The sequence below is a fragment of the Streptomyces sp. NPDC094032 genome (assembly GCF_040303965.1).
GTDB lineage: Bacteria > Actinomycetota > Actinomycetes > Streptomycetales > Streptomycetaceae > Streptomyces.
Genome location: NZ_JBEOUE010000015.1, coordinates 115343 through 170307 on the forward strand (window position 1 = coordinate 115343; position 54965 = coordinate 170307).

At 73.7% G+C, this 54965-nt stretch carries 53 protein-coding genes, 1 pseudogene and 1 riboswitch (2 of these 55 running past the window's edge); of the genes and pseudogenes, 34 read left to right on the forward strand and 20 right to left on the reverse strand.

Annotated elements, in window-relative coordinates:
* On the forward strand, positions 1 to 679 hold the 3' portion of the coding sequence (locus ABTZ54_RS21775) for an acyl-CoA thioesterase (RefSeq protein WP_351665666.1). It extends 185 nt beyond the left edge of the window; only the last 679 of its 864 coding nucleotides appear in the window; the start codon falls outside the window, past its left edge; it ends in the stop codon at positions 677 to 679.
* Between the two features lie 34 nt (positions 680 to 713).
* Here the strand turns inward: ABTZ54_RS21775 and ABTZ54_RS21780 are convergent, their stop codons facing one another.
* On the reverse strand, positions 714 to 929 hold the full coding sequence (locus tag ABTZ54_RS21780; protein ID WP_351665668.1) for a DUF6011 domain-containing protein: 216 nt from the start codon (positions 927 to 929) through the stop codon (positions 714 to 716).
* 36 nt (positions 930 to 965) lie between these two features.
* On the opposite strand from ABTZ54_RS21780, the gene ABTZ54_RS21785 reads away from it, so the two are divergent.
* On the forward strand, positions 966 to 1448 hold the full coding sequence (locus ABTZ54_RS21785) for a glutathione peroxidase (protein ID WP_351665670.1): 483 nt from the start codon (positions 966 to 968) through the stop codon (positions 1446 to 1448).
* Complete coding sequence (locus ABTZ54_RS21790) at positions 1441 to 2208, forward strand: putative protein N(5)-glutamine methyltransferase (RefSeq protein WP_351665672.1); 768 nt, start codon at positions 1441 to 1443, stop codon at positions 2206 to 2208. Before ABTZ54_RS21785 ends, ABTZ54_RS21790 begins: the two co-directional genes overlap by 8 nt.
* Positions 2209 to 2369: 161 nt before the next feature.
* Here the strand turns inward: ABTZ54_RS21790 and ABTZ54_RS21795 are convergent, their stop codons facing one another.
* On the reverse strand, positions 2370 to 3743 hold the full coding sequence (locus ABTZ54_RS21795; RefSeq protein WP_351665674.1) for a cytochrome P450: 1374 nt from the start codon (positions 3741 to 3743) through the stop codon (positions 2370 to 2372).
* Between the two features lie 156 nt (positions 3744 to 3899).
* Positions 3900 to 5129, reverse strand: a complete 1230-nt coding sequence (locus ABTZ54_RS21800; RefSeq protein ID WP_351665676.1) for an acyl-CoA dehydrogenase family protein — start codon at positions 5127 to 5129, stop codon at positions 3900 to 3902.
* Between the two features lie 163 nt (positions 5130 to 5292).
* Between ABTZ54_RS21800 and ABTZ54_RS21805 the strand changes: the two genes are divergently transcribed.
* On the forward strand, positions 5293 to 5943 hold the full coding sequence (locus tag ABTZ54_RS21805; protein WP_351665678.1) for a TetR/AcrR family transcriptional regulator: 651 nt from the start codon (positions 5293 to 5295) through the stop codon (positions 5941 to 5943).
* 56 nt (positions 5944 to 5999) lie between these two features.
* On the opposite strand, the gene def is transcribed toward ABTZ54_RS21805, so the two are convergent.
* Complete coding sequence (gene def / locus ABTZ54_RS21810) at positions 6000 to 6554, reverse strand: peptide deformylase (RefSeq protein ID WP_351665680.1); 555 nt, start codon at positions 6552 to 6554, stop codon at positions 6000 to 6002.
* Between the two features lie 114 nt (positions 6555 to 6668).
* On the opposite strand from def, the gene ABTZ54_RS21815 reads away from it, so the two are divergent.
* From ABTZ54_RS21815 to ABTZ54_RS21845, 7 genes are all read left to right on the forward strand, one after another.
* Positions 6669 to 7910, forward strand: a complete 1242-nt coding sequence (locus ABTZ54_RS21815) for a Mur ligase family protein (protein WP_351665682.1) — start codon at positions 6669 to 6671, stop codon at positions 7908 to 7910.
* Positions 7911 to 7941: 31 nt separating this feature from the next.
* A complete protein-coding gene (locus ABTZ54_RS21820) occupies positions 7942 to 8670 on the forward strand; it encodes a type 1 glutamine amidotransferase (protein ID WP_351665684.1) in 729 nt (242 codons plus the stop codon).
* 161 nt (positions 8671 to 8831) lie between these two features.
* Positions 8832 to 9857: a 6-phosphofructokinase gene (locus ABTZ54_RS21825; protein ID WP_351665686.1), complete on the forward strand. Its 1026-nt coding sequence runs from the start codon at positions 8832 to 8834 to the stop codon at positions 9855 to 9857.
* A 104-nt stretch (positions 9858 to 9961) separates the two neighbouring features.
* Entirely contained in the window at positions 9962 to 10912 is a 951-nt protein-coding gene (locus ABTZ54_RS21830) for a cytochrome c oxidase assembly protein (RefSeq protein ID WP_351665688.1), read from the forward strand.
* Between the two features lie 79 nt (positions 10913 to 10991).
* Positions 10992 to 11195 carry a hypothetical protein gene (locus tag ABTZ54_RS21835; RefSeq protein ID WP_351665822.1) on the forward strand — a complete coding sequence of 68 codons (204 nt, stop codon included), beginning with the start codon at positions 10992 to 10994 and terminating at the stop codon, positions 11193 to 11195.
* A gap of 25 nt (positions 11196 to 11220) precedes the next feature.
* On the forward strand, positions 11221 to 11931 hold the full coding sequence (locus ABTZ54_RS21840; RefSeq protein WP_351665691.1) for a lysophospholipid acyltransferase family protein: 711 nt from the start codon (positions 11221 to 11223) through the stop codon (positions 11929 to 11931).
* A gap of 70 nt (positions 11932 to 12001) precedes the next feature.
* Entirely contained in the window at positions 12002 to 13036 is a 1035-nt protein-coding gene (locus ABTZ54_RS21845) for an NAD-dependent epimerase/dehydratase family protein (protein ID WP_351665693.1), read from the forward strand.
* Positions 13037 to 13087: 51 nt separating this feature from the next.
* On the opposite strand, the gene ABTZ54_RS21850 is transcribed toward ABTZ54_RS21845, so the two are convergent.
* The 8 genes from ABTZ54_RS21850 to ABTZ54_RS21885 form a co-directional block, all read right to left on the reverse strand.
* Entirely contained in the window at positions 13088 to 14665 is a 1578-nt protein-coding gene (locus ABTZ54_RS21850) for an alpha/beta hydrolase (RefSeq protein WP_351665695.1), read from the reverse strand.
* A gap of 154 nt (positions 14666 to 14819) precedes the next feature.
* Entirely contained in the window at positions 14820 to 15581 is a 762-nt protein-coding gene (locus ABTZ54_RS21855; RefSeq protein WP_351665814.1) for an urease accessory protein UreD, read from the reverse strand.
* Positions 15578 to 16255: an urease accessory protein UreG gene (gene ureG, locus ABTZ54_RS21860; protein ID WP_351665697.1), complete on the reverse strand. Its 678-nt coding sequence runs from the start codon at positions 16253 to 16255 to the stop codon at positions 15578 to 15580. The genes ABTZ54_RS21855 and ureG overlap by 4 nt, the downstream gene beginning before the upstream one ends.
* A 59-nt stretch (positions 16256 to 16314) precedes the next feature.
* Complete coding sequence (locus ABTZ54_RS21865; RefSeq protein WP_351665699.1) at positions 16315 to 16977, reverse strand: urease accessory protein UreF; 663 nt, start codon at positions 16975 to 16977, stop codon at positions 16315 to 16317.
* 16 nt (positions 16978 to 16993) lie between these two features.
* A complete protein-coding gene (locus ABTZ54_RS21870) occupies positions 16994 to 18715 on the reverse strand; it encodes an urease subunit alpha (protein ID WP_351665701.1) in 1722 nt (573 codons plus the stop codon).
* Positions 18708 to 19103 (reverse strand): urease subunit beta, encoded by a 396-nt coding sequence (locus ABTZ54_RS21875; RefSeq protein WP_351665703.1) that lies wholly within the window; start codon positions 19101 to 19103, stop codon positions 18708 to 18710. The genes ABTZ54_RS21870 and ABTZ54_RS21875 overlap by 8 nt, the downstream gene beginning before the upstream one ends.
* Before the next feature lie 14 nt (positions 19104 to 19117).
* Positions 19118 to 19420: an urease subunit gamma gene (locus ABTZ54_RS21880; RefSeq protein WP_351665705.1), complete on the reverse strand. Its 303-nt coding sequence runs from the start codon at positions 19418 to 19420 to the stop codon at positions 19118 to 19120.
* A 163-nt stretch (positions 19421 to 19583) separates the two neighbouring features.
* Positions 19584 to 19868: a type II toxin-antitoxin system Phd/YefM family antitoxin gene (locus ABTZ54_RS21885; protein WP_351665707.1), complete on the reverse strand. Its 285-nt coding sequence runs from the start codon at positions 19866 to 19868 to the stop codon at positions 19584 to 19586.
* A 71-nt stretch (positions 19869 to 19939) separates the two neighbouring features.
* Here ABTZ54_RS21885 and ABTZ54_RS21890 point away from each other — a divergent pair, with 71 nt between their 5' ends.
* From ABTZ54_RS21890 to ABTZ54_RS21900, 3 genes are all read left to right on the forward strand, one after another.
* Positions 19940 to 20566 carry an ATP-dependent Clp protease proteolytic subunit gene (locus ABTZ54_RS21890; protein ID WP_351665709.1) on the forward strand — a complete coding sequence of 209 codons (627 nt, stop codon included), beginning with the start codon at positions 19940 to 19942 and terminating at the stop codon, positions 20564 to 20566.
* On the forward strand, positions 20520 to 20879 hold the full coding sequence (locus ABTZ54_RS21895; RefSeq protein WP_351665711.1) for a hypothetical protein: 360 nt from the start codon (positions 20520 to 20522) through the stop codon (positions 20877 to 20879). Before ABTZ54_RS21890 ends, ABTZ54_RS21895 begins: the two co-directional genes overlap by 47 nt.
* A 340-nt stretch (positions 20880 to 21219) precedes the next feature.
* A riboswitch (cyclic di-AMP (ydaO/yuaA leader) is annotated at positions 21220 to 21394 on the forward strand.
* A gap of 3 nt (positions 21395 to 21397) precedes the next feature.
* Positions 21398 to 21874, forward strand: coding sequence for a C40 family peptidase (locus ABTZ54_RS21900; RefSeq protein ID WP_351665713.1), 477 nt, complete (start codon positions 21398 to 21400; stop codon positions 21872 to 21874).
* A gap of 105 nt (positions 21875 to 21979) precedes the next feature.
* On the opposite strand, the gene ABTZ54_RS21905 is transcribed toward ABTZ54_RS21900, so the two are convergent.
* Both ABTZ54_RS21905 and ABTZ54_RS21910 read right to left on the reverse strand, forming a co-directional pair.
* On the reverse strand, positions 21980 to 22420 hold the full coding sequence (locus tag ABTZ54_RS21905) for an ATP-binding protein (RefSeq protein WP_351665715.1): 441 nt from the start codon (positions 22418 to 22420) through the stop codon (positions 21980 to 21982).
* A 167-nt stretch (positions 22421 to 22587) separates the two neighbouring features.
* The gene (locus ABTZ54_RS21910) at positions 22588 to 23808 is read right to left on the reverse strand and encodes an 8-amino-7-oxononanoate synthase (protein ID WP_351665717.1); all 1221 of its coding nucleotides are present in this window, start codon (positions 23806 to 23808) and stop codon (positions 22588 to 22590) included.
* 142 nt (positions 23809 to 23950) lie between these two features.
* Here ABTZ54_RS21910 and bioB point away from each other — a divergent pair, with 142 nt between their 5' ends.
* The 4 genes from bioB to ABTZ54_RS21930 all read left to right on the forward strand — a co-directional run bounded on the left by bioB (position 23951) and on the right by ABTZ54_RS21930 (position 28147).
* Positions 23951 to 25147 (forward strand): biotin synthase BioB, encoded by a 1197-nt coding sequence (gene bioB / locus ABTZ54_RS21915; RefSeq protein ID WP_351665719.1) that lies wholly within the window; start codon positions 23951 to 23953, stop codon positions 25145 to 25147.
* Positions 25140 to 26420 (forward strand): adenosylmethionine--8-amino-7-oxononanoate transaminase, encoded by a 1281-nt coding sequence (locus ABTZ54_RS21920; RefSeq protein ID WP_351665721.1) that lies wholly within the window; start codon positions 25140 to 25142, stop codon positions 26418 to 26420. The genes bioB and ABTZ54_RS21920 overlap by 8 nt, the downstream gene beginning before the upstream one ends.
* 637 nt (positions 26421 to 27057) lie before the next feature.
* Positions 27058 to 27780 carry a dethiobiotin synthase gene (bioD, locus tag ABTZ54_RS21925; RefSeq protein ID WP_351665723.1) on the forward strand — a complete coding sequence of 241 codons (723 nt, stop codon included), beginning with the start codon at positions 27058 to 27060 and terminating at the stop codon, positions 27778 to 27780.
* Positions 27781 to 27799: 19 nt separating this feature from the next.
* Positions 27800 to 28147, forward strand: coding sequence for a VOC family protein (locus ABTZ54_RS21930; RefSeq protein ID WP_351665725.1), 348 nt, complete (start codon positions 27800 to 27802; stop codon positions 28145 to 28147).
* 12 nt (positions 28148 to 28159) lie between these two features.
* On the opposite strand, the gene ABTZ54_RS21935 is transcribed toward ABTZ54_RS21930, so the two are convergent.
* Positions 28160 to 29128, reverse strand: a complete 969-nt coding sequence (locus ABTZ54_RS21935) for a GlxA family transcriptional regulator (RefSeq protein WP_351665727.1) — start codon at positions 29126 to 29128, stop codon at positions 28160 to 28162.
* Positions 29129 to 29199: 71 nt separating this feature from the next.
* Here ABTZ54_RS21935 and ABTZ54_RS21940 point away from each other — a divergent pair, with 71 nt between their 5' ends.
* From ABTZ54_RS21940 to ABTZ54_RS21960, 5 genes are all read left to right on the forward strand, one after another.
* Positions 29200 to 30486 carry an MFS transporter gene (locus tag ABTZ54_RS21940; RefSeq protein WP_351665729.1) on the forward strand — a complete coding sequence of 429 codons (1287 nt, stop codon included), beginning with the start codon at positions 29200 to 29202 and terminating at the stop codon, positions 30484 to 30486.
* A 60-nt stretch (positions 30487 to 30546) separates the two neighbouring features.
* A complete protein-coding gene (locus tag ABTZ54_RS21945) occupies positions 30547 to 31422 on the forward strand; it encodes a TIGR03621 family F420-dependent LLM class oxidoreductase (RefSeq protein WP_351665731.1) in 876 nt (291 codons plus the stop codon).
* A 106-nt stretch (positions 31423 to 31528) separates the two neighbouring features.
* On the forward strand, positions 31529 to 31978 hold the full coding sequence (locus ABTZ54_RS21950; protein ID WP_351665733.1) for a GNAT family N-acetyltransferase: 450 nt from the start codon (positions 31529 to 31531) through the stop codon (positions 31976 to 31978).
* Positions 31979 to 32214: 236 nt separating this feature from the next.
* Positions 32215 to 33558 (forward strand): hemolysin family protein, encoded by a 1344-nt coding sequence (locus tag ABTZ54_RS21955; RefSeq protein WP_351665735.1) that lies wholly within the window; start codon positions 32215 to 32217, stop codon positions 33556 to 33558.
* On the forward strand, positions 33555 to 34574 hold the full coding sequence (locus ABTZ54_RS21960) for a hemolysin family protein (RefSeq protein WP_351665737.1): 1020 nt from the start codon (positions 33555 to 33557) through the stop codon (positions 34572 to 34574). The genes ABTZ54_RS21955 and ABTZ54_RS21960 overlap by 4 nt, the downstream gene beginning before the upstream one ends.
* Positions 34575 to 34653: 79 nt before the next feature.
* On the opposite strand, the gene ABTZ54_RS21965 is transcribed toward ABTZ54_RS21960, so the two are convergent.
* Positions 34654 to 35655: a maleylpyruvate isomerase family mycothiol-dependent enzyme gene (locus tag ABTZ54_RS21965; RefSeq protein ID WP_351665739.1), complete on the reverse strand. Its 1002-nt coding sequence runs from the start codon at positions 35653 to 35655 to the stop codon at positions 34654 to 34656.
* 64 nt (positions 35656 to 35719) lie between these two features.
* Between ABTZ54_RS21965 and ABTZ54_RS21970 the strand changes: the two genes are divergently transcribed.
* From ABTZ54_RS21970 to mug, 3 genes are all read left to right on the forward strand, one after another.
* Positions 35720 to 36502 carry an SGNH/GDSL hydrolase family protein gene (locus tag ABTZ54_RS21970; protein WP_351665741.1) on the forward strand — a complete coding sequence of 261 codons (783 nt, stop codon included), beginning with the start codon at positions 35720 to 35722 and terminating at the stop codon, positions 36500 to 36502.
* A 120-nt stretch (positions 36503 to 36622) separates the two neighbouring features.
* Complete coding sequence (gene purB / locus ABTZ54_RS21975) at positions 36623 to 38065, forward strand: adenylosuccinate lyase (protein ID WP_351665743.1); 1443 nt, start codon at positions 36623 to 36625, stop codon at positions 38063 to 38065.
* Positions 38062 to 38634, forward strand: a complete 573-nt coding sequence (gene mug / locus ABTZ54_RS21980) for a G/U mismatch-specific DNA glycosylase (RefSeq protein ID WP_351665816.1) — start codon at positions 38062 to 38064, stop codon at positions 38632 to 38634. Before purB ends, mug begins: the two co-directional genes overlap by 4 nt.
* Positions 38635 to 38661: 27 nt before the next feature.
* Here mug and ABTZ54_RS21985 read toward each other — a convergent pair whose 3' ends face one another.
* Complete coding sequence (locus tag ABTZ54_RS21985; protein ID WP_351665745.1) at positions 38662 to 39045, reverse strand: hypothetical protein; 384 nt, start codon at positions 39043 to 39045, stop codon at positions 38662 to 38664.
* A 165-nt stretch (positions 39046 to 39210) separates the two neighbouring features.
* On the opposite strand from ABTZ54_RS21985, the gene ABTZ54_RS21990 reads away from it, so the two are divergent.
* Positions 39211 to 40368, forward strand: a complete 1158-nt coding sequence (locus ABTZ54_RS21990; RefSeq protein ID WP_351665747.1) for an ROK family transcriptional regulator — start codon at positions 39211 to 39213, stop codon at positions 40366 to 40368.
* Positions 40369 to 40463: 95 nt separating this feature from the next.
* Here ABTZ54_RS21990 and ABTZ54_RS21995 read toward each other — a convergent pair whose 3' ends face one another.
* Together ABTZ54_RS21995 and ABTZ54_RS22000 are read right to left on the reverse strand one after the other, a co-directional pair.
* Complete coding sequence (locus ABTZ54_RS21995) at positions 40464 to 41204, reverse strand: GntR family transcriptional regulator (RefSeq protein ID WP_351665749.1); 741 nt, start codon at positions 41202 to 41204, stop codon at positions 40464 to 40466.
* Between the two features lie 259 nt (positions 41205 to 41463).
* Positions 41464 to 42357: an RNA polymerase sigma-70 factor gene (locus ABTZ54_RS22000; protein WP_351665751.1), complete on the reverse strand. Its 894-nt coding sequence runs from the start codon at positions 42355 to 42357 to the stop codon at positions 41464 to 41466.
* Positions 42358 to 42502: 145 nt separating this feature from the next.
* On the opposite strand from ABTZ54_RS22000, the gene ABTZ54_RS22005 reads away from it, so the two are divergent.
* Entirely contained in the window at positions 42503 to 43342 is an 840-nt protein-coding gene (locus ABTZ54_RS22005) for an alpha/beta fold hydrolase (RefSeq protein WP_351665753.1), read from the forward strand.
* A gap of 39 nt (positions 43343 to 43381) precedes the next feature.
* Here the strand turns inward: ABTZ54_RS22005 and ABTZ54_RS22010 are convergent.
* Positions 43382 to 44284 (reverse strand): annotated as a pseudogene (locus tag ABTZ54_RS22010) (EamA family transporter); the annotation flags it as partial.
* Between ABTZ54_RS22010 and pdxR the strand changes: the two are divergent.
* From pdxR to ABTZ54_RS22040, 6 genes are all read left to right on the forward strand, one after another.
* Positions 44275 to 45762, forward strand: coding sequence for a MocR-like pyridoxine biosynthesis transcription factor PdxR (gene pdxR / locus ABTZ54_RS22015; protein ID WP_351665755.1), 1488 nt, complete (start codon positions 44275 to 44277; stop codon positions 45760 to 45762). The pseudogene ABTZ54_RS22010 and the gene pdxR overlap by 10 nt on opposite strands.
* Positions 45763 to 46107: 345 nt before the next feature.
* Positions 46108 to 47691, forward strand: coding sequence for an alkaline phosphatase D family protein (locus ABTZ54_RS22020; protein WP_351665757.1), 1584 nt, complete (start codon positions 46108 to 46110; stop codon positions 47689 to 47691).
* Between the two features lie 72 nt (positions 47692 to 47763).
* Positions 47764 to 49158: an SWIM zinc finger family protein gene (locus ABTZ54_RS22025; RefSeq protein ID WP_351665759.1), complete on the forward strand. Its 1395-nt coding sequence runs from the start codon at positions 47764 to 47766 to the stop codon at positions 49156 to 49158.
* Positions 49155 to 51860, forward strand: a complete 2706-nt coding sequence (locus tag ABTZ54_RS22030; RefSeq protein WP_351665761.1) for a DUF6493 family protein — start codon at positions 49155 to 49157, stop codon at positions 51858 to 51860. The genes ABTZ54_RS22025 and ABTZ54_RS22030 overlap by 4 nt, the downstream gene beginning before the upstream one ends.
* A 97-nt stretch (positions 51861 to 51957) precedes the next feature.
* On the forward strand, positions 51958 to 53379 hold the full coding sequence (locus tag ABTZ54_RS22035; protein WP_351665763.1) for a GNAT family N-acetyltransferase: 1422 nt from the start codon (positions 51958 to 51960) through the stop codon (positions 53377 to 53379).
* 444 nt (positions 53380 to 53823) lie between these two features.
* Positions 53824 to 54965, forward strand: partial view of a DUF885 domain-containing protein gene (locus ABTZ54_RS22040; RefSeq protein WP_351665765.1) — the 5' portion only. Its footprint extends 562 nt past the window's final position; 1142 of the gene's 1704 nt are visible here — the first part of the coding sequence; it begins with the start codon at positions 53824 to 53826; its stop codon lies beyond the right edge, outside the window.

The following is a 54965-nucleotide window of genomic DNA, read 5'->3' on the forward strand; positions in this document are numbered from 1 at the left end:
GTACTTCCTGCGCCCGGGGCGGCCGGGCGTGCCGATCGTCTACCAGGTGGAGCGGGTGCGCGACGGGCGGTCCTTCACCACCCGGCGGGTCACCGCGATCCAGGAGGGCCGGACGATCTTCAATCTGACGGCCTCCTTCCACCGGCCGGAGGACTCGGCCTTCGAGCACCAGCTGCCGCCCCGGCACCTGGGCGACCCGGAGAGCCTGCCGAACCTGGCGGACGAGATCCGCGACCATCTGGGGGCGCTGCCGGAGGCGCTGGAGCGGATGGCCCGGCGCCAGCCGTTCGACATCCGCTATGTGGACCGGCTGCGCTGGTCGAAGGACGAGGTCCAGGGCGCGGATCCGCGCAGCGCTGTGTGGATGCGGGCGGTGGGGCCGCTGGGCGACGACCCGCTGGTGCACACCTGCGCGCTGACCTACGCCTCGGACATGACGCTCCTGGACGCGGTGCGGATCCCGGTCGAGCCGCTGTGGGGGCCGCGCGGCTTCGACATGGCGTCGCTGGACCACGCGATGTGGTTCCACCGTCCGTTCCGGGCCGACGAGTGGTTCCTGTACGACCAGGAGTCGCCGATCGCGCACGGCGGGCGGGGGCTGGCCCGGGGCAGGATCTACGACCGCGAGGGGCGGCTCCTGGTGTCGGTGGTGCAGGAGGGGTTGTTCCGCAAGCTGTAGTTCCGCGCTCCCCCGACGCGCTCCCCCGACGGGCTCAGACGCCGGGCAGGGTGTCCTGCTCGACCTCGTGGCGCCGGGTCCGGATGTCCGGGCCCGGCGGGTGCAGCTTGGCGTCGCAGGACGGGCCGAGTCCGGTACGGCGGGACTCGGCGCCGGTCAGCGGGCGCCCGCACAGGCGGCACCACACGCGGTCCGGCGCCTGGCTCCGTCCGGCGGAATCGATCTCGATTGCCAGTGGTTCGTCTCCCATGCTGAGATCAAACCTCATCCGACGGAGGAGCTGTCCATGAGCTTGTACGAGATTCCCCTGAAGACCCTGGCCGGGGACCCGATCTCCCTGTCCGACTTCCGCGACCGTGCCGTCCTGGTCGTCAACGTGGCCTCCCAGTGCGGCCTCACCCCGCAGTACGCGGGTCTTGAGCGGTTGCAGAAGGAGTACGGGGACCGCGGCTTCACCGTGGTCGGCGTGCCCTGCAACCAGTTCGCGGGCCAGGAACCGGGCAGCCCGGAGGAGATCGGGACGTTCTGCTCGGCGACGTACGGGGTGACCTTCCCGCTCCTGGAGAAGAGCGACGTCAACGGCGCCGGGCGGCACCCGCTGTACGCGGAGCTGACCAAGGTCGCGGACGCCGACGGCGAGGCCGGGGACGTGCAGTGGAACTTCGAGAAGTTCCTGATCGGCCGCGACGGCGGCGTGACCCGTTTCCGCCCGCGCACCGAGCCGGAGGCCCCGGAGGTCGTGGCGGCGATCGAGGCCCAGCTTGTCTGAGACCGGGGTGGTGGAACGGCTGCGGGCCGCGGGCTGTGTCTTCGCCGAGGAGGAGGCGGAGCTGCTGACCGAGGCGGCGGCCGGTCCGGCCGAGCTCGACGCGATGGTCGAACGGCGGGCCGCGGGCCTGCCGCTGGAGCACGTGGTGGGCTGGGCCGAGTTCGGGGGGCTGCGGATAGAGGTCGATCCGGGCGTGTTCGTGCCGCGCCGGCGGACCGAGTTCCTCGTCGGACGGGCCGTGTCGTTCGCCCGGCCGGGCGCCGTCTGCGTCGACCTGTGCTGCGGCTCGGGCGCGGCGGGCGCGGTGCTGCTGGCGTCCGTGCCGGGCGCCGAGGTGTACGCCTCCGACATCGAGCCCGCGGCGGTGCGCTGCGCCCGGCGGAACGTGGAGCCGCGCGGCGGCCTGGTGTACGAGGGCGACCTCTTCGAGCCGCTGCCCGGGACGCTGCGGGGCCGGATCGAGGTGCTGGTCGCCAACGTGCCGTACGTGCCGACCGAGGACGTGGCCCTGCTGCCGCCCGAGGCGCGCGACCACGAGCCGCTGGTGGCCCTGGACGGCGGCGCGGACGGCCTGGACGTACTGCGCCGGGTCGCGGCCGGGGCGGGCGAGTGGCTGGCCCCGGGCGGCCACCTGCTGGTGGAGACGAGCGAGCGCCAGGCCGACCGGGCCGTGGCGGCGGTCACCGCGCACGGCCTGTCGGCCCGGATCCTGGAGGACGAGGAGCTGTACGCCACGGTGCTGGTGGCGACGCGGGTCTAGGGCCTGTCCGGCGGATCAGGGTCGGAGAGGCCGGGGTGTCTGGTGCGGTGCGTCGCAAGGCGCCGGAGCGGCTCGACAGCGGAGCTATCGGGACGTTTCGGCAACGCGGCGAGGTGCCGTGCCAGGCGCCCCGGCCCCGGCCATGATCCGCCGGACAGGCCCTAGGGCCTACGCGCCCTCAGTCGGCAGCGGGCCGGGCCGAGGGCCTGGAGGGTGATCGCGGAGGCGAGCGGCACGTGGGTGTCGATCGCCTCCAGTTCGTAGGCCTGGAGGATCATCGCGAGGGCGATCACGGACTCCAGCATCGAGAAGTGCTGGCCGACGCAGGCGCGCGGGCCGCCGCCGAAGGGGAACCAGGCGTAGCGGGGCCGCTCGGCCTCGCGTTCCGGGGTGAAGCGCTCGGGGTCGAAGCGCTCCGGGTCGTCCCAGTAGCGCGGGTGGCGGTGGGTGACCCAGGGGGCGACGATCACGTCGGCCCCGGCGGGGATCGCGTAGCCGTCGATCTCGGTGGCCTCGACGGCCCGCCGGCCGATGGCGGGGGCGGCCGGGAAGAGCCGCATGGCCTCTTTGAGGACCCGGGTGAGGTACGGCAGCGCGTCGAGGTCGGCGGCGGCCGGGGTGCGCCCGGCGAGGACCCGGTCGAGCTCCTCGTGGGCCCGCCGCTGTTCCTCGGGGTGGCGGGCGAGGAGGTGGAGGGCGAAGCCGAGCGAGGTGGCGGTGGTCTCGTGCCCGGCGAGCAGGAACACCAGGACCTGTTCGCGCAGTTCGCCCGCGTCGAAGCCGCCGTCCTCGGCGGTGCTGGCCGCGACGAGCCGGCTCAGCAGGTCCTCTCCCTCGGCGTCGCCGCCGGCCGCGCGCCGCTCGGCGATGATCCGGTCGCAGACGGCGTAAAGCTCCTCGTGGGCGGTGGCGGCGCGCCGGTTGCCGGGCGTGGGCCAGGAGCGGGGCAGCTTGCGGGGCGCGTAGCCGCGCTGCGAGACGTACGCCCCGAGCACGGGGAAGCAGCGCTCGACGATGCCGACGGCGGCCTCGACGTCGGTGCCGAAGAGGATCCGGGCGACGGCCCGCAGGGCGAGCCCGGTCATCTCGTGGACGACGTCCACGGTGTCCCGGCCCCCGGCGCGCCAGGCGTCGGTGAGCCGGTCGACCTCGATGGCGACGGCGGTCGCGTAGCCGTCGACGCTGCGGCGGGTGAAGAGCGGCTGGACGAGCCGGCGCTGGCGCAGGTAGTCGCCGTCCTGGCTGGTGAGCAGGCCGTTGCCGAAGGACTCGCGGATCTCCTGGTAGAAGGCGTTATCCTTGCGGTAGTTGGCGGCGTCGGTGGCGAGCACCCGCTGGGCGCCCTCGGCAGAGAACACGCAGTGGACGGTGGCCCGGGCACCGGGCGGCCCGGCGGTGATCCGCACGACGTCGCCGTGGTCGCGGCGGGCCTTGAGGAAGGTCCCGAGCGAGTCGTTCTTGAGGTCGAGCAGTGAGCCGATCAGCGGGACACCCGTGAGTTCGGGTATTTCCCGTGCCGTGGTCGTCCTCGCCATCCTGTCCCCCCGCATGACGTCCGTCGACGTCCGTTGACGTCCATCTGACGTTCCGTCCGACGCCCCCTGCCGTTCGCCGGTCCGTTCGATTCTGCCGCACGGGAGGGCACCCCGACAGCGGCACTCCGGCCGTTGTCGGGGCCCGTCGATCCGGGGTCAGCGGATCGGCATCCCCGACAGAGTGCGGGCGATGACCAGGCGCTGGATCTCGCTGGTGCCTTCGAAGATCGTGTAGATCGCGGCGTCGCGGTGCATCCGCTCGACCGGGTACTCGCGGGTGTAGCCGTTGCCGCCGAGGATCTGGATGGCCTGGGCGGTGACCTTCTTGGCGACCTCGCTCGCGTAGAGCTTGGACATCGAGCCCTCGGCGGAGGTGAAGGGCTTGCCGGCGGTCGCCATCCAGGAGGCGCGCCAGACGAGCAGGCGGGCGGCGTCGATCTGGGTGCGCATGTCGGCGAGCTGGAAGGCGACGCCCTGGTTGTCGATGATGGGGCGGCCGAACTGCTCGCGGGTCTTGGCGTAGTCGAGGGCGACCTCGTACGCGGCGCGGGCGGTGCCGACGGCCATGGCGCCGACGGCGGGGCGGGAGGCCTCGAAGGTGGCCATGGCGGCGTTCTTCACCCTCTCGCCACCGCCCGCCTTCGCCTTCTCACGGGCCCGGGCGAGGCGCTCGTCCAGCTTCTCCTTGCCGCCGAGCAGGCAGCTACCAGGGACGCGGACGTCCTCCAGGACGACCTCGGCGGTGTGGGAGGCGCGGATGCCGTGCTTCTGGAACTTCTGGCCCTGGGAGAGACCGGGGGTGTTCGGCGGCACGATGAAGGAGGCGTGCCCCTTGGAGCCGAGCTCGGGGTCGACGGCGGCGACGACGACGTGGACGTTGGCGATGCCGCCGTTGGTGGCCCAGGTCTTCGTGCCGTTGATCACCCACTCGTCCTTGGCCTCGTCGTAGACGGCGCGGGTGCGCAGGGAGGCCACGTCGGAGCCGGCGTCGGGCTCGGAGGAGCAGAAGGCGGCGACCTTCACGTCGGAGGCGTCGCCGTACATCTGCGGGATCCAGGTGCCTATCTGCTCCTCGGTGCCGTTGGCCAGCACGCCGACGGCGGCGAGGCCGGTGCCGACGATGGAGAGGGCGATGCCGGCGTCGCCCCAGAAGAGCTCCTCCATGGCCATCGGGATGCCCAGGCCGGTGGGATCGAAGAACTGCTGGGCGTAGAAGTCGAGCGAATAGATGCCGATCTTGGCCGCTTCCTGGATGATCGGCCAGGGCGTCTCCTCACGCTCGTCCCACTCGGCGGCCGCCGGGCGCATCACATCGGCCGCGAAGCCGTGCAGCCAGTCGCGCACCTGCTTCTGGTCGTCGTTGAGTTCGAGCGTGAACTCGGCCATGGTCCCTCCCGGCGGTATGTTACTTGCGGTAACAGTAGTCTGTTACCGGTGGGTAGAGGCTGTCAACCAGCAACAAGACGGTTCCGCCCGATCGGCACCGAGTGCCGTCCGGGTGTTACGTTGCGACAGCCTCAGGAATTCGTACGGGCGGGGAGACGCGCTTATGGACACCACACACCGGACCACCACCGACCAGCAGAAGTCGGCCGACCAACGGCGGCGGGAACTGCTGGAGGCGGCGGACCGCGTGGTGCTCCGGGACGGCCCCAAGGCCTCCATGAACGCCATCGCCGCCGAGGCCGGGATCACCAAGCCGATCCTCTACCGCCACTTCGGCGACAAGGGCGGCCTCTACCGGGCCCTCGCCACCCGCCACACCGACGCCCTGCTCTCGGCGCTGCGGGCCGCGCTGGACGCGCCCGCCGACCGCCGCCGCCGGGTCGAGTCCACCCTGGACACCTATCTCGCCTCCATCGAGGCGATGCCCCAGGTCTACCGCTTCCTCATGCACCCGGCCGAGGAGTCCCACCAGTCCGAGCAGGGCTTCGACGTGGGCCGCCACTCCGCGCCGCTGCTGCGCCGCATGGGCGAGGACCTCGGCCAGGTCATCGCGGAGCGCGTGGACCTGGGCCCCGGCAGCGAGGCCCAGGCCCGCATCTGGGGGCACGGCATCGTCGGCATGATGCACGCCGCGGGCGACTGGTGGCTCGGGGAACGCCCCTGCTCCCGGGACGAGTTGGTCCGCAGCCTGGCGGACCTGCTGTGGGGCCGGCTGGCCGCGGCCGGCGACCGGCCGGACGGGCCGGGATTCTGAGGCCCCCCGGACCGGCCGGGGTTCCGCCGCCCCGGCCGCACGCGGGCCCCGGGCGGCTACAGCGCCGCCGCCCCGCTCCCCCACGGCTCCTTCCGGATCGCCCGGAGCAGCCTGCGGCGCCCCCACCCGGTCACATGGTCGGCGTACACCCCGCCCTCCAGATGGTCGGCCTCGTGCTGGAGGCAGCGGGCGAAGAAGCCCGTACCCTCGATCCTTACCGGGGTGCCGTCCACCCGGACGCCCTCGACCACCGCGCGGTCGAAGCGGGGCGTCGGCGCCTCGAGGCCCGGCAGGGACAGGCAGCCCTCGGGGCCGCGGATCACGTCGCCGTCGGACTCGACCAGGCGCGGGTTCACCACATGGCCCAGGTGCCGGACGTCCTCGTCGTCCGGGCAGTCGTACACGAAGACCCGCAGTCCCACCCCGACCTGGTTGGCGGCGAGGCCCACGCCGTTCGCCGCGTACATGGTCGCGAACATGTCCTCGACCAGCCGGGAGAGCTCCGGACCGAAGTCGGTGACGGGTTCGCAGGGCGTGTGCAGCACCGGGTCGCCGAGCAGGGTCATCGCTCGGACGTGGCCGGAACTGCCGGGGATCAGGCGGTTTCGCATGGGCGCAAGGGTACGTTCAGGGGGCAGCCACCCGCGCCACGGAGCCGCGGGTTCGGGCTGCTGGCCGGATCTCGATAGGCTGAGCCCGGACCGACGCAAGGAGGAACAAGGACGATGTCAGGCAGCAACTCGGAGCCGCTGTCGCCGCGCGCGAAACTGGCCGTGACGGCGGGCAAGGCCGCCGCGGCGGTGTCGCGGGCCGCGGGACGCGGCAGCGGATCGGTGATCGGCGGCCGGGTCGCGCTCAAGCTGGACCCGGATCTGCTGGGGCGGCTCGCGCAGCACCTGGACGTCGTCCTCGTGTCGGCGACCAACGGAAAGACCACCACGACGCGACTGATCGCCGAGGCGCTGCGCGCCAGCGGCCCGGTCGTCTCGAACGCCCTGGGCGCCAACATGCCCGCGGGTATCACCTCGGCCCTGGCCGGGGGCTCGGACGCCAAGTACGGCGTCATCGAGGTCGACGAGAAGTACCTGGCGGGCGTCGCCCGGGACACCACCCCGAAGGCCATCGCGCTGCTCAACCTCTCCCGCGACCAGCTCGACCGCGCCGCGGAGACCCGCATGCTGGCCGAGAAGTGGCGCGAGGGCCTCAACGGCACCAAGGCCGTCGTCATCGCCAACGCGGACGACCCGCTGATCGTCTGGGCCGCCTCCTCCTCGCCGAACGTGGTGTGGGTGGCCGCGGGCCAGGAGTGGAAGGACGACGCCTGGTCCTGCCCCGCCTGCGGCGGTGTGATGCAGCGCCCCGGTGACGACTGGTTCTGCGGCGAGTGCGGCTTCCGCCGTCCGGCGCCGAGCTGGGCGCTCAGCGGCGACCACGTGCTCGACCCGCACGGTTCGGCCTGGCCGATCCACCTCCAGCTGCCGGGCCGCGCCAACAAGGCCAACGCCGCCACCTCCGCCGCGGTCGCCGCGGTCTTCGGGGTGCCGCCGCAGGTCGCCCTGGAGCGGATGTACCAGGTGCAGGCCGTGGCCGGCCGCTACGACGTGGTCTCCTTCCAGGGCCGCGAGCTGCGGCTGCTGCTGGCGAAGAACCCGGCCGGCTGGCTGGAGACCTTCTCCCTGATCGACCCGCCGCCGACCCCGGTGATCCTCTCCGTCAACGCCCGCGGCGCCGACGGCACGGACACCTCCTGGCTGTGGGACGTGGACTACGGGCGGCTGGCCGGCCACCCGATCATGGTGATCGGCGACCGCAAGCTGGACCTCGCGGTCCGCCTTGAGGTCGCGGGCGTGGACTTCCGCGTGTGCGAGACGATCGACGAGGCCGTGACGGTGGCACCGCCCGGCCAGATCGAGCTGATCGCCAACTACACCGCGTTCCAGGACGTCCGCCGCCGCGTCGGCAACTGACCCGACACGACCCCGCAGAAGGACTTGCAGCATGACTGACAGCAGCCTGCGTCTGGTCTGGGTCTACCCGGACCTGCTCAGCACCTACGGCGACCAGGGCAACGTCCTGGTCGTCGAGCGCCGCGCGCGCCAGCGCGGACTCAGCGTCGAGCGCGTCGACGTGCGCAGCGACCAGCCGGTCCCGACCTCCGGCGACATCTACCTCATCGGCGGCGGCGAGGACCGGCCGCAGCGGCTCGCGGCCGAGCGGCTGCTCCGCGACGGCGGTCTGAGCCGGGCGGCGTCCAACGGCGCGATCATCTTCTCGGTCTGCGCCGGGTACCAGATCCTGGGCCACGAGTTCGTCAACGACGTCGGCGAGCGCCAGCCCGGCCTGGGCCTGCTCGACGTGACCACGGTCCGCGGCGAGGGCGCCCGGTGCGTCGGCGACGTGCTCGCGGACATCGACCCGCACCTGGGCCTGCCCCAGCTCACCGGGTTCGAGAACCACCAGGGCGTCACCCACCTCGGCCCGACCGCCCGCCCGTTCGCCCGGACCGTCTTCGGCAACGGCAACGGCACCGGCGACGGCACCGAGGGCGCGTTCAACGACACCGTCTTCGGCACGTACATGCACGGCCCCGTGATGGCGCGGAACCCGCAGATCGCGGATCTGCTCCTGAAGCTGGCGCTGGACGTGAACGCGCTGCCGCCGACGGACGACCGCTGGTACGACGCGCTGCGCGCCGAGCGCATTGCCTCGGCCTCGCAGCCGGCCTGACGGCCCGTATCGCCCCGGTCCGCACGCATCTCGTACGAAAGTACGTTGTCCACTGTGCGGACATCCGGTTCGGCCCCGCCACCCTGCACCGATAGGGTGGCGGGGATCCAGCCGGACGACGTGGTCCGGGAGTCTGCCCACGTTGCAAAGGTTTTTGGGCTATGCGCATTGGTGTGCTCACCTCCGGCGGAGACTGCCCCGGTCTGAACGCCGTCATCCGGTCCGTCGTGCACCGCGCGGTCGTCGACCACGGTGACGAGGTCATCGGCTTCCACGACGGGTGGAAGGGGCTCCTGGAGTGCGACTACCGCAAGCTGGACCTCGACTCGGTGGCCGGCATCCTCGCCCGCGGCGGCACCATGCTCGGGTCCTCCCGGGTCCAGCCCGCGCATCTGGTCGGCGGCGTCGAGCGCGCCAAGGGCCATGTCGCGGACCTCGGGATCGACGCGATCATCCCGATCGGCGGCGAGGGCACCCTGAAGGCCGCCCATCTGCTCTCCGAGGCCGGGCTGCCGATCGTCGGCGTGCCGAAGACCATCGACAACGACATCGCCTCGACCGATGTCACCTTCGGTTTCGACACCGCCGTCACCGTGGCGACCGAGGCCCTCGACCGGCTGAAGACCACCGCCGAGTCCCACCAGCGCGTGCTGATCGTCGAGGTCATGGGCCGGCACACCGGCTGGATCGCCCTGCACTCCGGCATGGCGGCCGGCGCGCACGCGATCGTCGTGCCCGAGCGGCCCTTCGACATCGACGAGCTGACCGCCCGGGTCGGCGCCCGCTTCGAGGACGGCAAGCGCTTCGCGATCGTCGTGGTCGCCGAGGGCGCCAAGCCCCGCGAGGGCTCGATGGACTTCAAGACCGCCGGCACGGACATCTACGGCCACGAGCGCTTCACCGGCGTGGCCAACCAGCTCTCCGCCGAGCTGGAGCGGCGCCTCGGCAAGGAGGCCCGGCCGGTCATCCTCGGCCACGTCCAGCGCGGCGGCACCCCGACCGCGTACGACCGCGTCCTCGCGACCCGCTTCGGCTGGCACGCGGTGGAGGCGGCGCACCGCGGCCACTTCGGCATGCTGACGGCGCTGCGCGGCACGGACATCGAGCTGGTGCCGCTCGCGCAGGCCGTGGAGACCCTGAAGACGGTCCCGGCGGACCGCTACGCCGAGGCCGAGTGCGTGCTCTGAGCCCCGGGACACTCCCCTGAACCGCCCCCGGTCGCAGTCGCGGCCGGGGGCGGTTCTAGTCTGGTGCGGACAACAAGCGCGAATCGGGCTCCAGGAGTACAACGATGGATCACAGCGGGCACGGCATGACCATGGATCTGCCGCCGTTCACGCTGGGGCGGGCCCTGGAGTTCTCCCCCGACCTCTTCTTCCTGATCGGCTGTCTCGCCGGGCTCGGTCTGTACGGCTGGGGCGTGGCGCGGCTGCGGAAGCGCGGGGACGCGTGGCCGGTGAGCCGGACGGTGTTCTTCGCGGTGGGTGTGCTGAGCATCGCCCTGGTGATGTGCACCAAGCTCAACGACTACGGCATGGTCATGTTCAGCGTGCACATGGTGCAGCACATGGTGATCTCCATGCTGTCGCCGATCCTGCTGCTGCTCGGCGCCCCCGTGACGCTGGCGCTGCGGGCGCTGCCGGTGGCGGGCCGGGGGAACACGGGACCGCGCGAGCTGCTCCTGAAGCTGCTGCACAGCCGGTACATGCGGATCATCACGCACCCCGCGTTCACGATCTCGATGTTCATCGCGAGCCTGTACGGGCTGTACTTCACGTCGCTGTTCGACACGCTGATGGCCTCCAAGCCGGGGCACATCGGGATGATGGTCCACTTCCTGATGGTGGGCCTGGTCTTCTTCTGGCCGATCATGGGCGTCGACCCGGGCCCGCACCGGCCCGGCTATGTGATGCGGATGCTGGAGCTGTTCGCGGGGATGCCGTTCCACGCGTTCTTCGGCATCGCCATGATGATGGCGACCGAGCCCCTGGTGGACGTCTACAAGAACCCGCCGGCCTCGCTCGGGATCGACGCGCTCACCGACCAGAACGCGGCGGGCGGCATCGCCTGGGCGTTCAGCGAGATCCCCTCGGTGCTGGTCCTGATCGCCCTGGTCTACCAGTGGTACCACTCCGAGCAGCGGCAGGCGGTCCGCAAGGACCGGGCGGCGGACCGGGACGGCGACAAGGAGCTGGAGGCGTACAACGCGTACCTGGCCTCGCTCCAGGGGCGCGCCCAGTAGCACGGTTCCGCTCTCTTCGCAGGGCTGGCGCACGACGGGTCCCAGGAGTCACGATGGCTTCGAGGAGGGCTGAGCGATGATGTCCGGTCCCACGAAGACGATGGCGGCGGTCACCGCCGCCGCCCTGGTGCTCACCACCGCGTACACGGTGGCGCTCGGCAGCAGCGGCTGGCTCTGGTTCGGCTGGGTGGTGCTCGGCGTGGTCACCCTCGGGATGGCCGCCGCCGACAGCGGCGAGCCCCAGGTCCGCCGCCCGCGTCCGCGTCCGAAACCCCAGCCCTGATCCGTACGACGAACGGGGGTTGTCGGTGTTCTACTCCGTGCTCAAGTACGTCCTGCTGGGCCCCCTCCTGAGGCTGCTGTTCCGGCCGCGCGTGGAGGGTCTCGATCATGTCCCGGAGGAGGGTGCGGCGATCGTCGCCGGCAATCACCTGTCCTTCTCGGACCACTTCCTGATGCCGGTGATGCTGGACCGCAGGATCACCTTCCTGGCGAAGCAGGAGTACTTCACGGGCCCGGGTCTGAAGGGGCGGCTGACGGCGGCGTTCTTCCGGGGCGTGGGGCAGATCCCGGTGGACCGCTCCGGGCAGGAGGCGGGGCGGGCCGCGATCCGGGAGGGGCTCGGGGTGCTGGCCCGGGGCGAGCTGCTCGGCATCTATCCCGAGGGGACGCGCTCGCCCGACGGGCGGCTCTACAAGGGCAAGGTCGGGGTGGCCGTGATGGCGCTGACCGCCGGGGTGAGGGTGGTGCCCTGCGCGATGGTCGGGACCTTCGAGATCCAGCCGCCCGGGCGGGTCCTGCCGAGGATCCAGCGGGTCACCATCCGGTTCGGGGAGCCGCTGGACTTCTCGCGGCACGCGGGGCTGGAGGGGCGCCGGGAGGTGGTCCGGGCGGTGACGGACGAGATCATGGCGGCGATCCTCGCGCTGTCCGGGCAGGAGTACGTGGACGAGTACGCGGTGAAGGTCAAGGCGGCGGGCGGTGCGGGCGAGGCGCCCGGGAAGTTCCCGTCGGGCTGACGCTGACGGCGGATCCGCGCACGGCGAACGGGCCTGGGCCCGGCGGCCCGCGGCCCGTAGCGTCCCCGGCATGACCAAGGGAAACGCGTTCGTGCTGGGAGCGACGGGACAGATCGGACGGGCGGCCGTGCGGGCGCTCGTCGAGGACGGCTGGGAGGTGACGGCCGGCTCGCGCAGGGGCGGCCGGGACGAGAAGTGGCCGGCGGAGGTCCGGTCGGCGGTGGTGGACCGCACGGAGGAGGGGGCGCTCGCGGCGGCGCTCGGCGAGGGCACCGACGTCCTGGTGGACGTGGTGGCCTTCGACGCGGGGCACGGGCGGCAGCTGACGGCTCTCGCGGACCGGATCGGCTCGGCGGTGGTGATCTCCAGCGCGGCCGTGTACCAGGACGCGCGGGGTCGGAATTTCGACACGCAGGACGAGCCGGACGGCTTCCCGGACTATCCGCTGCCGATCCCCGAGACCCTGGGGACGGTCGCGCCGGGTGACGGCTCGTACAGCACCCGGAAGGTGGCGCTGGAGCGGGAGCTGCTGGCGGCGGGCGAGAAGATGCCGACCACCCTGCTGCGCGCGACGGCCGTGCACGGCCCGTACAGCCCGGGGCCGCGCGAACTGTGGTTCGTGAAGCGGGCGCTCGACGGGCGCCCGGTGCGGATCCTGGCGGAGGGCGGGCGGTCCGTCTTCCATCCGGTGGGCGTCGACAACCTGGCGGAGCTGATCCGGCTGGCCGCCGCGAAGCCGGGGAGCCGGGTGCTCAACGCGGCCGACCCGCAGGCGCCGTCGGTGGCCGAGATCGGGGCGGCGATCGACGCGGCGATGGGGGTGACCAGCGAGACGGTGCTGTTCGAGGGGCCGCCGGGGAAGGACATGATCGGCTACACCCCGTGGACGACTCCTCGTCCGATGGTCTGCGACATGACGGCGGCGGAGCGGGAGCTCGGCTACCGGCCGGTGGTGGGGTACGCGGAGTCGCTGCCCGCCACGATCGAGTTCCTGGCGGCGACGGTCGCCGAGCGGGACTGGCGGGAGGCGTTCCCGGGGCTCGTGAGGTACGGGGTGGACTTCTTCGACTACCCGGCGGAGGACGCCTGGCTGGCCGCGCGCTGACACGCGGAGGGGCGGCCGCCGTACGGCGACCGCCCCTCTGTGGTGCGGGTGTTACGGCTGGGGCGTGGCGTGCGGCTCGCAGGTCACGTCCTGGTCGTCCACCTTGCCGGTGAGCAGGTAGGTCTCGACCCGCGGGTTGATGCAGGGGTTCACCAGACCGGTGACACCGTGCGAGCCCGCGTTCTTCTCGGTGATGAGGCGGGAGCCCTTGAACCGCTTGTGCAGCTCGACCGCGCCGACGTACGGCGTCGCCGCGTCACGCTCGGACTGGACGATGAGCACGGGCGGCAGGCCCTTGCCGGTCTTGACCTGGGTCGGCTTCTGCTGCGGCGCGGACCAGGTGGCGCACGGCAGGTTCATCCAGGCGTTCGCCCAGGTCATGAACGGGTACTGCTCGTGGAGCCGGGAGTTGTCCCGGTCCCACTTCTTCCAGCTGGTCGGCCAGGCGGCGTCGGCGCACTCGACGGCGGTGTAGACGGCGTTGCCGTTCTCCGACGCGATGTTGCCGGCCGTGTCGGTGAGGTCCGCGGCGGCGCCGTCGATCAGCGGCTGCGGGTCACCCTGGACGTACGCGCTCCAGGCCTCGGCGACCGGGACCCACGAGGAGTCGTAGTACGGGGCGCTCTGGAAGAAGCCGATGAGCTCGGCCGGTCCGACCTTGCCGCCGAGGGGGTTCTTCTTGGCGGCGGCGCGCAGGGTCACCCACTGCTGCCGCACCTCGGCGTAGGTCTTGCCGAGGTGGTAGGCGTCGTCGTGCTGGGCGACCCAGGTCATCCAGTCCTTCAGACGTCCCTCGAAGGCGATGTCCTGTTCCAGGTTGGCCTGGTACCAGATGTTGCTCTTCTCCGGGTTGACCACGCTGTCGACGATCATGCGGCGCACGTGGTTCGGGTACAGCGTGCCGTAGACGGCGCCCAGGTAGGTGCCGTACGAGACGCCGATGAAGTTGAGCTTCTTCTCGCCGAGGGCGGCCCGGATGACGTCGAGGTCACGGGCGGTGTTGCGGGTCGTCATGTAGGGCAGCATGTCGCCGCTCTTCTCGGCGCAGCCCTTGGCGTACTCGGCGGCCAGCTTGCGCTGGGCCAGCTTGTCCGCCTCGGTGTCCGGGACCGGGTCCAGCTTCGGGCCCTTGACGAAGTCGGTCGGGTCGACGCAGGAGATCGGCGCCGAGTGGCCGACACCGCGCGGGTCGAAGCCGACGAAGTCGTACGCCTTCGCGGTGTTCACCCAGAGCGGGTTCTTGGTGGTGACCCGGCGCGGGAAGCGCAGGCCGGAGCCGCCGGGGCCGCCGGGGTTGTAGAGCAGGGCGCCCTGGCGCTCGGCCGGGGTGCCGGTGGACACCGCGCGGTCGACGGCGAGCTTGATCTTCTTGCCGTTGGGCTTGGCGTAGTCGACCGGGACGGTGACCCAGCCGCACTGGATGGGCTTGGCGAAGCCCCAGTCGGCCGGGCAGTCCTGCCAGTCGATGCCGGCCTTGGCGGCCGCGGCGGCGGCGATGGTCGCGCCGCGCGCCTCGTCGTCACGGTCGTGGCCGGTGACGGCACCGGCCGTCGGGGCCGCGAGCGCGGTCGCCATGAGCGTGCCGGCTATCAGAGTGCCGGCGGAGCCGAGCACTGCTGTACGTCTCAAGTGGTTCCTCCCCCTCGGTGGGCGCCGCCCCCGTGGCAGCGCCGTGGTGGGCTGTTCGGGGGATCCTTTCGTCCTTGGGGCCTCCGGTAAAAGGGCGTACACGTGTTTCTTTACCGAACCAATAACCGGAGAGCGGTGTACCGCTGAGCGGAACTCACCGCGGAGCGAGCAGCTCCAGGCCCTCGTCCAGGGCGCGGCGCAGGGCGAGGGCGTCCGGCGCGACGGCGGTGACCAGGGCGGCCGGACCGGCGAGGGGGACGAGCACGGCGTGCTCGCCGAGGAGCCGGGGTGTGGGCTGTTTGCCCCCGTTCGCCCCCTCTTGTTCGAAATCCGGGTCGACGACGAGGAGTTGCCCGGTGGCGCGGTGGCCGCCGAGGACGGCGGGGCCGTCCCAGCCGCCGGGGGCGCCGGGGCCGTGGGCGAGCTCCTGGTCGAACAGCGGGCGGCCGGCGCGCCGCACGGTCAGCCGGGAGGTGAGGGTGCCGGGCCGCTCGCCGTACCGGCCGAGGATCTGCTCCTCCCGGAGCACCAGCCGGGCGTCGGCGGCGAGTTCCACCGTGGTCCGCATCCGCAGCTCGGAGCCCTCGGCCGAGACCAGCTGCTCGGGCAGCCAGCGCAGCTCCGCGCCCGCGCCGACGGTGAGCGCGATGTCGTACGTGGCGGGGGCGCCGTCGACGCCGGGCAGGGCGACGGTCGCGGCGGCGGAGTCGACCAGGAGCCGCGCCCCGTCCCGTACCTCGGCCTCCAGGAGGAGCCGGTCGCCGCCGAGCGGGGCGCTCATGGCGCCGACGACGGTGACCCGGGCGTACGGTCCGGAGGCGCGGGTGCGGCGCAGGGCGAGCGGCCCGGCGCTCTCCAGGACGGGGAGCGAACCGCCCGGCGCGGCGACGATCCGGGCGGTGGCCCGCAGGCTCATGCGGTCCATGCGGCGAGGCGGGCGCGGACCCAGTCGGCGACCGGGGCGACGCCCTCGGCGGAGCGGAGCGACTGGAAGGCGACGGGCAGTTCGCCGCGCTGGGCGGCGGCGTCGCCGGCCATCCGGTCCAGGTCGGAGCCCACATGCGGGGCCAGGTCGGTCTTGTTGACGACGAGCAGGTCGGCGGTGGTCACACCGGGGCCGCCCTTGCGCGGGATGTCGTCGCCGCCGGCGACGTCGATGACGAAGATCTGGGCGTCGACGAGGCCCCGGGAGAAGGTGGCGGTGAGGTTGTCGCCGCCCGACTCGACGAGGATGAGGTCGAGCGGGCCGACCGTGTCCTCCAGTTCCTCGACGGCTTCGAGGTTGGCGGAGATGTCGTCGCGGATCGCGGTGTGCGGGCAGGCGCCGGTCTCGACGGCCTGGATCCGCTCGGGCGGCAGCACCGCCTCGCGGAGCAGGAACTCTGCGTCCTCGCGGGTGTAGATGTCGTTGGTGACGACGGCGAGGGAGAGGGTGTCGCGCAGCTCGCGGCAGAGCGCGGCGACGGTGGCGGTCTTGCCGGAGCCGACCGGGCCGCCGAGGCCGATGCGCAGGGCGCGGCGGGTGCCGTCGGGGCGGTGGGCGTCGGCGGAGACGGCGTGGATGTGGTCGTTGCCGTGGTCGAGGTGCATGAGGGGCTCCAGTGGTCTCGGATACTCGCAGTGGCGGGTTGCGGCCCGCGACTGCGGGCTCAGGAGGCGAAGAGGCGGACCGGCCAGGTCGCGTGCTGTTCGGCGGTGAGGTCGAGCAGCGGGGCCGAGGCGGCGGGCAGGGCGTGCACGTCGCCCTCGCGGGCCGCGTCGGCGGCGCGGGCGGCGACCCGGTCGAGCTCGGGGGCGAGCCGGGCGAGGACGGCGGTGGCCTGGAAGGGGTCGAGCCCGAGCAGCCGGACGACGGCGGTGGCGGGCCCGCTGACCGTCTCGTACCCGACGCAGTGCGCCGCCTCCTCGGGGCCGAGTCCGGCGGCGCGGGCCGCCGTGCCGAGGACCACCGGCTGGTGGGCGCCGCGCGGGAACGCGGCGGCCAGCCGGTCGAGTTCGGGGCCCGGCCAGGCCGCCCGGGCGGCCCGCATCATCTGCCGGCCGAGCCTGCGGGCGGTGGCGCGCAGGGCGGGCGAGGGGGTACGGGCGTCGGCGGCGGCGTCGAGCTCGTACGGGTCGGCGCCGAGCGCCGCCGCGGCCGCGAGCGCGGCCGAGGTGAGCCCGGTGGTGTGCAGCCGGCCGCGGCAGAACGCCTCCAGGTCGGCGGCGTCCTTGAGGCGGCCGGCCTTGACGGCGGCCTCGGCGCCGCCCGAGTGGGCGTGCCCGCCGGCGGGGAAACGCCCGTCGGCGAGCACGAGCAGTGCGGATCTCATGGTGGTGCGGGGCCCGTCAGAAGAGGAAGTAACGCTGGGCCATGGGGAGTTCGGCGGCGGGGGCCGGTTCGACCGGTTCGCCGTCGATGGTCACCGAGAAGGTGTCGGCGTCGACCTCGACCCGGGGCAGGGCGTCGTTCTCCCGCATGTCGGCCTTGGTGATCCGCCGGGTGGAGCCGATCGCGGTGAACTCCTTGTGCAGGCCGAGGCGTTGCGGCAGGTCGTCCTCGATCGCGGCTTCGGCCACGAAGTTGACCGAACCGGCCGCCGCCGCCCGGCCCAGGGCGCCGAACATCGGGCGCGGCAGCACCGGCTGGGGCGTGGGGATGGAGGCGTTGGCGTCGCCCATCTGCGCGTACGCGATCTGCCCGCCCTTGATCACGACGAGCGGCTTGACGCCGAAGAAGGCGGGCTCCCACAGCACCAGGTCGGCCAGCTTGCCGGGTTCGACCGAGCCGATGAGATGGCCCATGCCCTGCGCGACGGCCGGGTTGATCGTGTACTTGGCGACATAGCGCCGGGCCCGGTGGTTGTCGGCTGCGCCGTCGCCGGGGAGCGCGCCGCGCCGCTTCTTCATCACATGGGCGGTCTGCCAGGTCCGCATGATCACCTCGCCGATCCGGCCCATGGCCTGGGAGTCGGAGGAGATGATCGAGATGGCCCCGAGGTCGTGCAGGACGTCCTCGGCCGCGATGGTCGAGGGCCGGATCCGGGACTCGGCGAAGGCCAGGTCCTCGGGGACGGCCGGGTTGAGGTGGTGGCAGACCATCAGCATGTCGAGGTGTTCCTCGATGGTGTTGACGGTGTGCGGCCGGGTCGGGTTGGTCGAGCTGGGCAGTATGTGCGGCTCGGAGACCACGGTGATGATGTCGGGCGCGTGCCCGCCGCCCGCGCCCTCCGTGTGGTACGCGTGGATGGTGCGCCCGCCGATGGCGGCGAGGGTGTCGCCGACGAAACCGGCCTCGTTGAGGGTGTCGGTGTGGATGGCCAGCTGGGCGCCGGTCTCCTCGCAGACGCTCAGACAGGCGTCGATGACGGCCGGGGTGGCGCCCCAGTCCTCGTGGATCTTGAAGCCGAGGGCGCCGCCGCGCAGTTGGGAGTGCATGGCCTCCCGGGACATCGTGTTGCCCTTGCCGAGCAGACCGATGTTGACGGGGAAGGTGTCCAGGGCCTCGAACATCCGGGCCATGTGCCAGGGGCCGGGGGTGATCGTGGTGGCCTTGGTGCCCTCGGCCGGTCCCGTGCCGCCGCCGACGAGGGTGGTGACGCCGGTGGCGAGGGCCTGCTCGACGACGGTCGGCGAGATGAAGTGGACATGGGTGTCGACGGCGCCGGCGGTGACGATCCGCCCGTTGCCGACGATCACCTCGGTCTCGGGGCCGATGACGAGGTCGGGGTGGACGCCGTCCATCGTGTCGGGGTTGCCGGCCTTGCCGAGGGCGGTGATCCGGCCGTCGCGGATGCCGATGTCGGCCTTGACGATGCCCCAGTGGTCGATGACCACGACACCGGTGATCACGGTGTCCGGGGCGCCTTCGGCGCGGGTGGTCCTGGACTGGCCCATGGACTCGCGGATGACCTTGCCGCCGCCGAACACGGCCTCCTCGCCGGCGCGGCCGGGACCGCCGGAGCGGTCCTCCTCGATCTCGACGAGCAGGTCGGTGTCGGCGAGCCGGATCCGGTCGCCGGTGGTGGGGCCGAACAGGTCGGCGTAGACGGCGCGGTGCAGCTCAGGCACGGTCGCCTCCGTTCGGCTCGGTGCGGTCGGTGGCGATCTCGGTGTCGTCGGTGGCTTGGGTGCCGTCGGTGTCTTCGGTCTCGTCGAGGGGGCCCGCCGTCTCGCCGCGCAGGCCGGGGACGACCCGGCGGCCGGCGATCGGCACGAGCTCGACCTCGACGGGGATGCCCGGCTCGAAGCGCACGGCGGTGCCCGCGGCGATGTTCAGCCGCAGTCCGCGGGCGGCGGCACGGTCGAACTCCAGGCCGGGGTTGGCCTCGGCGAAGTGGTAGTGGGAGCCGACCTGGACGGGCCGGTCGGCGGCGTTGAGGACGGTGAGGCGGCTGACGGGGCGGCCCTCGTTGAGGACCACGGGCCCGTCCGCGTACAGGATCTCTCCGGGGATCATCGGTCGCTCCCCCGTCAGATGATCGGCTCGTGGACGGTGACCAGCTTGGTGCCGTCGGGGAAGGTGGCCTCGACCTGGACGTCGTGGATCATCTCGGAGATGCCGTCCATGACCTCGGCGCGGGTGAGCACCTTGCGGCCGGAGGCCATCAGCTCGGCGACGGTGCGCCCGTCCCGGGCGCCTTCGAGGACGTGCGAGGTGATGAGCGCGACGGCCTCGGGGTGGTTGAGGAGCACACCGCGTGCCCGGCGCTTCTCGGCCACATCCGCCGCGACATGGATGAGCAGCCGTTCCTGCTCATGGGGGCTGAGTTGCACGCTTCCACCTCACTGTCGTCACCGGGCATGAGTCCCGGACGCAGGGACCCTAGCGATCTTCAACACTCTGTTGAAGGCGCAAAAGGGCCCCTGCGTCAGACATTGCACGTTAGGGCGGAAGTTTTTCCTGCTCGTTAACTCGCGCTTTGCGACGCCATGGAGTTCAGCCCGTGGGAGTACCCGGCTCGCGATGGTGGGCGGCGATGCCGAAACGGCGCTGTTCACCCGGAGCGGACGCGATCGAGTGGACGCCGGAGACGGTGCTGACCGCCCGCTCCTCGGCCGGCTGCTCGGCCGCTTCGAGAAGCTCCAGGTCGGCGGCGGACACCAGGGCGACGAGCGGCTTGCCGTGGCGGGTGACGACCACGCGCTCATTGCCGTAGACGACGCGGTTGATCAGATCGGCGAGCTCTGCGCGCGCTTGCGTCACCGGAATCTCATAGGCCATGCTCCTCATCTTACGGCCTGTACGTCCTGTACATTTTTTACAGACAGCGAAGGCAGACAGAGGAGTACGCCATGCCCGACGCCCGCCATGTCCTTCCCGAGTTCACCGAGCGCACCACGTACGGCACCCGCACCCTCGACCCCTACTCGAAGCTGCTCGAAGGCCGCATCGTCTTCCTCGGCACGCCGGTCGACGAGACCTCGGCCAACGACGCCATCGCCCAGTTCCTGCACCTCGACTACGCGGCCCCCGGGCAGCCGGTCTCCCTCTACATCAACTCCCCCGGCGGCTCGATCAGCGCGATGACCGCGATCTACGACACCATGCGGACGCTGTCCTGCGAGGTGGAGACCACCTGCCTCGGCCAGGCCGTCGGCCCCGCCGCCGTCCTGCTCGCGGCCGGAGCCCCCGGACGCCGACTGGCACTGCCGGGCGCCCGGATCGTCCTCCAGCAGCCCGCCCTGGACGAACCGTTGCGGGGGCAGCCCAGCGATCTGGACATCCACGCCCGGGAATTGCTGCGCCAGCGGGAGCTGGTCGTCGGCCTCCTGGCCGAGCACACCGGCCGGAGCCGCGAGCAGGCCGCCGCCGACACCGACCGGACCACCGTCCTGGACGCCCCGGCCGCCCTCGCGTACGGGATCGTGGACCATGTGGTGCGCAGCCGCGGCCGCGCCGCCGGCGCCGGGGAGGGGTGAGCCCGCCGTGGTCCCGGAGCCGCCGCCGCTCCCCGCACTGACGCGCGCCGAGGGCGAGTTCGTCGACAGCTACCTCGAAGTCGTCGACCTCCTGGGGCGGATCAATCCATCCAGATCCACGCATACCTATGGGGCGCTCCGCGCCGCCCAGGCGCTGGTGGGACGGGCGGCCGCCCTCCGCGATGCCCTGACGCTCATGCATATGCGGGGCGAGAGCGAGGTCCACGCCGACACATTGGCGCGCGCGTTACGGGTGTTGGACGGAGAGCGACGGGCCGGCCGGGTCACCGTCCCCGAGGAGCCCGCGAGTTGACACTCCCGCGTGTCGTGTCGAGGGCCGGCCGGGGCACGGGGGCCGCAGAATCGCTCCCCCGTTCGGCGTAGTCGACACATCGACATCAAGCTCATACGAGTTGCGCCACAGAAGTACACATCTGGCGGAATCGGGCTTTCCCTCGCAGGTGGAGGGCTCATCGGCCAAAACTCCGAAGATCGAGAAACCCGACTGTCCACCCGTATGGATCAGTCGTGAGGAGCCTCACATATCGCCGTTTCAGCTCGGATTTCGCCCTGCCTGTGGGTCAAGATCCTCGACGACGACAAGCCCCCGCCACCCACGGCGGGGCGGTCCGGGCGGACGCCGAGTCCTGCCGCTGTCCCGGACGTCTGGTCGACAGGAGTGGATCGGCAGGAGTGGAGGACCCGAGCAGTACGGGACGTTCGCGCAGTGTGCGGACGTTCCTCGGGGTGAAGCCGCAGCCGCGGCCGGGCATCTTCGCCTGCCCGAACCCGACAGGTCATCCTTCACAGGCGGCTGACGAAGGGTTGCGCATGACTGCGCAGATTCATGTCCCGTCCCTGCTGTCCCGGGCCGGAGCCGTCTCGGCTCTCACCCTCGCCGCCGTCGGCGGCACGCTGCTCGCCCCAGGAGCGGCGCCGGAGGCCCAGGCCGCGACGTCCTACGCCAACAAGGCCTTGAACGTCGCCGCCTCGAAGAAGGGATCGCCCTACAGGTACGGAGCCACGGGGCCAAGTCGCTTCGACTGCTCGGGCCTCACGCTCTACTCGTACAAGAAGGCGGGCAAGACGCTGCCCCGCACCGCGCAGCAGCAGTACAACAAGACCCGGCACATCTCGGCGGCCGGCCGGCAGAAGGGGGACCTGGTCTTCTTCCATTCCGGCGGAAGGGTGTACCACGTCGGAATCTACGCGGGTAACAACAGGATCTGGCACTCGCCGAAGACCGGCTCATGGGTGAAGCTGGACAAGATCTGGAGCTCGAAGGTCTATTACGGCCGCGTCCGCTGATGCGCTGACGCGCTGACGCGCTGAACGACGGTGCGGGAGGAGCGCCCGGTGGCGCCGCCGGCCCCTCCTCCCGCCCGACACCCCTCGCCCTCGCCCTCGCCCTCGCTACGCGGCCTGCGTCGTGGGCCAGGGAAGCCTGATCCAGACCGTCTTGCCGCCCTCCTCCGTGGGCGTCACCGAGAGCCGCCCACCGGCCTCGGCCGCGAGATAGCGGATGATCACCAGGCCGCGCCCGTTGTCCTGCTGCACGGCGGCGGGCAGCCGCTGCGGCCAGCGCGGATGGCTGTCGGTCACCCCGATGCGCAACAGCTCCTCGCGCTCCAGGCGGACGTCGACCGTGAAGGTCGGCGACTGGCCGAAGGTGTGCTGGACGGCGTTGGTCGCCAGCTCCGAGACGATCAGCCGCACCGACTCCGCGATGTCGTCCGCGTCGTCGAGGTCGCCGAGCCCCCAGGACCCGAGGACGTCGGCGACGTACCGCCGGGCGGCCGACACCGAGGCGGGATCGCTCGGCAGCGTGACGGTTGCTTCCTGGTGATCTGCCATGGCGACACCGCCCCTTTCCCACCGGGCACGGACCCGGACTGCGCTGCGCGCCACACTGCCACCGATCGCGCCGCCCTGGGTGGCGATCGGCCAAGATATGCGGATATCTATCGCCCGATGCGGTGAACCCTGCGACGGGCGAGCGGACAACCGCGCGTGACCCGGGGTCAGACCACGTCCCGCCCCGGCACCGTGGCCCCGGCCGGTGCCGTCCGTACGATCGTCCCGACGGCCCGCTCGATCTGCGCCTCCGTGAGGTCCGCGCGCGCGGTCAGCCGGAGCCGGGAGACGCCGTCCGGGACCGACGGCGGCCGGAAGCAGCCGACGCCCAGACCCAGCTCCCGGCAGTCCGCCGCCCAGCGCAGCGCCTCCTGCGGCCCGGGGGCGCGGACCGAGACCACAGCCGCGTCCGGGCGTGCGGCGGTCAGCCCGGCCTCGGTGAGCCGCCCGTACAGGCTCGCCGCCACGGCACGGGCCCGGGCGGCGAGACCCGGCTCGGCGGCGATCAGCCGCAGGCTCGCCAGGGCGCCGCCCGCCGCGGCCGGGGCGAGCCCCGTGTCGAAGATGAAGGTACGGGCCGCGTTGACCAGGTGCTCGATCACCCGGGCCGGTCCGAGGACCGCGCCGCCCTGGCTGCCCAGGGACTTGGAGAGGGTGAGGGTGGCGACGACGTCCGGGTCGCCCGCGAGGCCCGCCTCGTGGAGCGCGCCGCGCCCGCCCTCGCCGAGCACCCCGAAGCCGTGGGCGTCGTCGACGACCAGACCGGCTCCGTGCGCCCGGCAGACCTCGGCCAGCTCGGCGAGCGGCGCCCGGTCCCCGTCCACGGAGAAGACGGAGTCGCTGACGGCCAGCGCCCGGCGGCCCGGGTGGGCGCCCAGGGTCTTGGCGACGGCCTCCGGGTCGGCGTGCGGGACCACGGCCGTCTCGGCGCGGGCCAGGCGGCAGCCGTCCACGATCGAGGCGTGGTTGCCGGCGTCCGAGACGATCAGTCCGTCCCGGGCGGAGAGCGCGGTCAGCGCGGCGAGGTTGGCGGTGTAGCCGGAGGAGAAGACGAGAGCGGCCTCGAAGCCGCTGAACTCGGCGAGTTCGCGTTCCAGGCGCGCGTGCAGCCGGGTGGAGCCGGTGACGAGCCGCGAGCCGGTGGCGCCCGCGCCCCAGCGGCGGGCCGCGTCGGCCGCCGCCTCGGTGATCTCCGGGCGCCGGGTCAGGCCCAGATAGTCGTTGCTCGCCAGGTCGAGCAGCTCCGACTCGGCGGCCCGGGGGCGCAGCGTGCGCACCAGACCGGCCTGCTGCCGCTGCCGTGCCGCGGCGTCGGTCCAGTCGAAGGCGGCCCCGCGCGGGTCCCGCCCCTCGTTCGGCTCCGGCGGGTCCTCGGCGTACGACGGCATGACGGATCCTTTTGTAGGCAGCGCACAGACCCTAACCGGCCCGGGCCGAGGTCAGGGTGTGGCCATGCACACACCTCAAACGGGGTCGTTTGTTCAGATCCTCCTTGGCCGAGGGGCGTGCGGTAGGCCAGGATCAGCGCTTATGGACCTGCTGAACACGCTGGTGGAGAAGGGGCTGCGGCGCGAGTCGCCGACCCGAGAAGAAGCGCTCGCCGTCCTGGCGACCTCCGACGACGACCTGCTCGATGTGGTGGCCGCTGCCGGCCGGGTGCGCCGTCAGTGGTTCGGACGGCGGGTGAAGCTCAACTACCTGGTCAACCTGAAGTCCGGCCTGTGCCCCGAGGACTGCTCGTACTGCTCGCAGCGCCTCGGCTCCACGGCGGGGATCCTCAAGTACACGTGGCTGAAGCCCGACGAGGCCTCCGCGGCGGCGGCCGCCGGTGTCGCCGGCGGCGCCAAGCGGGTCTGCCTGGTGGCGAGCGGCCGCGGCCCGACGGACCGTGACGTCGAGCGGGTCGGCAGGACCATCGAGGCCATCAAGGAGGGGAACGAGGGCGTGGAGGTCTGCGCCTGCCTCGGTCTGCTCTCGGACGGCCAGGCGGAGCGGCTGCGGGAGGCCGGCGCCGACGCGTACAACCACAACCTGAACACGTCCGAGGCGACGTACGGGGAGATCACCTCCACCCACACCTACGCGGACCGGGTGGACACCGTGCAGAAGGCGCACGCGGCGGGCCTGTCGGCCTGCTCGGGCCTGATCGCGGGCATGGGCGAGACCGACGAGGACCTCGTCGACGTCGTCTTCGCGCTGCGCGAGCTCGACTCGGACTCGGTGCCGGTCAACTTCCTCATCCCCTTCGAGGGCACCCCGCTCGCCAAGGAGTGGAACCTCACCCCGCAGCGCTGCCTGCGGATCCTCGCGATGGTCCGCTTCGTCTGCCCGGACGTCGAGGTGCGGATCGCGGGCGGCCGCGAGGTGCATCTGCGCACGATGCAGCCGCTGGCGCTGAACATCGCCAACTCGATCTTCCTCGGCGACTACCTGACCAGCGAGGGCCAGGCCGGCCAGGCCGACCTGGACATGATCGCGGACGCGGGCTTCGAGGTGGAGGGCGCGGGCACGACGACGCTGCCGGCGCATCGGGCGGACGCGGTGGCGGCGGGCGGCGGGTGCGGGTCGCACGCGGAGGCCGGTGGGGGCTGCGGGTCGCATGCGGAGGCCGGTGAGAGGTGCGGGCCGTGCGGCGGCGCGGTGTCCGAGCAGCCCGCGGAGGCCAGGACCGACCTGGTCGCGGTGCGGCGTCGCGGCGCCGGTACGGACCTCGCGCCGAATGCGTAACGACGAACTGCTGGCCCTGGACCGGGCGCACGTCTGGCATCCGTACGGCCCCATGCCGGGCCGTACGGAGCCGCTGGTCGTCGCCTCCGCGTCCGGGGTACGGCTCCGGCTCGCCGAACCCGCCGAGGGGCAGGCCGAGTTGATCGACGGCATGTCCTCCTGGTGGTCGGCGATCCACGGCTACAACCACCCCGTCCTGAACGAGGCGGTGCGCGGGCAGCTCGACCGGATGAGCCATGTGATGTTCGGCGGGCTCACCCACGAGCCCGCCGTCCGGCTCGCCACCCGCCTCGTCGAGATCACCCCCGAGCCGCTGCGGCACGTCTTCCTCAGCGACTCCGGCTCGGTCTCGGTCGAGGTCGCGGCGAAGATGTGCCTCCAGTACTGGCGCTCGGTGGGCCGGCCCGGCAAGCAGCGGCTGCTGACCTGGCGGGGCGGCTACCACGGGGACACCTGGCAGCCGATGTCGGTGTGCGACCCGGAGGGCGGGATGCACGAGCTGTGGTCCGGCGTCCTGCAGCGTCAGGTCTTCGTCGACGCGCCTCCCGTGGAGTACGAAGAGTCGTACGCGGAGTCGCTGCGCGAGGCGATCGGGCGGCACGCGGACGAGCTGGCGGCGGTGATCGTGGAGCCGGTGGTGCAGGGGGCGGGTGGCATGCGCTTCCACTCCCCCGCGTATCTGCGGGTGCTGCGTGAGGCGTGCGACGAGCACGGTGTGCTGCTCGTCTTCGACGAGATCGCGACCGGATTCGGGCGTACGGGGGCGTTGTTCGCGGCCGACCACGCCGGGGTCTCGCCGGACGTGATGTGCGTGGGCAAGGCGCTGACCGGCGGCTATCTGTCGATGGCGGCGACGCTGTGCACGAGCCGGGTCGCCGAGGGCATCTCGCGCGGCGAGGTCCCCGTGCTGGCGCACGGCCCGACGTTCATGGGCAACCCGCTGGCCTCGGCGGTCGCTCTCGCCTCGATCGACCTGCTTCTGTCGCAGGACTGGCAGGTGGAGGTGAAGCGCATCGAGGCGGGCCTGCGGGAGGGCCTGGCGGGGGCGTCGGCGCTGCCCGGGGTGCGGGATGTGCGGGTGCTCGGCGCGATCGGTGTCGTCCAGCTCGACCACGAGGTGGACATGGCGGCGGCGACGCGGGCGGCGGTCCGCTCAGGAGTCTGGCTCCGCCCCTTCCGGGACCTGATCTACACGATGCCGCCGTTCGTGACGGGGGACGAGGACGTGTCCCGCATAACAGCAGCAATCCAAGAAGCCGCCAAGGCATCCTGACCACCACCCCCACAACCCACCGCAGCCCCCACCCGTAGCGGTCGCTGCACGCCGCCACCCCCGCCCGTCGCGGTCCGCCGCACCCCACCGCTACGCGCCGCCGCCCCCACCCGTTGTGGCCGCCCCCGCCCCCCCGTTGTGGGCAATCGTTCCGCTGGGGCGGAACGGGTGGGCACAACGGAACGGCGCACCCTGCCGGGCCTAGGCTTCCGCGCCTGTACGCCCACCCCCAGCGCCGCGCGCTGGGGGTGCGGGCCAAGGCACTGGGAGCGAAGGCGCCGCTAGAGGGCGCCGTCCCGTGTGCCCACCCGTCCCGCCCCAGCGGGACGATTGCCCACACGGGCGGGGCGGGGGCGGCGGCGGCCCACGCGGGCAGGGGCGGGGCGGCGGCCCACGCGGCAAGGCGCGGCGGGGCGGCTGCCCGCGGGGCAAGGCGTGGCCGAGCGGCTGCCCGCGCGGCAAGGCGTGGCGGGGTGGCTGCCCGCGCGGCAAGGCGTGGCGGGGCGGCTGCCCACGCGGGCGAGGTGCGGCGGGCCCCGGTGGGCGGCGGGCAGCCACCCGCCCCGTGCGGGCGGCGGCCGCATCTCTTCGTCGGGGCCCGCTCGGGCCCGGTAACAGCTCCCCCGAAAGGACCCCCATGACCATCATCGTCGTCACCGGCACCGGCACCGAGATCGGCAAGACCATCGTCACCGCCGCCCTCGCCGCCACCGCCACCCCCCGCTCCGTCGCCGTGCTGAAGCCCGCGCAGACGGGGGTCGGGAAGGGGGAGGTGGGGGACGTCGAGGAAGTGCTGCGTTTGTCGGGGGCCACGACGGGGGCCGAGCTCGGGCGGTTCCCGGAGCCCTTGGCGCCGAGCACCTCGGCGCGCCGCGCCGGACTACCCCCGGTCACCCCGGCGGACGTCGCCGACGCGGCCAGAAAGCTGGCGGAGGAGCACGACCTCGTCCTCGTGGAGGGCGCGGGCGGCCTCCTCGTCCGCTTCGACGAGCACGGCGGAACCCTCGCCGACGCGGCCCGCCTGCTGAACGCGCCGGTCCTCGTCGTCGCCCCGGCGGGCCTCGGCACCCTCAACTCCACCGCCCTGACGGCGGAGGCCCTGCGGGCGCGCGGGATCGAGCAGTTGGGCGTGGTGGTCGGCAGCTGGCCCGAGGAGCCGGACCTGGCGGCCCGCTGCAACCTGGCGGACCTGCCCACGGTGGCGGAGGCCCCCCTGCTCGGGGCGGTACCGGCGGGCGCGGGCGCCCTGGGACCCGAGGAGTTCCGGGCGGCGGCGCCCGGCTGGCTGGCCCCCGAACTGGGCGGCACCTGGGACGCGGCCAAGTTCACCGCAGAGTTCGCGGCGGCGCCGCCCGCCTGAGCTCCGTACCCTGGCCCGCATGCGTGCACACGTACAGGAGATCGTCTTCGACTGCGCCGACCCGGCCGCCCTCGCCCGCTTCTGGTCGGCCCTCCTCGGCGGGTCGCCGGTCGACCGGAGCCCTGACTGGTCGTACGTCGATCCGCCCGGGTTCACGCGGATCGCGTTCCAGCGGGTCCCGGAGGGCAAGTCGGCCAAAAACCGCCTGCACTTGGACGTGGAGGTGGCCGACCCGCTCGCCGCGGCCGACGAGGTGCTGCCGCTGGGCGCCCGACGCTCGGGCGGCCCGGTGACGGACGAACAGGGCACGTTCCAGGTGATGCACGACCCGGAGGGCAACGAGTTCTGCTTCGTGACGGGCGGCTGAGCCGACGGCGGCCTAACCGCGCTCGCGGAACGTCCGCCGGTAGGCGGCCGGAGTCGTGCGCAAGGCCTCGTGGAAGCGTCGGCGCAGGTTGACCGCCGAGGAGAGGCCGACCCGGCGCGCGATGGTGTCGACCGGCAGGTCGGTCTCCTCAAGGAGCGCCCGGGTGGCCGCGAGCCGCCGGTCGAGCAGCCAGCGTCCGGGGCTGATGCCCAGTTGTTCGGTGAAGCGCCGGGTCAGCGTGCGGGCGGAGACCTGGGAGTACTCCGCCATCTCGGCGACGCTCGTCGGCCGGTCGAGCCGCCCGGCGACCCAGTCGAGGAGCGGGGCGAGCGAGTCGGCGACCGGCCCGGAGGTGGGGAGTTCGGCGTACTGCAGCTGGCAGCCCTCCCGGTGCGGCGGCATCACCATCTGCCGGGCGATCCGCATCGCGTACGCGGCGCCGTGGTCGGTGCGCACGAGGTGCAGGCAGAGGTCGACTCCGGCCGCCGACCCGGCGCTGGTGGCGACGTCGCCGTGGTCCACGTAGAGCACGCCGGGGTCGACCCGGACCCGGGGGAACCGGGCCGCGAGCCCGGCGGCCAGGGCCCAGTGGGTGGCGGCCCGCCGGTCGTCGAGCAGTCCGGCGGCGGCGAGCACGAAGGCGCCCGAGGAGAGCCCGACGACCCTCGCCCCGCGCCGGTGCGCCCGGCGGAGCGCCGCGACCGTCTCCGGCGGCACCTCGGCGGCCTCCGGCCGCTGCCGGCCGGGCACCAGCACGGTGTCCGCGCGCTCCAGCGCCTCCAGGCCCTCGGTGACGAGCACGTCGTAGCCCGCCTGCGTCCGCAGGGCTCCCGGTCGCTCGGCGCAGACCTCGAACGCGTAGCGGACGGGGACGGCCGGGCCGTGGTCGCCGAACACCTCGGCGGCGCAGGACAGCGGGAAGGTCGCCTGCTGCGGCTGGAGCAGGGCCACCACCCGGTGCGGCGGACGGGACGGCGTCATGGCGCGAAAGTACCCCTTCATGTCGGTCAGGACACTGGGACGGCGGAATGGTCCAGACCATGATCCATGGTGTGACCACCACGCAGACACGGAACCACCCGTCCCCACCGCCCGTCCGGCTCCCCTTGTGGGACCGGCGCTTCACCCTCTACTTCGCCGCCCGTACCGTCTCGCTGTTCGGCGACGCGATGATGCCGGTGGCCGCCGCCCTCGCGGTCGGCGCGCTCTACGGGATCTCGGGGGTCGGCATCGTCCTCGGCACCTGGACGGGGACGTTCGTCGTCCTGGTGCTGTTCGGCGGCGTGTTCGCCGACCGCTTCGGCGCCCGTCGGATGATGGTCGGCGCCGACCTCGCCCGGGTGCTCACCCAGGGCGTGCTCGCGGTCGCGTTCTTCGCCGGGCAGCCGCCGTTCTGGCTGCTCGTGAGCATGGCGGCGCTGGCGGGCGCGGCGGTCGCGATGTTCCTGCCGGGGGTGAACGGGATGGTCCCGCTGGTCGCCGCCGAACCCCAGCGCGCCAACGCCACGCTCAAGGTCGCCGACGCCCTCGCCCATCTGCTCGGCCCGGCCCTGGCGGGGCTGCTGATCACGCTGACCGGGGCGGGGACGGTGTACGCGATCGACGCGGGCACCTTCCTGCTCAGCGCCCTGTGCCTGGGGCTGATCCGGCTCACCCCCGGCGGCGCGAAGGCACCCGCCCCGGCCGAGGCCGCCCAGGACACCGGCCCCGCCCGCTCCCTCCGCCGCGACCTGCGCCAGGGCTGGCACGAGTTCCGTTCCCGTACCTGGATGTGGGCCGTGATCCTGATCTGGGTCGTGTACGGCGTCCTGCTCTTCGGCCCCCTCGTCCCGCTGAGTTCGGCGCTGATCGGGGCCCGGCTCGGCCCGAACGCGTACGGTCTCGCGGTCTCCTTCCTCGGCGTCGGGACGGTGCTCGGCGGTCTGCTCGCGCTGCGGCTGCGGCCGGCCCGGCCGCTGGCCGCCGGTGCGGTGGCGATGGCCCTGTACACCGTGCTGCCGCTCTGTGTGGCGCTGGGCGCGGGCCTGCCCCTGCTGCTCGCGGGCCACGCCCTCGGCGGTGGCGCGCTGGCGTTCTGGTCGGTGATGTGGGCGACCAGCGTGCAGACCCACACCCCGCCCGCCGTGCTCAACCGGGTCAGCGCGTACGAGCTCGCCGGATCGGTGTCCGGGATCGCGCTCGGCCAGATCCTGGCGGGTCCCGCCACCGCGCTTGCCGCCCCCGGGCGGCTGCTGCTGGTCTCGGCGGCGACCTGTCTCGTGGGCTGCGCGGCGCTGCTCGCGATCCCGGCCGTCCGCACCCTGCGCCGCGCCGATCCCCTGCCGGACCTGGCAGGCTGAGGACTCGTCAGCGCGCGGTACCACCCGCCCGCGACCACTCGTCGACCTGGAGGTACCGCCGTGGTGTCACCCTTCCGCTTCGCCGTCAACATGCTCGCTCCGGGCACGGGACCCGAGTGGCGGGCGCGCTGCCGCCGGGCCGAGGAGCTGGGGTACGACCTGATCCTGGTCGCGGACCACCTCGGCATGCCCGCCCCGTTCCCCTCCCTGGTGGCGGCGGCCGGGGCGACGACCCGGCCCCGGCTCGGCACCTTCGTGCTCAACACGGGTTTCTGGAACCCGGCGTTGCTTGCCCGCGAGGTGGCGACGACGGCGGCGCTGACGGACGGCCGGCTCGAACTCGGCCTGGGCACGGGCTATGTGCGGGCCGAACACGAGCAGGCCGGGATCCCGTTCCTGCCGCCGGGCGAGCGGGTCGGCCATCTCGCCCGTACCGTCGAGGAGTTGGCGGGAGTCCTGAAGGGCGAGGAGGGAAGCCCGCGCACTCCGCTGCTGATCGGCGGCAACGGGAAGCGGGTGCTGCGGCTCGCCGCCCGGCACGCCGACGTGATGGCCTTCAGCGGGGGCCGCTTCACCGGTGAGGCGGTGACGGTGCTGACGGCGGAGGAGCTGGCCGGCCGGGTGGAGACGTACCGGGCCTTCGAGCGGGAGGCCGAGCGCGGGACGCCCGCCGAGCTCAATCTGCTGATCCAGCGGGTGATCGTGACGGAGGACCCGTCCGGCGCCGCGGCCGAGTTCCTGCCGCGGGCGCCGTACCTCACCGAGGAGCAGGTCCTGGACCTGCCGATCCTCCTGATCGGCACGGTGCGCGAGATCGCCGACCGGGTGGTCGCGCTGCGCGAGCGGTTCGGCTTCTCGTACCTGACGGTGCTCGACAACGCGATGGAGGCGTTCGGCCCGGTGATCGCGCTGCTGCGGGAGTCCACGCGCTCCTGACCCCCTGACCCCCTGGCCCCTCCCGCCCCCTCCCGCCCCCTCCCGCCCCGTCCCGCCCGGTGAAACGCGGTCGACGGGCGGGCCGGGGCGGTGGTGGGATGCGGGCATGGACGACGATCTCCGGATACGGGCCGCGGTGGCGGCCGACCTCGACCCCGTACTCGCCTTCTGGAAGGCGGCGGCGGAAGGCACGAGCATCAGCGACGACCGCGCGGGCGTGGAGCGGCTCGTGGAGCGGGACCCCGGAGCGCTGCTGCTCGCCGAGCGGGGCGGGGAACTTGGGGAGCTGGCCGGGACCGTGATCGCGGGCTTCGACGGCTGGCGGTGTCATCTCTACCGGCTCGCCGTCCACCCGGACCACCGCCGGCAGGGCATCGGCGGCGCGCTGCTCGCCGCCGCCGAGGAGCGTTTCGTACGGCTGGGCGGCCGGCGCGCGGACGCGATGGTGCTCGACCGGAACGAGCGGGGGCAGGCCGCGTGGCGGGCGGCGGAGTACGGGCCGCAGGAGCAGTGGACCCGCTGGGTGAAGCCGCTCACGGTCACCGCCGGTCACTGATCGCCACGACTTTTGCCCGTCCTTTACTATGGGTGGTCAGAATTCGATCATCGGATCACCCACCGCACTGCCTCGGCTCCGGCTCGGCAGTGCACCAGCACTATCGAAAGGTGTGAGCGTCCGCCCATGGGCGAGCCTCCCAGTACCCGTTCCAGAAGCCGACATCGCGCGGTCCTCTCTCCCCTGACTGATCATGTGACTGATCATGGGTTTCGTCGAGGGACGGAGGTGAACCGATGACCGAGGTACTGCTCCTCTTCGTGGCACTGCTGCTCGCGCTGGCCTGTGGCGCCTTCGTCGCGGCCGAGTTCTCGCTGACCACCGTCGAACGCGGCGAGCTCGAAGCCGCCGCCGAGCGCGGCGAGCGGGGCGCCGCCGGCGCGCTCAAGGCCGTGAAGTCGCTGACCTTCCAGCTCTCCGGCGCGCAGCTCGGCATCACCGTGACCAACCTGGTCGTCGGCATGCTCTCCGAGCCGTCGATCTCCAAGCTGCTCCAGGGCCCGGTCGAGGCCCTCGGCCTCTCCCCCTCGGTCGCCTCCTCGGTGGCCCTGGTCCTCGGCACCGCCCTGTCGACCGTCGTCCTGATGGTCGTCGGCGAGCTGGTCCCCAAGAACTGGGCCATCTCCTCGCCGCTCGCGGTCGCCAAGGTGGTGGCGACCCCGCAGCGGATCTTCACCGCCGCCTTCAAGCCGCTGATCAGCCATCTCAACAACACCGCCAACCGCATGCTGCGCCGGCTCGGCATGGAGCCGACCGAGGAGCTGGCCTCGGCCCGCTCCCCGCAGGAGCTGGTGGCCCTGGCGCGCCACTCCGCCAAGGAGGGCGCCCTGGAGGCGGACACCGCGGAGCTGTTCGTCCGCACCCTCAACCTGGCCGAGCTGACCGCGGAGAACGTGATGACCCCGCGCGTCCAGGTCACCGCCCTGGAGGTGCAGGCCACGGCCGAGGACGTCGCCAACGCGACCCGCGCGACCGGGCTCAGCCGCTTCCCGGTGTACCGGGGCAACCTGGACTCGGTCGTCGGCATCGCCCACATCAAGGACATCCTCGCGATACCGGCCGACGAGCGGCCCCGCCGCCGTATCGGCGACCTGCTGCGCGAGCCGCTCCTGGTGCCCGAGAGCCTCACCGTGGACCGGCTGCTCGACCGGCTCTCCGGCAAGCAGACGATGGCCGTCGTCATCGACGAGTACGGCGGCACGGCCGGCGTCGCGACCCTGGAGGACATCGTCGAGGAGGTCGTCGGCGAGGTCCGCGACGAGCACGACCCGCACGAGACCCCGGACCTGGCGCGGGCGGGCGAGGACGCCGACGGCCGCGCGCTGTGGTCCGCGGACGGCGCCGCCCGTACGGACCAGCTGGAGGCCATCGGCCTGAAGGCGCCGGAGGGCCCGTACGAGACCCTCGCGGGCGTCCTGGCCACCGAGCTCGGCCGGATCCCGGCCGTCGGGGACACCGTGGAGCTCGCCGGCTGGCGGCTCGACGTGGTGGACGCCTCCGGGCGGCGCGCGGCGCGCGTGCTGATGCACGCCCCGCTCCCCGGCACCGGTGAGGACACGCACGAGGAGGCGGGCCGATGATCGCGATCCAGCTGCTGATCGGCTTCGCGACCCTGGTCGTCAACGCCTTCTTCGTCGGCGCCGAGTTCGCCCTGATCTCCGTGCGCCGCAGCCAGATCGAGCCGCTCGCGGAGGCCGGGAACCGCCGGGCCCGCAGTGTCATCTGGGGCCTGGAGCACGTCTCGGCGCTGCTCGCGGCGGCGCAGCTCGGCATCACGCTGTGCACCCTGGTGCTCGGCATCGTGGCCGAGCCGGCCATCGCCCACCTCCTGGAGCCGATCTTCGACGCCGTCGGCGTGCCGCACGGTCTCGTGCACCCGATCTCGTTCGTGATCGCGCTCTCGGTCGCCACGTACCTGCACATGCTCCTCGGCGAGATGGTCCCGAAGAACATCGCGCTGGCCGAGCCGTCCCGTACGGCGCTGGCCCTCGGCCCGCCGCTGGTGACCGTGGCGCGGGCGCTGCGCCCGGTGATCTTCGCGATCAACGCCTTCGCCAACGCCATCCTGAGGCTGCTCAGGGTGGAGACGAAGGACGAGGTCGCGGCCACGTTCTCGGACGACGAGCTGGCCCGGATGGTCACCGACGCCGGTGACGCCGGTCTGCTCGACGACCGCGCCGCCGAGCGCCTGCACGACGCCCTCGAACTGGGCCGCCGCCCGGTCCTGGACGTCGTGATGCCGGTGGAGAAGGTCGTGTACGCGCAGGTGGGCACCACTCCGGAGGAGCTGGAGGCGCTGTCGGCGCAGTCCGGGTACTCCCGCTTCCCGGTGGTCGACTCGGCCCGGCGGATCCTGGGCTACCTGCATGTGAAGGACGCCCTGGACGTCACCCCGCGCGACCTGCCGTTCCCGGTGTCGGCCCTGCGGCCGATCGCCCGGGTCCGGGCGGAGACGCCGCTGGACGACGTCCTGACGGCGATGCGGCGCAGCCGGACCCATCTGGCGGCCGTCGTCGACGAGGACGGCCGCCCGGCCGGTCTGGTGACGATGGAGGACGTCCTGCGCGAGCTGGTGGGACGCCCGTCGGCCTCCTGACGCGGCACGCGACGAGGAAGGGCCCGGGACGCACGCCGTCCCGGGCCCTTCCGGCGTCCTCGGACGCACCGGACGCCGCCTAAAGCGCCGTCGCCGCGATCCAGGCGTCGAGGAGCGTGCGGTCGCCGGAACGGGTGAAGCGGGTGTCGTCGGCCGCGTACCGCCCGTAGACGAGCAGCAGCAGGTCGGCGGCGGTGCCCTCGACGCTCGCGGTGGGCTCGCCCTCGGCCCGGCGCTGCCAGCCGAAGCCCCCGCCGCCGAGGGTGACCGTCCAGGCGGCCCCGGTGTCGGTGGCGGTCAGCCGGAGGCTCGCGCCGTCCCGGCCGAGCTGGGCGACGGGCTCGGCGGCCCAGGAGAAGTACGGCAGGTTCTCCAGGAACTCCTCGATGCCGTCGGCGGCCGTCCCGGGATCGACCGGTACGGGCTCCCGGCCGAGGGCCAGCCCGGCGTCGGCGAGGTGGACGATCGCCTCGAAGAGCAGCCGGCGCGGGAAGAACCGCACGTGCGGGTCGCTCCCGTACGACCACACCGGCGCGTCCGGCTCGGCCTCCCGCAGCGCCCGCAGGGCGGCCTGCGCGCTCGCCGCGAGCCAGTCGGGGTGGTCCGCCGGGTCCGCCGGCAGTGCGAGCGGCACCTCCTGGGCCCGGACCCGCGCGGTCGCCCCGGTGCGTACCAGGTGCTCCGTCCAGCGGTGGGTGGCGCCGTGGTGCCGTACGAGGTCGGCCAGGGTCCAGCCGGGGCAGCTCGGCACCGGCGTGGCGGGGTCGGCGCCCCGGACCAGCGTGACGAAGCTCTCGACGTACGAGGCGACCAGATCGCAGCGGACGGCGTGCACGTCCCCCGGAAGGCCGAGGCCCGCCGGGACCTTCAGGAGCCGCTCGCGGCGGGGTCCCGGCGGCTGCCGCAGCGCCGCGTCGCGGAACAGCCGGTCGAGGGTCCGCCGGTCGGCCACCGGAAGTCTGTCCAGGAGGTGCGCGGTGCCCTGGAGGCCCGTCCCGCCGTGCCCTTCGGGGTCGGGGTCGTTCGCGGCGGCCAGTTCCGCCACGGCCTCGGCCAGCGCGCTCAGCAGCGCCTCACTCATGGGGTTTCCCCTCCCAGCTCCTCCTGGCCACCGCGGCCATACCGCGCGGTACGATCGCTGGGCCATGGAGATCAATGCCACGTACACCAGTCTTGTCGCCGTGGGCGACAGCTTCACCGAGGGTATGTCGGACCGGAAGCCCGACGGTTCCTACCGGGGCTGGGCCGACGTCCTGGCGGGCCGGCTGGCCGCCCGCACGCCCGGCTTCCGCTACGCGAACCTGGCCGTCCGCGGCAAGCTGATCGGCCAGATCGTCAACGAGCAGATCGACACCGCCGCCGCGATGCGGCCGGACGTGGTGACCCTGGTCGGCGGACTCAACGACACCCTGCGGCCCAAGTGCGACATGGGCCGGGTGCGCGGCCTGCTCGGCGAGGCCGTGGAGCGCCTTGCCCCGTCCTGCGGACAGCTGGTCCTGATGCGCAGCCCGGGCCGCAACGGCCCGGTCATGGAGCGCTTCCGTCCGCGCATGGAGGAGCTCTTCGCGTACGTGGACGAGCTCGCCGCCCGGCACGGCGCCCTGGTGGTCGACCTGTACGGCGCCCCGGTCCTGGGCGACCCCCGGCTGTGGGACGTGGACCGGCTCCACCTCACGGCCGACGGACACCGCCGGGTGGCGGAGGCGGTCTGGCAGACCCTGGGCCTGGCGCCCGAGGAGGACTGGCGCGCCCCGCTCCCCCCGGCCGTCCCGCCGGGCTGGGCCACCCGCCGCGTCGCCGACGCCCGCTTCGCCAAGGAGCACCTGGTCCCGTGGATCGGGCGCCGGCTCACCGGCCGCTCCTCCGGCGACGGCCGCGCCCCCAAGCGCCCGGAGCTGCTGCCGTACGAGGCCCCGGCGGGCGGCTGACGGGGCGGGCGCGGCGGGCCCCGGTCCGCCCGGGTCCGGTCGAGTGACGTCCGTCTCGTAGCAAGCTCCAGCCCGACCCATGGCGCTGGCCTGCAGAAACCGCCAGTAGAATCGGTCCACGTGACAGCTGTGACTGCGAAGCCCCGCATCCCCAACGTCCTGGCCGGCCGCTACGCCTCCGCGGAGCTCGCCGTCCTGTGGTCCCCCGAGCAGAAGGTGAAGCTGGAGCGCCAGCTGTGGCTGGCCGTCCTGCGTGCCCAGAAGGACCTCGGGATCGAGGTTCCGGACGCGGCGCTCACCGACTACGAGCGCGTCCTCGACCAGGTCGACCTCGGCTCCATCGCCGAGCGCGAGAAGGTCACCCGGCACGACGTGAAGGCCCGCATCGAGGAGTTCAACGCCCTCGCCGGCCACGAGCACGTCCACAAGGGCATGACCTCCCGTGACCTCACGGAGAACGTCGAGCAGCTCCAGATCCGCCTCTCCCTGGAGCTGATGCGCGACCGCACCGTGGCCGTCCTGGCCCGGCTCGGCAAGCTGTCCGCCGAGTACGCGGAGCTCGTCATGGCGGGCCGCTCGCACAACGTCGCCGCCCAGGCCACCACCCTCGGCAAGCGGTTCGCGACCGCCGCCGACGAGCTGCTCGCCGCCTACGCGCGCCTGGAGGACCTCCTCGGCCGCTACCCGCTGCGCGGCATCAAGGGCCCGGTCGGCACCGCCCAGGACATGCTCGACCTGCTCGGCGGCGACGCCTCGAAGCTGGCCGACCTGGAGCAGCGGATCGCCGGTCACCTCGGCTTCGCGCACGCCTTCACCTCGGTCGGCCAGGTCTACCCGCGCTCGCTCGACTACGACGTGGTCACCACCCTGGTGCAGCTGGCCGCCGCCCCGTCGTCGATCGCCAAGACGATCCGTCTGATGGCGGGCCACGAGCTGGTGACCGAGGGCTTCAAGCCCGGCCAGGTCGGCTCGTCCGCGATGCCGCACAAGATGAACACCCGCTCCTGCGAGCGCGTCAACGGCCTGATGGTCATCCTGCGCGGCTACGCGTCGATGACCGGCGAGCTGGCGGGCGACCAGTGGAACGAGGGCGACGTCTCCTGCTCGGTGGTGCGCCGGGTGGCCCTGCCGGACGCGTTCTTCGCCTTCGACGGCCTCCTGGAGACCTTCCTCACCGTGCTCGACGAGTTCGGCGCCTTCCCGGCGGTCGTCGCCCGCGAGCTGGACCGCTACCTGCCGTTCCTGGCGACCACCAAGGTCCTCATGGGCGCCGTCCGCGCGGGCGTCGGCCGCGAGGTCGCCCACGAGGCCATCAAGGAGAACGCCGTCGCCTCCGCCCTCGCCATGCGCGAGCAGGGCGCCGAGCGCAACGAGCTCCTGGACAAGCTGGCCGCCGACGAGCGGATCCCGCTGGACCGGGCGCAGCTCGACGCGCTGATGGCCGACAAGCTGTCCTTCACCGGTGCCGCCGCCGACCAGGTCGCCGTCGTGGTCTCCCGTATCGAGGAGATCGCCAAGCAGCACCCCGAGGCCGCCGGCTACACCCCCGGGTCGATCCTCTGACCCGTACCCCCCGGTTCTCCGCCGAGGAGCTCCAGGCCGCCCGTGACCGCGTCGTCCCCGACGTGGCCGCGGGCGGCCTTTCGGTCCTCCTGTGCGGGATCAACCCGGGCCTGATGACCGCAGCGACGGGCCACCACTTCGCCCGCCCGGGCAACCGCTTCTGGCCGGTGCTGCACCTGTCCGGCCTCACCCCTCGGCAGCTCGCGCCCGCGGAGCAGGACGAGCTCCTCTCGTACGGCCTCGGCATCACCAACGTGGTGGCGCGGGCGACCGCGCGGGCGGACGAGCTGAGTGCCGAGGAGTACCGGGAGGGCGGCCGGATCCTGACGGAGAAGGTGGAGCGGCTGGCGCCGCGCTGGCTGGCGGTCGTCGGGGTCACCGCGTACCGCACGGCCTTCGGCGAGAAGAAGGCGGCGATCGGTCCGCAGGAGCGGACGATCGGCACGACCCGGATCTGGGCGCTGCCCAATCCGAGCGGGCTGAACGCGCACTGGACGGCGCGGTCGATGGCCGAGGAGTTCGCCCGGCTGCGCGAGGCGGCGGGGCTGCCGGACCGGCGCGAGGGCTGAGCCGGGGGGCGCGGGGCGGGCCGCTTTTCACGGCGGGTCGACCTCGGTCACGCAGACGAGCAGCCGGTACGCGTCCCCGGCGGCGCCCAGGAGGCCGAGCGCGATCCAGCGCCGCTCCACGCGCCAGAGCTCGACGTCCGGCACGGACGCGCTCAGCAGGTCCCAGGGCTGCGGCAGCCGCTCGCCGCGGTCCGCGCGCAGGAGCAGCGTGCCGAGGGCGAAGCGGTCGGGCGGGCCCCAGCGGGCGGTGAGCAGCCCGGCGAGCGCCGCCCGCTCCGCCTCCGCCTGCTCGGCGTCGGTGGCGTCGGCGGGTGCGTCGCCGGTGGCTAACTCGGCCAGGTGGTGGGCGCCGTCGCCGAAGGGGCGGGCGCGCAGCCGGTCGAGGGCGGCGAGGTGCCGTTCCAGGGTCATGGGTCCAGTAAAGCGGCTGGCACCGACAACGGGTGGTGGTCCGTCAGACGGCCGCCGGCCGGGCCGGGCCCCGGTCGCTCCGGTTCCGCACCGGGCGGCACTCGCCCCACCTGCGCCCATTGAGTAACATCCGGGCAAAGAGGCGCACGAGCTGGGAGGCACACGGTGGGGCGGCTGACCGGCGGGGATCCGTCGCTGCTGCGGCGGATCAACTCCGCGGTGGTACTCCATGCGCTGCGGGGCTCCGACGCGCTCACACTCACGGATCTGACGAGGGTCACGGGTCTGTCCCGGCCGACGGTCGAGGGCGTGACCGAGGGACTCATCGAGGGCGGTCTGGTCGTCGAGGCGGCGCCCGAGGAGGGCGAGGCCCGGCGGCAGGGGCGGCCGGCCCGGAGGTTCCGCTTCCGCGCGGAGGCGGGGCATCTGCTCGGCGTCGAGATCGGCCCGCACCGGGTGGCGGCGCTGATCTCCGGTCTGGACGGGCGGATCATCGGCGCCGGTTCCCGCGAGGTGTCGGAGACGGCGCCCGAGGACGAGCGTCTCGACCGGGTGCGGACGGTGGTGGCCGACGTGCTGCGCAGGACCGGGGTGCCCCGGTCGAATCTGCGGGCGGTCGGCGTGGGCACACCGGGAATCGTGGAGGCCGACGGCACGGTACGGCTGGGCACCGCGCTGCCCGGCTGGACGGGCCTGGCGCTCGGCGAACGGCTTCGGCGCTCGTTCCGCTGCCCGGTCATCGTGGAGAACGACGCCAACGCGGCGGCGGTCGCCGAGCACTGGAAGGGCGCGGCGACCGACTCCGACGACATCGTCTTCGTCCTCGCCGGACTCAGCCCGGGCGCGGGTTCGCTGATCGGCGGCCGGCTGCACCGCGGTTACGGCGGGGCGGCCGGGGAGATCGGGGCGCTGCACCTGCTCGGCCGGGGCGTCACTCCCGAGCATCTGCTCTCGACCACGGACGAGCCGCTGCACCCGCTGGACGAGCAGGCGGTGGCCGCGGTGTTCGCGCTGGCCCGCCAGGGCGACGCGCGGGCCGAGGCGGCCGTGGAGCGGTTCATCCAGCGCCTGGTGCACGACGTGGCGGCGCTGGTGCTCGCGCTGGACCCGGAGCTGGTGGTGATCGGCGGCTGGGCGGCCGGCCTGGACGGGGTGCTTCAGCCGCTCCGCGACGAGCTGGCCCGCTTCTGTCTGCGGCCGCCGCGGGTGGTCCTGTCGATGCTGGGCGAGGCGGCGGTGGGCACGGGCGCGCTGCGGCTGGCGCTCGACCATGTCGAGGAGCAGTTGTTCGCGGTGGACGGCACGGTGTCGGCGCGCCGTTGAGGCCGCATGCGCCGGGCCCGTGTCCGGGCGCCGTCGGTGCGGCGTCCGGACACGGGCCCGGTGCTGTCGTGCTGTGGGTGCTGTCCTGCTGCGGATCAGGAGGCCATGACCAGGTCTCCGGAGTCGCCGAAGGTGAGCTTGCAGGTGTCGGCGCGATACGTCGCGACGGAGACGGCGGCGGTGCCGCCCTCCGAGAGGTAGCGGGTGGTGACGACGAGGACGGGGGCGCCCGGCAGGCGGTCCAGTTCCCGGGCGTCGTCGGCGCGCGCGGAGCCGAGCTCGACGGAGCGGTCCTGCCCGTCGAGGGCGAGGCGCTGGAGCTCGCGCAGCACGGAGCGGGCGCGGTCGACGCCGCCGGGGACGTCGACGGCACCGAGGCCGGGGACGGATCCGGAGGGCACGTAGAGCAGTTCGGCGGCGACCGGCTGCCCGGCGGTGACGCGCAGGCGGCGCACCACGTGGACGGGCTCGTCGGGGGCGATCTCCAGGAGGCGGGCGACGGCGGCGGGCACCGTGCCGGCGGCGGAGTCCACGGACTGCCAGGTGTCCTCGCCGACGCCGGGCCAGGTGTGCTGGGTGGTGGAGACGTCCACGCCGACCCGGGGCGGGGCGACGGTGGTGCCGACGCCGCGGCGGCGCTGCAGGCGGCCCTCCAGCTCCAGCTGCTCCAGGGCCTGCCGGAGCGTGGCGCGGGCTACGCCGAAACGGGCGGCCAGTTCACGCTCGTTGGGCAGGATCTCCCCGACCGCGAAGTCCGAGTCGAGGGCTTCGCCGATCACGGTCTTGAGGTGCCAGTACTTCGGCTCCGGCACTGCTTCCAGCTGCGTGGTCCCCACCCTGATCCTCCGCACATTCGCCGTGTCCCGCGGCGGTTTTCCGCGCCCTTGTTTATTAAAGGTTCCTGCACTAACTCTGCGACCATAAGGTGCCGCACACCCTTGGTCAAGACCAATCCTCCGTCGAAAGCCCCCGAATGTGACCCTCTGACCTAGATCGTTCACAGGACGTTCGCGTCGTGGAGAACCCGGCGCAGCAAAAAGCCCCGCCCCTGGCCGCGAAGGGGACCGGAGCGGGGCGGGCGGGGCGGGAGTGGCCTCAGTCGAGGGCGAGGCCTTCCAGCTTGTCGGGGTTGCGCAGGATGTAGACGCAGGCGATCCGGCCGTCGCGGACCTCGATCTGGAAGACGGTGTCGACCTTGCCGTCGACCAGGGCGATCAGCGCCGGACCGCCGTTGACCTCCGCGAAGCGGAAGGCGAACGCGTCGTCCGCGCCCTCGGAGATGGCGACCAGGAAGCGCCCGATCTTGTCGGCGGTCTCCATGATCCGCAGCGGGGCCTTGGACTTGCCGCCGCTGTCGCCGACGAGCCTGACGTCGGGGGCGAGCAGGGCGAGCAGCCCTTCGAGGTCGCCGCCGGCGGCGGCGGTGAGGAACCGCTCGGTGAGGTCGCGCCGTTGGGCCGGATCCACGTCGTAGCGCGGCCGGCCCTCGTCGACGTGCCGCCGGGCGCGTCCGGCGAGCTGGCGGACGGCGGCCTCGCCGCGGTCGAGGGCGGTGGCGATCTCGGCGAAGGGGAAGCCGAAGGCCTCCCGCAGGACGAAGACGGCGCGTTCGAGCGGGGAGAGCGACTCCAGGACGACGAGGAGCGCGAGGGACACGGAGTCGGAGAGCAGCGCGCGCTCGGCGGTGTCGGGCACGGAGGGGCCGAAGTCGGTGACGATCGGCTCGGGCAGCCAGGGGCCGACGTAGGACTCGCGGCGGGACTGCACCTGGCGCAGCCGGTCGATGGCGAGCCGGGTGGTGATCCGTACGAGGTACGCGCGGGGCTCGCGGACCTCGGAGCGGTCGTCGGCGGCCCAGCGCAGCCATGCCTCCTGCACCACGTCCTCGGCGTCGGCGGCGCGTCCGAGCATCCGGTAGGCGACACCGGTCAGCATCGGGCGGTGCGCTTCGAACAGGTCGGTCGGGTCGGTGAGGGTATCGGTCGGCACGGTCCCATCCCAGCTCACACCACGGCCCGTGTCCAGTTTTCGGACCTGGTCTTGAACTCGACTCTACTCACGGGTAATTGTTGCTGACAGGGTGTCTCAGAGAGACTCCGGGTGTCCACGGGGATTTCCACGACAGGAGCAGCCGATGTCCGCACAGATCACCTTCCCCGTGGAGTCGCCCGGCGGGCCGCGCACGGTGACGGTCGCCTACGAACGCAGGGGGCGGGGCGAGCCCCTGCTGCTGCTCCACGGGATCGGCCACCACTGGCAGGCCTGGGAGCCGGTGCTCGACGTCCTCGCGACCGAGCGGGACGTCATCGCGGTCGACCTGCCCGGCTTCGGCGCCTCCCCCGGCCTGCCCGAGGGGTACGGGTACGACCTGGGCACCGTGGTGCCGGTGCTTGCCGCCTTCTGCGCGGCGCTCGGTGTCGAGCGGCCGCACGTGGCGGGCAACTCGCTGGGCGGACTGCTCGCCCTGGAGCTCGGCCGCGAGAAGCTGGTGCGCTCGGTGACGGCGCTCTCCCCCGCCGGGTTCTGGTCGGAGGCCGAACGGCGCTACGCCTTCACGGCCTTGCGCGCCCTGCGGGGCGCCGCGCTCGCGATGCCCGTCCCGCTGATCGAGCGCCTCTCCCGCAGCGCGGCCGGCCGCACCGTCCTCACCAGCACCATCTACGCGCGCCCCGGGCGCCGTTCACCCGAGGCGGCCGTCGCCGAGACGCTCGCCCTGCGGTCGGCGACCGGCTTCCACCAGACCCTGTCGACCGGCGGGAGCGTGCTCTTCACCGACGACGTGCCCGACGTGCCCGTCACCGTCGCCTGGGGCACCCGCGACCGGCTCCTCCTGCGCCGCCAGGGCGTCCGCGCCAAGCGGGTCGTCCCCGGCGCGCGCCTGGTCCGGCTGCCGGGCTGCGGCCACGTCCCGATGAACGACGACCCGGCCCTCGTCTCCCGGGTGATCCTCGACGGCAGCCGCGCCGTCTCCTGATCCCCCACGGGAGAAGAGGCCCGTGCCCAGGGCCGCCCCGGCTCCGACGAGGAGGCTTCCGGCGGCCTGCGGCAGTCCGAAGGAGCCGTGCGCGACGGCGACGGCGGTCAGGGCGGCGGCCACCGGGATGGCTCCCGTATAGAGAGTGGCCCTCTCCATGCCGATGCGCTGGACTCCCATGTAGAAGAGGACGAATCCGACGACGGTCGCCAGCGCCGCCTGCCACACCAGGGCACCGGTCTCGACCGCCGTCGGCAGCCGCAGGGCCGGGCTGCCGGTGAAGGCCTCACCGACGACGGCGATCAGCGCCGACTCCACCGCGGCCACCCCGCACACCACCGCCGTCAGCAGCTTCGGCCCCAGCGGGCGCAGCACCGGCACCGCCAGGACCGTGAAGCCGACCTCGCCCGCGAGCGCCGCCACCGACCAGCCGAGGCCCGCGAGGTCGGTGCGGCCCCAGCCCTGGACAGTGAAGGCGCCCGCGGCGACGAGCAGCGCGCCGAACAGCACCGGGCGGGCGGGCCTGCGGCCCTCCGTTAGCGGGACCAGGACGGCGACCACGACCGGGGCGCAGCCGACCAGGACGCCCGGCACGGCGGGCTCGGCGGTCCGCTCGGCGGCGAGGACGGCCAGGTTGAAGCCGACCATGCCGACGGCCGCGATCAGGGCCACCCGCAGCCAGTGGCGCGCGGTGAGGGCGCGCAGCGGCGCGAGGGCGCCACGGCCCAGGAGGGGCAGCAGGAGCAGACAGGCGGCGGCGTAGCGCAGCGCCTGCCCGCCCGCGTACGGGTAGGCGCCGAGCAGGCTGTTGGCGGTGAAGGAGGCGCCCACGAGGGCATAGGCGACGGTCACCAGGAGGGCGCCGCGCAGGGAGTTCGCGTTCATGGTCCCGACGCTAGGAAGCGGCGCTCCCCGCATTAAGGTCCACTTCCATGACGTCATCGGGGACCACTTGGGGCGCGGGCCGGGGCGCCGGGGCCAGGGCCTGGGCCGAGGCCGTTGCGTCCGGCGAAGTCCCGCAGCCTGCCTGGGAACTGCTGCTCCCCGCGGCGGGCGCGCCCGCGCGGGGGCGCGGCCGGGCGCTCCAGGAGGCCTTGCGGGAGGCGGTGCGCGCGGGGCGGCTCGGCCCCGGCACCCGACTGCCGTCCAGCCGTGCCCTCGCCGCCGACCTCGGCGTCTCGCGGGGCCTGGTGACCGAGGTGTACGAACAGCTCACGGCCGAGGGCTATCTGCGCAGCGACCGGGGCTCGGGCACCTGGGTGGGCGGCGCGGCGCGTTCGGCCGCGCCGGGTGTACGGGACCTGGCGCCGGGCGTGCGGGGCGTGCCGGGCGTGCGGGTGGACTTCCGTTCCGGCACGCCGGACCTGGCGCTCTTCCCGCGCGCCGCGTGGGGCGCCGCCCAGCGCTCGGTGCTGTCCGAGCTCGCCCACCGGCAGCTCGGCTATCCGGACCCGCGCGGGCTGCCGGAACTGCGCGCCGCGCTGGCCGCGCTCCTCGCGCGCAGGCGCGGGGTGGTGGCCGATCCCGAACGCCTTGTGGTGTGCTCGGGGGTTGCGCAGGCCGCGACGCTGCTGGGCTTCGTACTGCGGGCGCGCGGGCTGCGCTCGGTGGGCGTCGAGGACCCGGGGAGCCCGGAGCACGCCCGGCTGTTCGCCGCCACGGGCGTGGAGACGGTGTGGCTGCCGGTCGACGGGGAGGGCCTGGAGCCGGGGCCGCTGGCCGCGTCCGGGGTGCGGGCGGTGGTGGTGACGCCCTCGCACCAGTTCCCCTCCGGCATCGCCTACTCGGCGCGGCGACGGGCCGCGCTCCTGGACTGGGCCCGGACGGTGGACGGCTTCGTCCTGGAGGACGACTACGACGGGGACTTCCGCTACGACCGGGCCCCGGTGGGCGCGCTCCAGGGGCTCGACCCGGAGCGGGTGGCGTACGCGGGCTCGGTGAGCAAGTCGCTCGCGCCGGGGCTGCGCCTGGGCTGGATGCTGGTGCCGGAGGCCCTGCTCGACGAGGTGGTCGAACGCAAACGCACGATGGACCTCGGCAACCCGGCCCTCGACCAGGCGGTACTGACCCGCTTCGTCACCGGCGGCGGCTACGACCGCCAACTCCGCCGCTGCCAGCGCGCGTACCGGGAGCGCAGGGACGCCCTGGTGGCGTCCCTGGACCGGCACTTCCCGGGCAGCCGGGTGAGCGGCATCGCCGCGGGCCTCCACGTCATCGCCCACCTCCCACCGGAACACGGCCCGACACCCCGCCTCCTGGACCACGCCCGAGCGGCGGGGGTGGCCCTACACCCCCTGGAGGAGTACGGCACGGCCCGCCCGACGGACGGCACGGTCCGACTTGTGCTGGGCTACGCGCATCTGACGCCGGGGGAGATCGAGGTGGGGGTGGGGCTGATGGCGGGGCGGGGAGGCGAGTGAGGGGGATGGGGCTTCCGGGGGGGGCGCCTGCGGGGTTCTGCCGGGGTCGTGCGGGGGTCCTGCGGGCACTCCCGGCGCGGCAGGCTTCCCGGGGCGCGCGAGGTCCTGCCGGGGTCATGCGGGGGTCCTGCGGGCACTCCGGCGCGGCAGGCTTCCCGGGGCGCCCGCGGGGTCCCGCCGGGGTCTTGCCGGGGTCTTGCCGGGGTCCTGCGGGCACTCCGGCGCGGCGCGGCCGAGGCCGCCCGCCCGACCCGGCCCGTTGTTCACGCGGGGTTCGGCTCCCCGCCTCCCCCGGGCGCTAGGCATGGGACCGGCCCATCCCGCCCAGTCCCCGGAGGCGCTTCGATGTCCCACCGCCCGCCCGTCACTTCCCCCGCACGCCGTACGGTCCTGCGCGGATCGCTCGCCGCGTCCGCCGCCGCCCTCACCGTCGGCGGCGGCGCGTTCGCGAGTCCGGCGCTCGCGCTCTCCGGGCGGCCGTCGGCCGCGTGGGGTGTGCAGACCGGTGACGTGACCGCGCACACGGGCCTGGTGTGGGTCCGGTCCGACCGGCCGGCCCGCATGATCGTCGAGACCTCGTCGGGCGAGTCGTTCCGCCGCGTCCAGCGCCACTACGGGCCGCTCCTGGGCCCCGACACCGACTTCACCGGCACGACCGCGCTGCGCGGGCTCCCGGCGGGCGAGCAGATCCACTACCGGGTCACCCTGGCGGACCCGGACGACCCGCGCCGTACCGGCGAGCCGGTCACCGGCACCTTCCGCACGGCGCCCGAACGGCGCCGGGACGGGGTGCGGTTCCTCTGGTCGGGCGACATCGCCGGGCAGGGCTGGGGCATCAACCCGGACATCGGCGGCTTCCGCGCGTACGAGGAGATGCGACGGCTCGACCCGGACTTCTTCCTGTGCAGCGGCGACACCATCTACGCGGACGGGGTCATCCAGCCCAGCGTGACCCTGCCCGACGGGCGGATCTGGCGGAACGTCACCACCCCCGAGAAGTCCAAGGTCGCCGAGACCCTGGCCGAGTACCGGGGCAACTTCCGCTACAACCTCCTCGACCACAACGTGCGCGCCTTCAACGCCCAGGTGCCGTCGATCGTGCAGTGGGACGACCACGAGGTCCGCAACAACTGGTACCCGGGCCAGATCCTGGACGACCCGCGCTACACGGAGAAGGACGTCGACGTCCTCGCGGCCCGCGCCTCGCGCGCCTTCGCCGAGTACTTCCCCGTCTCCACCCTCCACGCGCGCGGCGCCGAGCGCCGGATGAACCGGGTGGTGCGCTACGGCCCGCTGCTCGACGTCTTCGTGCTCGACATGCGCTCGTACCGCAACGCCAACTCGCCGGGCCGGCAGGCCGACGACACCACCGGCATCCTCGGCGCGGAGCAACTGGAGTGGCTGAAGCGGGAGCTGAGCCGCTCCCGCGCGGTGTGGAAGGTGCTCGCGGCGGACATGCCGCTGGGGCTCGTGGTCACGGACGGTGCCACCGACTTCGAGGCGGTCGCGCAGGGCGACCCGGGCGCGCCGCTCGGCCGCGAGCTGCAGATCGCCGAGCTGCTCCGCTTCATCAAGCACCGCCGGATCACCGGCACGCTGTGGCTGACGGCGGACGTCCACTACACCTCGGCGCAGCACTACGCGCCGGAGCGCGCGGCCTTCCAGGACTTCGCGCCCTTCTGGGAGTTCGTCTCGGGACCGCTCGCGGCGGGCGGCTTCCCGGCCAACAAGCTGGACGCCACGTTCGGCCCCGACCGGGTCTTCGTCCGGGCACCGGAGCGCGCCAACCTGTCGCCGATGGAGACCCCGCAGTACTTCGGCGAGGTCGACATCGACGGCGACAGCGGGGAACTGACGGTCCGACTGCGCGCCGAGGGCGGCACGGTCCTGTTCAGCAAGGTGCTCCGGCCGGGCCGCGTCGGACAGTAGCCCCGGGGCGGAAAGCGCCTGGTCAGGGGCGGTCCCGGTCGATTGTCAGTGCCGGGTCCTACGGTCGTTCCCATGACGCGATCCGTACAGGCGCTCGCCTACGCACGCCCTTCCGCGCTGGAGTCCCTGGGCTCCGGCCGGCTGCTCGGACTTGAGACCTCCGGGGGCCTCACGCCGCGCGGCGCCGAGGCCCGTCCCCGGTTCTTCACCGGCTTCCTCAGCTCGCCGCAGGTCGCCGCCCGCGGCCTGCTGGCGGTCGCCGACGTGGCGGCGGCCCGCTACCACCAGCGGATACGGCCGGGTTCGCTGGACCCCGTGGTGACCGGCAACGGGGACCGGCTGCGTTTCGAGTCCTTCTCGGGCTGCGGCGGGGTGTACGCGCGTCTGGACGTGCTGAGCGCGGGCCTGGACGGGGCGGAGACGGGCCACGGCACGACGAACGTGGACGTGAACAACCCGCTGCGCGAGGCCCTTTCCCGGCTCACCGGCGACGACCCGCTGCATCTGCGGGTCGGCCCGGACGAGTTGGCGGTCACCACGCTCGACGGCCCGGTGCTGGAGAAGAAGGTGCCACTGCCGGACCGCTGGCTGCGGGGCTTCGCCGAGGCGCAGGTCGCCTCCGCCGGCTTCGACCTGCGGGCGGAGCTGTCGGGCCCGGATGCCGTGCGCTTCCTCCGCTCGCTGCCGCGCTCGCAGGCCCGGGGCCGCGCCCCGCTGTGGGTGGCGCAGTCCGGCCGGACCCTGCGGCCCACCACCCGCCCCGCCCCCGGCGCGGTCTGTCTGGCCGGGCCCGAGCGGCTCGTCGCCCTGGAGCGGGTGCTGCGCCACGCGACCGCGCTGCGGGTGTACGGGCCGGTGCCGGACGGCAGGCCCGCGCCGAGCGCCTGGGAGGTGGAGCTTCCCGGGATGCGGCTCACCCTGACCCTGTCCCCCGACCCGGCGCGCGGCTTCTCCGGCGAGGGCGGCGTCCTGGAGGCGCTGGCCACCGAGGAGGCCGCCGGGGACGCGGAGCTGGTCTCGGTGCTGCTGGCCTGGGAGCCGCGGATCGATCCGGCCGATCTCGCCGAGCAGGCGGGCCTCCCGGTCGACCGGGTCCGGGCCGCCCTGACCCGTCTCGGCACGGCCGGGCGAGTGGGATACGACGTGGCCGACGCGGCCTACTTCCACCGCGAGCTGCCGTACGACGCGGACCGCGCCGAACGGCACAACCCGCGACTGGTCGACGCCCGCGCCCTGCTGGCACACGGCGCGGTCACCCTGAACGGCCCGCTCGCCACGGTGGCCTCGGGCGACCGGCACTACCAGGTACGGGAGTCAGCCGGCGGCCGCCTGACCTGCACCTGCGCGTGGTGGGCGGAGTACCGAGGCCACCGGGGCCCCTGCAAGCACGCACTCGCGGTACGGATGGCCCGCAGGGGCGCCGTGACGGCCCGTACGGAGGTCAAGACGATGGGAGGGGCGCGATGACGGGGAGCGGTACGAGCGCGGGCGCGGAGACGGGCGCGAGCACGAGCACGAGCACGAGCACAGCCTTCGGCATCGACGTCGGGCGGCTGCTCGACGCCGTGCGCCAAGGGCGGCGCAGTGATGTCCCCGGCCTGCTCGCCCCCTTGGACGCCGCCGGGCGCAAGGCGGCGCTCCCGGAGCTGAAGCGGATCCGTAAGGAGGTCCGGGGCTGGGACTGGCAGCGGTGGCGGGCGCAGCAGAACGTGCGGAGTGCGTTGCGGATCGCGGGCGCCGGCTGCATCACGGGGGCGGCGGCCGCGGCGGACTGGATCGGCGGGCGCGACCTCCTGGAGTGGGGTGCCGACGGGGACGCGGTGCTCGGCGTGCTCGCGCACCGCGACCCCGTGTGGCTCACGGAGGTGGCCCGGCGGCTTGCCGAACGGCCGGCGGTGGCCGAGGACGACTACCGGCTCGTCCACGGGCTCGTACTGCTGACCGGCTGCCCCGCGCCCGCCACCGACGGGTACGTGCGCGGCTGGGCCGCGGACATGAACGGGCAGCACCTCGTCGCGCGGTTGCGGCGCGACCCGCAGACGCCGGTCCTCGTCCCCCGGCTCCTCGACATGACGGAGACCCCGGACGCCGTCGAGTGGCAGGCCACCGCCCGCTCCGCCGAGCGGGACTCCCACTGGCCGGCCGCGCTCGCGGCCCTCGCGGGCGAGGGGCTGCTCGACCGGGCGGAGCTCGTCGACGCCTGCGTGGCCCGGCTGCTGCGTGGCGGCCGCCCGCGCGATCTGCGCCTGCCGCTGGCCCTGCTCCAGCTCCTGGGGGCGACGGAGGAGGAGCGGCGGGCGCGGGTTCCGGACTGGCTCGGCATGGTGGCGGACGGCCCGTCGCCGGTGGCCTCGCACGCGCAGGAGGTCCTCGCGGGGCTCGCCCTGGACGGCGCGCTGCCGGTGCGGGAGCTGGCGGAGATGTCGGGTTCGGTGCTCTTCCGCACCGAGAAGAAGCTGGTGCGGGCCCAGTTGACGCTGCTGACGAAGGTGCTGCGCCAGGACGCGGGGGCGGCGGCCGAGCTACTGCCGGTGGTGACGGACGCCTTCGGGCACGAGGACACGGCGATCCAGGAGCGGGCCCTGAAGCTGGTGGGCCGGCATCTGTCCGGTGTGGACGAGCAGGTGCGCGAGGAGCTGGCCGGTGCGGCGGCGCTGCTGAGCCCGGTGCACCGGGCGGCCGCCGCCGAGCTGTTCGGCACGGAGCTCGGCGACGACGCCCTCCCTTACGAGGAGGTGCTGCCGCCGGTGCCCGAGCCGCGCCCGGTGGCGCCGCCGGCGGGGACGGTCGCCGAGCTGGTCGAGGACCTGGTCACGGTCGTGCGGCGGCCCGACGAGCCGGAGGAGTTCGAGCGCGCCCTGGACGGTCTCGTACGGCACGCGCGGCAGGACCGGGCGGGGCTGACGGCGGCGGTGCGGGCGGCGTTCGGCGACGCGTACTGGATGAACGGCGGGGACCACTTCGCGTACGGGCCGCAGGGGATCCTGGTGGTGCTCGGCGCGCTGACGGGTACGGCGCGCCTCTCGCGGATCTCGGACGGGCGCCGCCGGGGTACGGCGGCGTGCGGTCACGCGGGGCCCACCGCAGTGGTGGAGGCCCGGCTGTGGGAGGCCGCCTGGCTGGTCGCCTCGGAGGCGCCGGTGCCGTTCCTGCTGGCGGCGCCGACCGCGCACACGGGTGCGATCGACGCGTCGGTGCTGGCCGAGCGGTTGCGGGAGTACCGGGACCTGGGGGTCGAGCCCGCCCCGGTCGACCTCGCCCAGGCGCTGCTGCGGGTGCGCAGGGCCGGCCCGGCGGCGCGGGAGGCCGCCGCGCGGGCGGCGGCGCTCGGCACCCGCGCGGGCGAGCGGCTCGCCCAGTGGCTGACGGCGGACGTCTCGCTCGCTCCGGGGGTGCGTTTCCTCGACAGGGGGCCCGACGTCCGCTCCGGGCGGTGGTGGTTCGCGGACCGGATCGTGGCGACCTACCGGGAGCGGCGGGCGATACGGGAGGAGTTCCCGTCCGTGTTCCGGTGGCTGAGCGGCGACTCCGCCGAGGGCTCCGACCGCTGCCACCACTGGCAGAGGGAGCGTCCCCATTGGCCGGGCGTGCTGCCCGAGGACCGGGAGGCCCTGGCGGTCTGGCTGCTGCCGGTGGTGGGCAACGGCGCCGAGTGGGACGCGCGGGGTTCGGCCTGGGGGCTGACCGCGCTCGCCGAGGGCGAGGGGCCGGTGGGACCCGCGGTCCATGCCGCGCTCGCCGTGGGCCTCGGCAGCCGGCACGCGGAGGACCGGCTGACCGCCGTCGACGCGCTGCTGGTGCTCGCGTCCCGCGAGGAGCTGGACGCCGAGGCCCTCGGCCGGCGGCTCGGATCGCTGCTGGCGGAGGGGACGGTGAAGCCGAGCAGGCTCGCGGACGCGTCCCGTACGGCGGCGGCGACCGGGGCGTACGGGACGGTCTGGGCGGTGCTCGGGGAGCTGCTGCCGGGGCTGCTCGCCGCGCCGAAGCCGCCGCGCGGGCTCGGGGAGCTGCTGGCGGTGGCCTCGGAGTGCGTCGAGCGGTCCGGGGCGAGGGGTGCGGTGCCGGGCCTGGCGGAGGCGGCGGCGCGCCCGGGCTCCTCGCAGACGGTGGCGCAGGCCCGGCGACTGCTGACCGCACTCGAACAGGGAGGCGATCAGACCACGTCATAATCAGTCGAAATCAGCCAGAAAGCCAGCAGATCGGCACTTAACCCGTCGGTCACAAAGCGTTCGTGATCACGCAACACCGCTGGGTCACAGTGAGGTCATGGACACTGTGACCCCCCGGAAGAACACCCGGAAGAACGCCCGCCCCACCCACCGTTGGCGGCACGACGTGATCGAGCTGGCGGCGATGTTCACCGCCGTGGTGGTGGCCGATTCGATCGCCAAGACCATCGCCAAGGGGCCCGACGGCCCCTACCTGCTGGTGTTCTCGGCCATCGCGCTGGTCGCCACCGCCGCCTTCCACACCTGGTGGGCGCGGCGGCACAGCCATGCGCCGCCCGCCGACGATCCCGGCGGCAGCGGGGAGCACCCGCCGCCCGCCGCCGCCGGGACCGGTCCCGTGGAGCGGTCCGCGGAGACCGCCCTGTGGCGGATGCGCACCACGGTCCGCGACACCCCGGGCAGCCTCGCCGCCCTGTGCACGGTCCTGGCCCGCCACGGTGTCGACATCCTGACCCTGCAGACCCATCCGCTCGCCGACGGGACCGTCGACGAGTTCCTGCTGCGGGCGCCCGCCGGTCTCCAGACCGGCACGCTCACCCGGGCCGTCGCCGCGGCCGGCGGCAGCGACACCTGGACCGAGCGGGCCGACGCGCACGACCTCGTGGACACCCCGACCCGGCTGCTCGGTCTCGCCACCCGTACCGCCCTGGACTCGGCCGAACTCCCGCTGGCCCTGCGGCAGCTGCTCGGCCGCTGCACCCTCCACTCGATCCCCGCCGTCTCCCTCAGCGGCCGCCCCTCCGGCGAGACCGCCCCGGTGGAGGGCGTCCTGGAGGAGACCAGCATGCGGCTGCGCGACCCGCACGGCGGCACGCTCGTCATCGAGCGGCCCTATCTGCCCTTCACCCCGACGGAGTTCGCCCGCGCCCGCGCGCTCGTCGAGCTCGACGCCCGCCTCGGCCCACGCGTCCCGCGCAGCCAGGACGTGCTCACCCTGCCCGAGGGCAACGCGATCACCGTCCGGCGCGCCGACCAGCGCGACCTGGCCGCGGCGCGCGCCCTGCACGACCGCTGCTCCGAGCGGACCCTGCGCCTGCGCTACCACGGGCCCGTCGGCGACGCCGACCGCTACCTCGACCACCTGCTCAGCCCGCGCTTCGGCCGCACCCTCGCGGTGCAGACGGCCTCCGGGCGGGTCGTCGCCCTCGGGCATCTCCTCTGGGACGGCGACGAGACCGAGGTCGCCCTCATGGTCGAGGACGACTGGCAGCGCCGTGGCATCGGCGCCGAACTCCTCGGCCGTCTGGTGGCGATGGCGGAGGAGGGCGGCTGCGACAGCGTCTACGCGGTGACCCAGTCCTCCAACACCGGGATGGTCGCCGCCATGCGCGGCCTGAACCTGCCGCTGGACTACCAGATCGAGGAGGGCACACTGGTCATCACCGCCCGGCTCGGCGGACGGCAGGCGGACCGGCGGGAAGCGGCGCCGCACCCCGAGCAGCGGCCCGCCGGGCGCTGACCCCCGGGCCGGGTCCGGCCACGGGGCGGCGCCACACCGCCCCGCCCCGGCGTAACCCTCGGTCATCGCCGACGGCTGGATCCGGCCAAACTCGGACGGGTTCTCCAAGCCCCGCGCCTCCTCCGCGCCCGACCGCACCGGCCCGCGCCGATCGGCCCGCGCGCCGAACGCGTCACCGCGCTCCCGGCTCCGCGGGCCCCGGCGCGACGCGCCGGACCCGGCACCTTGGTGGTGCACATGACCGTGGACTACCCGCCGACCTGCGACGTCTCGGCCCGGCCCGGTACGTGCCGAGGCGCGGGAAGCGCCGGTCCCGGAGCCCGCCGGCCTTCCGGCCGAGGGAGCGCGGCGCCCCGCTTCCGCCCGTATCGGGCGCTCCTTTGTCAGCCGACTGAGATCGATTGAGGGTGACGCGGAGAGCGTGCACGGGCGAGGATGAGCCTCATGCCAGAGACTTCCAGCATCGTGCTTCCCCGTCAGGTCGCCGACGAATACGTCGACGCGCTCATCGAACTCGACCCGATCACCGGTACCTACCTGGGAGTCAAGGAGAGTTCGGGCCGCCTCCCCGACTTCTCCCCCGCCGGCCAGGAGGCCCTGGCCGAGCTCGCCCGTCGCACCCTCGCCCTGCTCGACGAGGCCGAGGCACGGCCCGGCGCCGAGGACGAGGCGGAGCGGCGCTGCGCCCGGCTGCTGCGGGAGCGGCTGAACGCCCAGCTGATCGTGCACGACGCGGACGAGGGCCTGTGCGCGGTGAGCAACCTCCGCTCGCCCGCGCACAGCGTGCGCATCTCCTTCACGGTGCTGCCCACCGAGACCGAGGAGGACTGGACGGCGGTCGGCCGGCGGCTGCGCGCGGTCCCCGCGGCCCTGACCGGCTACCGCGCCTCGCTCGCCCTCGGCCTGGAGCGCGGGATGCTCGGCGGCCCGCGCGCCACCGCCACCTTCGTGAGCCAGCTCACCGAGTGGGCCGGCGCGGACGGCGCGCAGCGCGGCTGGTTCGAGGAGTTCGCCTCCGCCGCCGACGAGGCGCTCGACAAGGAGCTGCGGACGGAGCTGACGGCGGCCGGCGCGGGCGCCGACCAGGCCGTCGCCGAGCTGCGGGACTGGATGCGCGACGTGTACGCCCCGGCCGTGGCCGACGCCCCGGACACCGTGGGCCGCGAGCGCTACCGCCGCTGGTCGCGCTTCTTCAACGGCACCGACCTGGACCTGGACCAGGCCTACGCGTACGGCTGGTCCGAGTACCACCGGCTGCTGGGCGAGATGCGCGGCGAGGCCGAGCGCATCCTGCCGGGCGCGGGCCCCTGGGAGGCGCTCGCCCACCTCGATGAGCACGGCACCCACATCGAGGGCGTCGACGAGGTCCAGGCCTGGCTCCAGCAGCTCATGGACGAGGCGATCAAGTCGCTGGACGGCACCCACTTCGAACTCGCCGAGCGGGTGCGCCGGGTGGAGTCCCGGATCGCCCCGCCCGGCGGCGCCGCCGCCCCGTACTACACCGGCCCGTCCGAGGACTTCTCGCGCCCCGGCCGCACCTGGCTGCCGGTCGACGGGCAGACCCGCTTCCCCGTGTACGACCTGGT

Excerpts from the sequence above, each read along its gene's own strand:
- ABTZ54_RS21835 (WP_351665822.1), top strand. The coding sequence starts at position 10,992 with ATGTCCGGTCCCACGAAGACGATGGCGGCGGTCACCGCCGCCGCCCTG.
- ABTZ54_RS21910 (WP_351665717.1), bottom strand. The coding sequence starts at position 23,808 with ATGCCGTCGTACGCCGAGGACCCGCCGGAGCCGAACGAGGGGCGGGAC.
- ABTZ54_RS21855 (WP_351665814.1), bottom strand. The coding sequence starts at position 15,581 with ATGAGCCTGCGGGCCACCGCCCGGATCGTCGCCGCGCCGGGCGGTTCG.
- ABTZ54_RS22025 (WP_351665759.1), top strand. The coding sequence starts at position 47,764 with ATGACGCGATCCGTACAGGCGCTCGCCTACGCACGCCCTTCCGCGCTG.
- ABTZ54_RS21895 (WP_351665711.1), top strand. The coding sequence starts at position 20,520 with ATGTGGTGCGCAGCCGCGGCCGCGCCGCCGGCGCCGGGGAGGGGTGAG.
- ABTZ54_RS22035 (WP_351665763.1), top strand. The coding sequence starts at position 51,958 with ATGGACACTGTGACCCCCCGGAAGAACACCCGGAAGAACGCCCGCCCC.
- ABTZ54_RS21960 (WP_351665737.1), top strand. The coding sequence starts at position 33,555 with ATGATCGCGATCCAGCTGCTGATCGGCTTCGCGACCCTGGTCGTCAAC.
- ABTZ54_RS21830 (WP_351665688.1), top strand. The coding sequence starts at position 9,962 with ATGGATCACAGCGGGCACGGCATGACCATGGATCTGCCGCCGTTCACG.
- ABTZ54_RS21890 (WP_351665709.1), top strand. The coding sequence starts at position 19,940 with ATGCCCGACGCCCGCCATGTCCTTCCCGAGTTCACCGAGCGCACCACG.
- ureG (WP_351665697.1), bottom strand. The coding sequence starts at position 16,255 with ATGCACCTCGACCACGGCAACGACCACATCCACGCCGTCTCCGCCGAC.
- bioD (WP_351665723.1), top strand. The coding sequence starts at position 27,058 with ATGACCATCATCGTCGTCACCGGCACCGGCACCGAGATCGGCAAGACC.
- ABTZ54_RS21800 (WP_351665676.1), bottom strand. The coding sequence starts at position 5,129 with ATGGCCGAGTTCACGCTCGAACTCAACGACGACCAGAAGCAGGTGCGC.
- ABTZ54_RS21920 (WP_351665721.1), top strand. The coding sequence starts at position 25,140 with ATGCGTAACGACGAACTGCTGGCCCTGGACCGGGCGCACGTCTGGCAT.
- ABTZ54_RS21820 (WP_351665684.1), top strand. The coding sequence starts at position 7,942 with ATGACTGACAGCAGCCTGCGTCTGGTCTGGGTCTACCCGGACCTGCTC.
- ABTZ54_RS21825 (WP_351665686.1), top strand. The coding sequence starts at position 8,832 with ATGCGCATTGGTGTGCTCACCTCCGGCGGAGACTGCCCCGGTCTGAAC.
- ABTZ54_RS21985 (WP_351665745.1), bottom strand. The coding sequence starts at position 39,045 with ATGACCCTGGAACGGCACCTCGCCGCCCTCGACCGGCTGCGCGCCCGC.
- ABTZ54_RS21955 (WP_351665735.1), top strand. The coding sequence starts at position 32,215 with ATGACCGAGGTACTGCTCCTCTTCGTGGCACTGCTGCTCGCGCTGGCC.
- ABTZ54_RS21900 (WP_351665713.1), top strand. The coding sequence starts at position 21,398 with ATGACTGCGCAGATTCATGTCCCGTCCCTGCTGTCCCGGGCCGGAGCC.
- ABTZ54_RS21885 (WP_351665707.1), bottom strand. The coding sequence starts at position 19,868 with ATGGCCTATGAGATTCCGGTGACGCAAGCGCGCGCAGAGCTCGCCGAT.
- bioB (WP_351665719.1), top strand. The coding sequence starts at position 23,951 with ATGGACCTGCTGAACACGCTGGTGGAGAAGGGGCTGCGGCGCGAGTCG.
- ABTZ54_RS22020 (WP_351665757.1), top strand. The coding sequence starts at position 46,108 with ATGTCCCACCGCCCGCCCGTCACTTCCCCCGCACGCCGTACGGTCCTG.
- ABTZ54_RS21865 (WP_351665699.1), bottom strand. The coding sequence starts at position 16,977 with ATGAGATCCGCACTGCTCGTGCTCGCCGACGGGCGTTTCCCCGCCGGC.
- ABTZ54_RS21935 (WP_351665727.1), bottom strand. The coding sequence starts at position 29,128 with ATGACGCCGTCCCGTCCGCCGCACCGGGTGGTGGCCCTGCTCCAGCCG.
- ABTZ54_RS22030 (WP_351665761.1), top strand. The coding sequence starts at position 49,155 with ATGACGGGGAGCGGTACGAGCGCGGGCGCGGAGACGGGCGCGAGCACG.
- ABTZ54_RS21845 (WP_351665693.1), top strand. The coding sequence starts at position 12,002 with ATGACCAAGGGAAACGCGTTCGTGCTGGGAGCGACGGGACAGATCGGA.
- ABTZ54_RS21805 (WP_351665678.1), top strand. The coding sequence starts at position 5,293 with ATGGACACCACACACCGGACCACCACCGACCAGCAGAAGTCGGCCGAC.
- ABTZ54_RS21785 (WP_351665670.1), top strand. The coding sequence starts at position 966 with ATGAGCTTGTACGAGATTCCCCTGAAGACCCTGGCCGGGGACCCGATC.
- ABTZ54_RS21965 (WP_351665739.1), bottom strand. The coding sequence starts at position 35,655 with ATGAGTGAGGCGCTGCTGAGCGCGCTGGCCGAGGCCGTGGCGGAACTG.
- ABTZ54_RS21950 (WP_351665733.1), top strand. The coding sequence starts at position 31,529 with ATGGACGACGATCTCCGGATACGGGCCGCGGTGGCGGCCGACCTCGAC.
- ABTZ54_RS21795 (WP_351665674.1), bottom strand. The coding sequence starts at position 3,743 with ATGGCGAGGACGACCACGGCACGGGAAATACCCGAACTCACGGGTGTC.
- ABTZ54_RS21930 (WP_351665725.1), top strand. The coding sequence starts at position 27,800 with ATGCGTGCACACGTACAGGAGATCGTCTTCGACTGCGCCGACCCGGCC.
- ABTZ54_RS21815 (WP_351665682.1), top strand. The coding sequence starts at position 6,669 with ATGTCAGGCAGCAACTCGGAGCCGCTGTCGCCGCGCGCGAAACTGGCC.
- ABTZ54_RS21970 (WP_351665741.1), top strand. The coding sequence starts at position 35,720 with ATGGAGATCAATGCCACGTACACCAGTCTTGTCGCCGTGGGCGACAGC.
- pdxR (WP_351665755.1), top strand. The coding sequence starts at position 44,275 with ATGACGTCATCGGGGACCACTTGGGGCGCGGGCCGGGGCGCCGGGGCC.
- ABTZ54_RS22005 (WP_351665753.1), top strand. The coding sequence starts at position 42,503 with ATGTCCGCACAGATCACCTTCCCCGTGGAGTCGCCCGGCGGGCCGCGC.
- ABTZ54_RS21905 (WP_351665715.1), bottom strand. The coding sequence starts at position 22,420 with ATGGCAGATCACCAGGAAGCAACCGTCACGCTGCCGAGCGATCCCGCC.
- ABTZ54_RS21875 (WP_351665703.1), bottom strand. The coding sequence starts at position 19,103 with ATGATCCCCGGAGAGATCCTGTACGCGGACGGGCCCGTGGTCCTCAAC.
- def (WP_351665680.1), bottom strand. The coding sequence starts at position 6,554 with ATGCGAAACCGCCTGATCCCCGGCAGTTCCGGCCACGTCCGAGCGATG.
- ABTZ54_RS21780 (WP_351665668.1), bottom strand. The coding sequence starts at position 929 with ATGGGAGACGAACCACTGGCAATCGAGATCGATTCCGCCGGACGGAGC.